The sequence below is a fragment of the Pantoea brenneri genome (assembly GCF_038594305.1).
GTDB classification, from domain to species: domain Bacteria; phylum Pseudomonadota; class Gammaproteobacteria; order Enterobacterales; family Enterobacteriaceae; genus Pantoea; species Pantoea brenneri.
Genome location: NZ_JBCGBG010000001.1, coordinates 173014 through 230684, shown reverse-complemented (window position 1 = coordinate 230684; position 57671 = coordinate 173014). Strand labels below are relative to the sequence as shown.

Genomic DNA, 57671 nt, shown 5'->3' with positions numbered 1-57671 from the left:
GGTATGCTCAGAGGGTTCCCAATAATTCATACAGTTAAGGGCAGGCTATGAGTAAGATCTATGAAGACAACTCTTTGACAATTGGTCATACGCCACTGGTTCGACTGAACCGCATCGGTAACGGCCGCATCCTTGCGAAAGTTGAATCCCGTAACCCGAGCTTCAGCGTGAAATGCCGTATCGGTGCCAATATGATTTGGGACGCAGAGAAACGCGGCATTCTGAAGCCGGGCGTTGAGCTGGTTGAACCAACCAGCGGTAATACCGGTATCGCGCTGGCCTATGTGGCGGCAGCGCGCGGTTACAAACTGACGCTGACCATGCCGGAGACCATGTCGGTTGAGCGTCGTAAGCTGCTAAAAGCGCTGGGCGCACAGCTGGTACTGACCGAAGGCGCCAAAGGCATGAAAGGCGCTATCGCGAAAGCGGAAGAGATTGTCGCCAGTAACCCGGATAAATATGTGCTGTTACAGCAGTTCAGCAACCCGGCCAACCCGGAAATCCACGAAAAAACCACCGGTCCGGAAATCTGGGAAGATACCGACGGTGAAGTAGACGTGTTTATTGCTGGCGTCGGCACTGGCGGTACGCTGACCGGCGTGAGTCGCTATATCAAGAACACCAAAGGCAAGAAAGATTTGATTTCGGTCGCCGTTGAGCCGACTGATTCACCGGTGATTGCCCAGGCGCTGGCCGGCGATGAAATCAAGCCAGGCCCGCATAAGATTCAGGGTATCGGTGCCGGCTTTATTCCAGGCAACCTTGATCTGAATCTGATCGACCGGGTTATTGCCATCAGCAATGAAGAAGCCATCAGCACTGCCCGTCAGCTGATGGAAGAAGAAGGTATCCTGGCCGGTATCTCATCCGGTGCCGCGGTCGCTGCAGCGCTGAAGCTGCAGGAAGATGAAGCCTTCGCCAATAAGAACATTGTGGTGATCCTTCCCTCTTCCGGTGAGCGCTATCTCAGTACCGCCCTTTTTGCCGACCTGTTCACTGAAAAAGAGCTGCAGCAGTAACGGCTAAAAGTCTGAAAATGTCGAAAAAAGCACCCGATTGGGTGCTTTTTTGTGGTGCAGATCTCACTTTCACCACCCTGCAGATTGATTTCAGTGACGCGGCTCTGGTATTTAGACTGCCAATTATTTCGATGCCTGAAATTAATCCCTCTTTGAAGTGGATCAAGCTGAATCGATTTACGGATTTGGCGAAACGGCGATTAACGGCATAATTACCCGGTGACGTGTAGAATCGTTTTTGACACGCAACGGAATTGAAAAATTCATTCATGCGCGTCGTTAGCCAGCATGATGCTATACCCGCGCACCTACACAGGCTAAAGTGACGGCTCCAGGCTAGACTTTAGATCCAAAACACTCATCCTGATAACGTTGGGGAAATAGAATGTTCCAGCAAGAAGTTACCATTACCGCACCAAACGGTCTGCACACTCGCCCAGCTGCGCAATTCGTAAAAGAAGCCAAAGCTTTCCAGTCAGAAATTACCGTGACCTCTAACGGTAAATCAGCGAGCGCAAAAAGCCTGTTCAAACTGCAGACGCTGGGTTTAACCCAGGGGACTGTCGTGACCCTTTCCGCGGAAGGTGAAGACGAGCAAAAAGCAGTTGAGCATCTGGTCAAACTGATGGCTGAACTGGAGTAATTTCCGCTCAGCTTTCCAGCAAATCGACTCCTCTGCGCCATTGAGTGCAAACATCTTGATCGCGGACAATCTGTCCGCGTTATTGCTTTCGTAAAGTACGTGTCCCGCGACAATGGCACCGCAAAGAGTCCAATCAGCCATCGTGATTAAAAGGTAAGGTTATGATTTCAGGCATTTTAGCATCACCAGGTATCGCTTTCGGCAAAGCACTGCTGCTGAAAGAAGACGAGATCGTCATCAACCGCAAGAAAATTTCTGATGACCAAGTTGAGCAGGAAGTTCAGCGCTTCCTCGATGGCCGCAGTAAGGCGGCAGTACAACTGGAAGCGATTCGCGTCAAAGCGGGTGAAACCCTCGGTGAAGAGAAAGCCGCCATCTTCGAAGGCCACATCATGTTGCTGGAAGATGAAGAGCTGGAGCAGGAAATCATCGACCTGATCAAAAAAGATCACGCCTCTGCTGACGCCGCTGCCTACTCTGTTATCGATGGCCAGGCGAAAGCGCTAGAAGAGTTAGATGACGAATACCTGAAAGAGCGTGCGGCTGACGTACGTGACATCGGTAAACGTCTGCTGCAGAACATTTTAGGTCTGCATATCGTTGACCTGAGCGCAATTCAGGACGAATCCATTCTGGTGGCCAAAGACTTAACGCCGTCAGAAACCGCACAGCTGAACCTGAAAAAGGTGCTGGGCTTTATTACCGATTTAGGCGGGCGCACCTCGCACACCTCAATCATGGCGCGTTCCCTTGAGATCCCAGCAATTGTCGGAACCGGTAACGTCACCGCCACCATCAAAAATGGCGACTTCCTGATTCTGGATGGCGTTAACAACACCATTTACGTCAATCCTTCTGAAGCGATTCAGGAAGAGCTGAAAGCTGTACAGACACAGTATCTGACTGAAAAACATGAATTAGCCAAGCTGAAAGATCTGCCGGCGGTGACGCTGGACGGTCATCAGGTAGAAGTGTGCGCTAACATCGGTACCGTGCGTGATATCGCCGGCGCTGAGCGCAACGGCGCTGAAGGCGTAGGCCTCTACCGTACTGAATTCCTGTTCATGGACCGTGATTCGCTGCCAAGCGAAGAAGAGCAGTTCCAGGCTTATAAAGCCGTCGCTGAAGCGATGGGTTCGCAGGCTGTAATCGTGCGTACCATGGACATTGGCGGCGACAAAGATCTGCCGTACATGAACCTGCCGAAAGAAGAGAACCCGTTCCTCGGCTGGCGCGCGATTCGTATCGCCATGGATCGCAAAGAGATCCTGCATGCCCAGCTGCGTGCCATCCTGCGTGCCTCATCATTCGGCAAACTGCGCATCATGTTCCCGATGATTATTTCGGTTGAAGAAGTGCGCAGCCTGAAAGCGGAACTGGAGCTGCTAAAAGCCCAGCTGCGCGAAGAAGGTAAAGCGTTTGATGAGAGCATTGAAGTCGGCATCATGGTGGAAACCCCAGCTTCTGCCGTCATCGCGCACCATCTGGCGAAGGAAGTCGACTTCTTCAGTATTGGGACCAACGACCTGACGCAGTATACTCTGGCGGTCGATCGTGGTAATGATTTGATCTCGCACCTGTACAACCCAATGACGCCATCAGTGCTGAATTTAATCAAGCAAGTCATTGATGCATCTCACGCTGAAGGCAAATGGACCGGCATGTGTGGTGAGCTGGCAGGTGATGAACGTGCTACACTACTGTTACTGGGAATGGGGCTGGACGAGTTCAGCATGAGTGCCATTTCTATCCCTGGCATCAAGAAAATCATTCGTAATACTAATTTCGAAGATGCGAAGGCATTGGCGGAGCAGGCACTGGCTCAACCGACAGCGGATGATTTGATGAATCTGGTTAACAAGTTCATCAAAGAAAAAACGCTCTGCTAATCTGCGAGATGCTGGCCCCAAATTACTGCTTAGGAGAAGATCATGGGTTTGTTTTCTAAACTTTTTGGCGAAAAAACAGATAGCGCTGGGACAATTGACATCGTAGCGCCTCTGTCAGGCGAAATCGTGAATATTGAAGACGTACCAGATGTGGTGTTTGCAGAAAAAATCGTGGGCGACGGTATTGCGATCAAACCGAGCGGCAACAAAATGGTCGCGCCTGTTGATGGCACTATCGGCAAGATTTTTGAAACCAACCACGCTTTTTCAATCGAGTCTGATAACGGCATTGAGCTGTTTGTCCACTTCGGCATCGATACGGTTGAACTGAAAGGTGAAGGCTTCAAACGCATCGCTGAAGAAGGCCAGAAGGTCAAAAAAGGCGACGTGGTCATCGAGTTCGATCTGCCGCTGCTGGAAGAGAAAGCAAAATCAACCCTGACACCGGTTGTCATCTCCAACATGGATGAAATCAAGGAATTGATTAAGCTGTCTGGCCAGGTGACCGTCGGCGAAACGCAGGTGATTCGCATCAAAAAGTAAGCGTCAATGATTAAACATAACGGCACCCTCGGGTGCCGTTATTGTTTCTGCCAGCCGGCAAGGCTCAGGGCTGCTGCCAGCGCGGTAAACGCAGCGTCAGCTCAAGCCCGCCATCAGGACGGTTGATCGCTTTGACCTCGCCATGATGCGCCAGCACTACTTTGCGCACGATAGCCAACCCAAGGCCATAGCCTTTGCCCATCAGCGGCGAATTGACCCGCACAAACGGGTCAAAGATGCTGGATAACTTCTCTTCATCGACACCCGGCCCCTGATCCCGCACCCGAATCGCCAGCCACTGCTGTTCCACACTTAAGCGTACCTCAATCTGCTGACCGGGCAGCGAAAAGCGCAGCGCATTGCGCAGCACGTTCTCGACGCCACGCCGTATCAGCTCTGCATTACCGCGCACCGTGTAGTCGGCCTGTTGATCCACCAGAAACTCAACCCTGACGCCGGGGATCTGCGCTTCATAGCGGACATCGGTGACCACCGCCTCAAGTAATCCGGTCAGGTCAAAATATTGCTCATCCGGAATGCTTTCATGTTCGGCGCGCGACAGGGTTAACAATTCGCCGATCATCTTGTCCAGCCGGCGCGCCTCTTCATCAATCCGATCGAGTGAACTGCCGACGCTTTCCGGCGTCTGGCGCGCCAGTCCGGTGGCCAGCTGCAGCCGCGCCAGCGGGGAGCGCAGCTCATGGGAGATATCGTGCAGCAGCTCTTCGCGCGCCCGCACCAGCGTTTCCAGCCGTTCAACCATCGCGTCAAAGGCTTCCGCCACGTTGGAAATCTCATCGTGGCGTTTGCGCATCATTGGAAACAGCCGCACGCTTAAATCGCCCTCGGCGACCCGGGAAAAGCCTTCGCGTAACTGACGCATCGGTCGTGTCAGGTTCCAGGCCAGCAGCAGGCTGAACAACAGGCCGACCGATCCGGCAAACACGAACATCGGCTCGGGAATATTGAGAAATTTGCGCGGCATCATGTTCATGCTGCTGTCTTCCCGCATGCCTTTAATGTTGTAGCGCAGCTCATAATCTTTGTTATCTGCACCGCGCACCCAGCGCACAATCTGGTCGGGGATCCGGCCTTCAAACGGTGAATTTAGCCGCTCGGGCAGACTGGGCTGACCGGCCGGCCGCGCATGCTGTATCACGGTAAAAAACTGGCGATCGTTAGGCTCCCAGCCCGCCATCATATCCTCCAGCGCCGCTGGACCGCCCCGCTCCAGCACCGACACCGCAGAGGCCATTTGCAAATCGACGGTCCGCCGGATGGCGACGATTTCAGGCGGCTCATGGCGTTTACCGGAGAGCGAAAAGCCCAGCCAGAGTAACTGGCTCATGATAACGAACACTATCCAGAAGCCGATCAGAATCTTCCAGAACATCCGTCCACGGTAGCTTTGCTTCATCGAATACGGTAACCAATGCTGCGCACGGTTTCGATATTCACGCTGTCAGCGGTTAAGGCGCTTAACTTCTGGCGGATATTACTGATGTGGACATCGACGCTGCGATCATAGGCTTCGCGAGGACGACCGAGCCCCTTTTCTGACAGCTCATCTTTCGATACCACCCGATCCGGCGCGCGCAGCAACAGATCCAGCAGGTTAAATTCCGAGGCGGTCAGATCAAATGCTTTGCCCTGCCATTCGGTAATGCGGGTGGCAGGATTGAGCGTCAGCTCGCGCCAGCGCAGCGGCTCTTTGGTATCCGGCTGCGGCGCCTGCTCTTCAAACCGGCGCAGCACCGCACGCAGACGGGCCACCAGTTCACGCGGATAGCAGGGTTTCGGCATGTAATCATCCGCGCCCATCTCCAGTCCGATGACCCGATCAATATTGTCGCCTTTCGCGGTCAGCATAATCACCGGCAAACGGCTGTTCTGCCGCACCTGACGCAGCACATCAATACCGCTCATATCGGGCAGCATAATATCCAGAATCATTGCGGTGTATTGTCCGGACAGCGCCCCCTGAATCCCGGCGCTACCGGTTAACACCAGCTGCGCATCGAACCCTTCAGCGATCAGGTACTGGCTTAACATGGTGCCTAATTCAACATCATCATCAACAAGCAGGATTTTCATTTTTATCTCTCGTACAAAATTGCCGCTATTTTGTCCTGAGCCGCACCAGGGCGCAGCCTGATTTACGCGATCCTTACAGATTTAGCACTGCCGACGGCATAAGGCCACGCCAAAAAAAAGCCTGCGGGCAGCAATAACGCGCACGCAGGCCGGTTCAGGCGGAGATGAAGTTACTGATAGAGGCCGGTCGAGAGATAACGATCGCCGCGATCGCAGGCGATCGCCACCACTACGCTGCCGGGATGGGCAGCGGCGATCCGCAAGGCGCCCGCCACCGCGCCACCGGAGCTTACGCCGCAGAAAATCCCTTCACGTCGCGCCAGCGCGCGCATCGTCTCTTCCGCTTCCTGTTGTGACATATCAATCACGTCATCGACCAGATTGGGTCGGTAAATGCCCGGCAGATAGGCCAGCGGCCAGCGACGGATCCCCGGAATGCTGCTGCCCTCACTGGGCTGCAAACCGATCACCTGCACCCCGGTATTGTGCTCTTTCAGGTAACGCCCGACGCCGGTAATGGTACCGGTGGTGCCCATACTGGAGACAAAATGGGTCATCCGCTGGTTTGACTGCTGCCATAACTCGGGGCCGGTGGTCTGATAATGGCCCAGAGGATTATCCGGATTATTGAACTGGTCGAGTACCCGGCCTTCGCCACGCGCTGCCATCGCCTGCGCCAGGTCGCGGGCACCTTCCATTCCCTGATCGCGCGACACCAGCACCAGTTCCGCGCCGTAAGCGCGCATCGCATCCTGCCGCTCCTGACTCATGTTATCGGGCATCAGCAGACGCATCCGGTAGCCTTTCAGCGCGGCGATCATCGCCAGCGCAATGCCGGTATTGCCACTGGTGGCTTCAATCAGCTGATCGCCGGGAGTGATTTCGCCGCGCAACTCTGCCTGATGGATCATCGACCAGGCCGCGCGATCCTTGACCGAACCCGCCGGATTATTGCCTTCCAGCTTGAGCCACACCTCACTGCCGTTGGCGGGCGTCAGGCGCTGCAGCTTAATCAGCGGGGTATTGCCGATGGTATCTTCGAGAGTCGTCACGGTGTCGTTCCTGGCGTAGTGCAAAAGAAAAATGGCAAAAAAAAGGCGGGAGTCACACTCCCGCCCGGTGTTGATGAGAAAATATCAGGCGCTCTGCGCAAAGGCAACTGCGCGCAGCGGGGTGTCGCCCTGATAGAGACGCGCCTGCTGCAGGCCGACAAACAGGCGTTCGCCGCGAATCGGTGCGGTCTGCTCGCCTTCAAACACCAGCGAGAACGGCTCGCTCTGCCAGCCGGCAGGCTGCACCACCAGCTGCCAGAAATGTCCGCGCGGACTGATCTCCAGCACCTGAACCGGCAGCGGCGTTTCCAGGCTGCTTCGGCGCGAAACATCAATCTCCCACGGACGCAGGAACAGTTCCACCGCGCCCTGATGCGCCGAGGTGTAGCCCAGCGGCCAGTGATGTGCACCTACATGGAACTGTGAACCCTGGATTTCGCCGTCAAAGCGGTTTACTTCACCAAGGAACTCCAGCACGAAGCGGGTCGCCGGATCGCGCCAGACGTCATCTGGCGTACCAACCTGTTCGATATTGCCCTGACTCATTACCACAACGCGATCGGCCACTTCCATCGCCTCTTCCTGGTCATGGGTGACGAATACGCTGGTAAACTTCAGCTCTTCATGCAGCTGACGCAGCCAGCGGCGCAGCTCTTTACGCACCTGCGCATCCAGCGCGCCAAACGGCTCATCCAGCAGCAGGATTTGCGGTTCAACCGCTAAAGCACGCGCCAGCGCCACACGCTGTTTCTGTCCGCCCGACAGCTGCGCCGGAAAACGATTCGCCAGGTGCGCCAGCTGCACCATCTCCAGCAGGCGGGTCACGCGCTGTTTAATTTCCGCCGTGGACGGACGCTCACGACGCGGCAGCACCGTCAGGCCAAAGGCGATGTTGTCGAATACCGTCATATGACGGAACAGCGCATAGTGCTGAAACACAAACCCTACCTGACGGTCGCGGGCGTGCAGGCGACTGACGTCATGGTTATGAAACCGAATCTGACCGCTGTTCTGATGCTCCAGTCCGGCAATAATACGCAGCAGCGTGGTTTTTCCCGAGCCAGACGGGCCCAGCAGCGCCACCATTTCGCCCGAGGCAATATCAAGAGAGATATCGTTCAGCACCGACGTGCGACCAAAGGATTTGTTGATCTTGTTAATCTCAATGCTCATGATTTCCCTCCTGTTGCAAGCGGTTGTGCTGATGCGCTAAACGCCATTGCACAATGCTCTTCAGAAACAGCGTGACAATTGCCATCAGCGTCAACAGCGCAGCGGCGGTAAACGCGCCAACGGTGTTGTAATCCTGATGCAGTAATTCAACCTGAAGCGGTAAGGTATAGGTCTCACCGCGAATCGATCCCGATACCACCGAGACCGCACCAAATTCACCAATCGCGCGGGCGTTGGTCAGCACCACGCCGTACAGCAGCGCCCAGCGGATATTCGGCAGCGTGACCCGACGGAACATCTGCCAGCCAGAAGCGCCCAGCAGAACCGCCGCTTCATCTTCGTGACTGCCCTGGCTCAGCATCACCGGCACCAGTTCACGGACGACAAACGGACAGGTAACAAACACCGTCGCCAGCACCATGCCGGGCCAGGCAAACATAATCTGGATGTTATGTGCATCCAGCCAGCCGCCAGCCGGGCCGTTAACGCCCCAGAACAGCAGATACATCAGACCGGCCACCACCGGCGAGACGGCAAACGGAATATCAAACAGCGTCAGCAGCAACTGTCGTCCCGGGAAGGTAAAACGCGTCACCAGCCAGGCGAGCAGCGTACCGAACACCAGGTTGACCGGCACAGTGATCAGCGCGACCAGCACCGTCAGCCAGATCGCATGCAGCATGTCGCCATCCGCCAGATTGCCGAGCGCCACGCCTAATCCCTGGTTCAGTGCTTCCCAGAAGATCGAGGCCATCGGCACCACCAGCAGCAGGACCGACACCAGCGCCCCGATACCAATCAGCAGCCATTTGCCCCAGTTTATCGGCTGGCGGGCAGCATGATTAAGTTGCGAAACCTCTGCCATTAGTGGCCTCCCAGACGACGGCCAAAGCGGCTCTGTAATGTGTTAATCGCGAACAACAGAATCAACGAGGCGGCCAGAATCACCGAGGCGATAGCGCTGGCAGCCGGATAATCAAACTCCTGCAGCCGGACGAAAATCATCAGTGAGGTCACTTCGGTTTTCCAGGCGATGTTGCCGGCAATGAAGATCACCGCACCAAACTCACCCAGGCTGCGGGTAAACGACAAGGCGGTACCTGCCAGCAGCGCGGGCGCGACTTCCGGCAGCACTACGCGGCGGAAACTCTGCCACGGCGTGGCACCCAGCGTTTCGGCGGCTTCTTCATACTCCGGGCCTAACTCCTCCAGCACCGGCTGTACGGTTCGCACCACAAACGGGATACTGGTGAACGCCATCGCGATGGCAATGCCAATCCAGGTGTAGGAAATTTTGATATCAAAATGGGCGAACCACTGTCCATACCAGCCGTTGACTGAAAACAGACCGGCCAGCGTCAAGCCCGCCACGGCCGTCGGCAGGGCGAACGGCAGATCCATCAGGCCATCCAGCAATGTACGACCAGGAAAACGGTAACGGGTAAGGATCCACGCCATCAGCATGCCGAACACCGCGTTAAACAGCGAAGCCACGCCCGCAGAGAGCAGCGTCACCTTATAGGCGGCAATCAGCTGCGGATTGGTGATCACATCCCAGTACTGTTGCAGCGTCATCTGCGACAGCTGCATGAGCACTGCACTGATTGGCAGCAGCAGAATTAAACAGGTAAACAGCAGACTGGTGCCAAGGCTGATACCAAAGCCGGGCAATACGCGTTTCTGGCTGGCTGCAAACATTATCCACGCCCCGCCGCTAACAATTTGTCGAGCTCACCGCCGCTGACGAAATGGGTCTGCATCACTTTATCCCAGCCGCCAAAGGCGTCTTCAACCCGGAACAGCGTGGTTTGCGGGAAGCGATCTTTCTGCTCCGCCATCAGTTGCGGATTATTCACCCGGTAGTAGTAATGGGTAATGATCGCCTGAGCAGCCGGGGTATAGAGATAATTAAGATAAGCGCTGGCCGCGTCAGTGGTGTTGTTGTGGGCGACATTTTTATCCACCCACGCCACCGGAAACTCCGCCAGAATGTCGGTCTTTGGCACCACCACTTCATACTGGTCTTTACCGTACTGATTGCGGATGTTGTTAACTTCCGACTCAAAGCTGATCAGCACATCGCCGAGGCCACGCTCAGCAAAGGTGGTAGTTGCGCCGCGGCCGCCGGTATCGAACACTTCAACATTTTTCAAAAACTGGGTCATAAAGGCGCGGGTTTTGGCCTGATCGCCGCCATCGGCTTTGTCCGCAGCGCCCCAGGCAGCCAGATAAGTGTAACGGCCATTACCGGAGGTTTTTGGATTGGGGAAAATCAGCTTCACGTCGTTGCGGGCCAGATCTGACCAGTCATGAATCTGCTTTGGATTGCCCTTACGCACCAGGAACGCCATGGTGGAGTAAAACGGCGAACTGTTGTTAGGCAGTCGGTTTTTCCAGTCCGCCGCAATCAGGTTGCCTTTATCATGCAGCACCTGCACGTCAGTCACCTGATTGTAGGTGACCACATCCGCGCGCAGCCCCTGCAGAATCGCCAGTGCCTGCTTCGAAGATCCAGCATGTGACATCTTAATGGTCAGGGGATCGGCCGGATGGCTGGCATCCCACTGTTTAATAAACGGTGCATTCAGGGCAACAAACAGCTCACGCGACACATCGTAGGAGCTATTAAGTAATTCAGTAGCATGGACTGCGCCGGCCACGCTCAGCGACAAGGCGATACCGCTCACGATTTTTTTCATCGCTTGTAATGTCATTTGGCACCCTGAAAAAGTTTGATGCGGATCTCACCCGCTGAGGCACCAGTTTATTTATAACTGTGTGAAAACCAGTAACGGTTTTATATATCGTTTGATGATTTCAAAGTCGAAAAAAGCATAAGACGGCGGCGAAGTTTATGCTGTTTTCAGCAAAAGACGAGGCGGACGGCAGGTCGCGTCCGCTGGGTGATTGAGAGAGACGTACGGGACAACGGCGGGCTTGCCGGACAGCCCGCCGCACGCGCCGCTGACAGTCTTAACGCTGCCAGACTATCTTGCTGATTTTCCAGTTTTTCAGCGTGTCGTCAGAAGGCATTAACCCTTCCGGACCGTGCCAGTCGCCGTGGTAAACGTAAGTCAGATGCTGACTGCCGGACACGCGGCAGGCGACGTCGCGGGTATCGGTTCCGCTGGCCAGCGCGCAGTTATCGAAGGCTTTCGTGAATTTATTGCTGAACAGATCGCCAACTTTGCTGCCGTCAGCGCTGACAATATTGCTGTCCATCACTTCAATGCGTTCTGGCTGTGACTGACCGTACACCACCACTTTAACCTCGCCATCCTTCAGCGCCTGCCAGAAAGAAACCACCTGGCCGTTCTGACTGCGCATCCCCTGACGCAGGCTATAGTCGCCGTTCAGTCCGTCATTAATGGCGCTTTCGCTCATGGCAGTTGAGGCGGTTAAGCCGCCCACGCCCTGCTCGGTCACGGTCAGCGAAGAACCAAACCAGTTCCACGGCAGCGTTGATGACCAGTGATAACTCAGCGGATTCCACCAGCTTACCTGCTGGCTGCTGTCAGCGCCGGAACCGGCGTTGCTGGCGCAGCCGCTCAACACAACGGCGGCCATCAGTAGCGTGGAACGAACAGCTTTCATGAAAACTCCTGTTAATGCGATGCCGGAAAGGCGGAACTGATTGGAGTCGCAAAGCGGCAAAAAGTTTATTTAAGATGGTGTTCGGGCAGAAAGCAGTCGCGCAGACGCCGGTTGCTTTGCAGCCAGATCAACGCCAGTAGGTCAAACAGCGTCAGTAACAGCGGCAGCGGCGAGCTGAGCAGATCGCCCTGAATAAACTGCACGCCCTGCCAGAGTAAATTCACCAGCAGTGAAAGCGCCAGCACGCTGCGCCAGTGTTGCCACAGACGCGGCCAGCGCGTCCGGTAGCCGGTCAGCAGCAGCCCCGCCAGCGCCGGTAACCCGAGCGCGAGACCGATCCAGAACGCCTGCTGGTCAGGATAGAACAGCGCGAGCAGATCGTTGCCCTGCTGACGTGAAGCCCCGGCCATCACCAGCAGCAGCCAGGTGCGTGCCTGTAGCAGCAGGATCAGCCAAAAAAGAAATGGCAGCCGCAGCTGCCCTTTGCCATCATATTCATCCGGCAGATAGTCGGGTGACGGATTAATATTCACGATCTTCAATCAGACGCTTGCCGTACAGCAGCGCATCAACCGGCTCGTAATCGAGCTTCTCGTAAAACGCTACCACCTGATCGTTCTCTTCCCGGATCATCAGATGCAGTTTCGGACAGCCGCGGGCAATCAGCTTCTTCTCCAGCCGGTTCATCAGGGCATTGGCAAAGCCGCGGCCCTGATAATCTGGATGGACCGCCAGATAGTAAGCGGCACCGCGGTGGCCATCGTAGCCCCCCATCAGCGTGCCCACTACCACACCGCCCACTTCAGCGACCAGAAAAAGATCGGGGTCGTGATGCATCTTACGTTCGATATCCAGCTCCGGATCGTTCCATGGCCGTAACAAATCGCAACGTTCCCATAAGGTGATCACTTCTTCAAAATCTTCCTGGCGGAAGGCGCGGATTTCCATCTTCTTTACCTGCAACTAACCACAATTTGCTGATTATCACGCATTCTTCGACACACGCAACCCTCGCCACGCTGGCGACAAACAAAAAACGCAAATTTTCTGTTCGCGGACTGAAATACAAAGTAATGCCCTGAAATGTTTCAGAGATCGCAGCCGGCATAGCGTTACGCTATAACATCGGCAACATTCTTCTGAACGGACCCGCACATGCATTTGCTTAAACGTTTGATCCACCGTCGCCAGTTACTGCTTTCCGGGCTGGCGCTGGCCATTTTATCGCCGCGTGCCGTTCAGGCCAAAGAGGCGTCTGCTGGGCTGCAGAACAGTACGCGTCATCCGCGCCCTGCTCCACCAGCCAAAAATGGCAAGCACATCGTCATGCTTGATCCCGGCCACGGCGGCGTTGACTCTGGCGCGGTGGGCGAAGAGGGATCGGAAGAGAAGCACATCGTGCTGGAGATCGCCGGCAATGTGCAGCGTCAGTTACAGAGCCATCCGCGCATTGAAGTACGGCTGACGCGCGACAGCGACCATTTCATTCCGCTGTATCAGCGGGTCGAGATTGCCCATCAGCACGGCGCGCATCTGTTTATGTCGATCCATGCCGACGGGTTCACCAGCCCGGACGCTAATGGCGCTTCGGTGTTTGCGCTCTCCAATCGCGGCGCCAGCAGTTCAATGGCACGCTATCTGTCGCAGCGGGAAAACGATGCCGACAAACTGGGCGGCGTGAAGGTGCAGCAGCAGGATCACTATCTGCAGCAAATTCTGTTCGATCTGGTGCAGACCGACACCATCAAAAACAGCCTGACGCTCGGTAAGCACGTGCTGGACCAGATCCGGCCGGTGCACCATCTGCACAGTCAGCACACCGAACAGGCGGCGTTTGCGGTACTGAAGTCGCCGTCGATTCCTTCGGTGCTGGTCGAAACCTCGTTTATTACCAATCCGCGTGAAGAACAGTTGCTCGGCACCAGCGCGTTCCGCCAGAAGATTGCCGCTGCCATTGCCAGCGGTATCGTCAACTACTTCGATGAATTCGATCGCCACAACGCCTGATTGTGGCCAGCTGTTCAGCGCACTAACACCGCCGCAGCCATGCAAGCCGCCAGATTTTGCGTATAATCGCGGCAGACTTTGACCAACAATAAGCGAAGAGATGGCTGATATTTCCCGCGTAAAAGCATTCCTGCTATCCCTGCAGGATGAGATTTGTAGCCGCCTGGCGGCAGAAGATGGCGGCGCACAGTTTGCCGAAGATAGCTGGCAGCGTCCCGGCGGCGGCGGCGGGCAGAGCCGTGTGCTGCGCAACGGGGCGGTATTTGAACAGGCGGGCGTCAACTTTTCGCATGTGCATGGCGATCAAATGCCGGCCTCGGCAACCGCGCACCGGCCAGAGCTGGCGGGTCGCAGCTTTGAAGCGATGGGCGTCTCGCTGGTGATTCACCCACATAATCCTTACGTGCCCACCAGCCATGCTAACGTCCGTTTCTTTATTGCTGAGAAACCGGGAGCCGATCCGGTGTGGTGGTTTGGCGGCGGTTTTGACCTGACGCCGTTTTACGGCTTTGAAGAGGATGCGCTGCACTGGCATCAGACCGCCTTCGATATTTGCCAGCCGTTTGGCGACGATATCTATCCACACTATAAAAAGTGGTGCGATGACTACTTCTATCTCAAACATCGCGATGAGCAGCGCGGCATTGGCGGCCTGTTTTTTGACGATCTTAATACCCCTGACTTTGAGCACTGCTTCAGCTTTATGCAGGCGGTGGGCCGCGGCTTTATCGATGCCTATTTACCGATTGTGGCACGACGTAAAGATCATCCGTGGGGCGACCGTGAACGACAGTTCCAGCTCTATCGTCGCGGCCGCTATGTGGAGTTCAATCTGGTGTGGGATCGCGGCACGCTGTTTGGTCTGCAGACCGGCGGCCGTACCGAATCGATCCTGATGTCGATGCCGCCGCTGGTGCGCTGGGAATATGCTTACCAGCCGGCTGAGGATTCGCCTGAAGCCGCGCTCTACCGCGATTTCCTGCCGGTAAAGAACTGGCTGAATCTTCCCGCCTGATCGCATGACTCCGCAGCGCGGCCTGCGCTGCGGTTTCCCCCGCCTGCTGGTTTCAGCCTCGCTGATACGGCACGGATTGCTACAGTGTTGCCTGCGTCATTTATCCTGGCTGCTATGCTTAGAGGTGGAATATGGCGCACCCCACGGTTAACACCGCATGACGGCTCCTTCGCACCGCCTCGCAGCGCAACAATCAGAGAAACCGCATTTTCATCGGAAAGTGTCTGTTGCAATGTTATGGGTTCGCGTTCCCGGTAGCAGAGCACGCCACAGATTGGCTACGAGGCCTGAGGTGCTCCCTTTTCGCTTTCATGTTTTCTTTTCAAGGAGTTTAGAAATGAACCAGCTAGAAGCCCTAAAACAGTTCACCACCGTGGTGGCGGACAGTGGTGATATCGAATCAATTCGCAATTACCATCCGGAAGACGCCACCACCAACCCGTCACTGATCCTCAAAGCCTCCAGTCTTGATGCCTATAAACACCTGATTGATGATGCGATCGACTACGCCAAAAAACAGGGCGGCAGCAAAGAGACGCAGATCATCAACGCCAGCGACAAAGTGGCGATTAACCTCGGTATGGAGATTCTGAAAAGCGTACCGGGCCGTGTCTCGACCGAAGTGGATGCGCGCCTCTCTTTCGATCGTGGCATGTGTGTGACTAAAGCAGAGAAACTGGTTCGCCTGTACGAAGAGCATGGTATCGACCGCTCACGTATTCTGATCAAGCTGGCCTCAACCTGGGAAGGCATCCGCGCGGCAGAAGAGCTGGAGAAAAATGGCATCAACTGTAACCTGACGCTGCTATTCTCCTTTGCCCAGGCGCGAGCCTGTGCCGAGGCGGGCGTGTTCCTGATCTCGCCATTTGTTGGCCGTATTTATGACTGGTACAACAGCCGCAAACCGATGGACCCTTATGTGGTCGATGAAGATCCGGGCGTGAAATCCGTTCGTCGCATCTACGACTACTACAAAAAGCATCGCTACAGCACCATCATCATGGGTGCCAGCTTCCGTAAAGTGGAGCAGATTGTGGCACTGGCCGGCTGCGACCGTCTGACCATTTCGCCTAACCTGCTGGAAGAGTTACAGAACAGCGATGCGCCGCTGGAACGTAAACTGGAGCCATCAACCGAAGGCTTCCATCAGCCGTCGCCGCTCTCTGAAGCTGAGTTCCGCTGGGAGCATAACCAGGATCCGATGGCGGTGGAAAAACTCTCTGACGGTATCCGTCAGTTCGCGGTTGACCAGCAGAAGCTGGAAGATGTGCTCGCCGCACGCCTGTAGTGTTCATTTTTAGTCGGGCGGGAATTTCCCGCCCTGATTCTTAACAAGGGAGAACTTTATGTCCTCACGCAGAGAGTTGGCAAACGCGATTCGTGCACTGAGTATGGATGCGGTACAGAAAGCAAACTCAGGTCACCCGGGTGCGCCAATGGGCATGGCAGATATCGCTGAAGTCTTATGGCGCGACTTCCTCAAACACAATCCGACCAATCCCGCCTGGCTCGACCGCGACCGGTTTATTCTCTCCAACGGTCACGGCTCAATGCTGCTTTACAGCCTGCTGCACCTGACCGGTTATGACCTGCCGATTGAAGAGCTGAAGAATTTCCGTCAGCTGCATTCAAAAACCCCGGGCCACCCGGAGATCGGCTACACCCCTGGCGTTGAAACCACCACCGGCCCGCTGGGTCAGGGACTGGCGAATGCTGTCGGCTTAGCCATTGCCGAACGCACCCTGGCGGCGCAGTTTAACCGCCCGGATCACGACATCGTTGACCACTTCACCTATGTCTTCATGGGCGATGGCTGTCTGATGGAAGGGATCTCGCACGAAGTCTGTTCGCTGGCCGGTACGTTGGGCCTCGGCAAACTGATCGGCTTCTACGACCACAATGGTATTTCGATTGATGGCGAGACCGAAGGCTGGTTTACCGACGACACCCATAAACGCTTTGAATCCTACAACTGGCATGTGATTGGCGACATTGACGGACACGATCCGGAAGCAGTCAGCCAGGCGATCAAAGAAGCGCAGAGCGTGACTGACAAGCCGTCACTGATTATCTGCCGCACTATTATCGGTTTCGGTTCGCCGAACAAAGCCGGTAAAGAAGAGTCACACGGTGCGGCGCTGGGTGAGGAAGAAGTGGCGCTGACGCGTAAGCAGCTCGGCTGGAACTATCCGCCGTTTGAAATTCCGGCAGAGATTTACCAGCAGTGGGATGCCAAAGCCGCCGGTGCGGAACGCGAAAAAGCCTGGGATGCTAAATTTGCCGCCTATAAGCAGGCCCATCCTGAGCTGGCTCTGGAATATGAGCGCCGGATGAATGGCGAAATGCCGTCTACCTGGGAAGCGGAAGCCACCAAATTCATCAACGATCTGCAGGCCAATCCACAGAAAATTGCCAGCCGTAAAGCGTCGCAAAACTCGCTGGAAGCCTACGGTAAATTACTGCCCGAGTTCCTCGGCGGATCGGCTGACCTGGCCCCGAGTAACCTCACCATCTGGTCAGGCTCGAAGTCGATTAAAGACGATCCGGCCGGTAACTACATCCACTACGGCGTGCGTGAATTCGGCATGACAGCGATTGGTAACGGTATCGCTCACCATGGTGGCTTCGTGCCTTACACCGCGACCTTCCTGATGTTCGTTGAGTACGCGCGTAATGCGGCGCGTATGGCGGCACTGATGAAAGCGCGGCAGATTCTGGTCTATACCCATGACTCGATTGGTCTGGGTGAAGATGGCCCGACGCACCAGCCGGTTGAGCAGATCGCCAGCCTGCGCCTGACGCCGAACATGAGCGTCTGGCGTCCGTGCGATCAGGTTGAGACGGCGGTGGCATGGAAAGCGGCGGTAGAACGCCATCACGGCCCGACGGCGCTGATCCTGTCACGTCAGAACCTGCTGCAACCGGAGCGCACGCCAGAGCAGATTGAGAACATCAAGCGCGGCGGTTATGTGCTGAAAGACTGCGACGGTACGCCAGAAGTGATTCTGATCGCGACCGGTTCAGAGATTGAGATCACCCTTGGCGCCGCGGAGAAACTGACCACCGGTGGCCATAAAGTCCGGGTGGTTTCTCTGCCATCTACTGACCTGTTTGATGCACAGGATGCCGCTTACCGTGAATCGGTACTGCCGAGCGGCGTGAAAGCGCGCGTGGCGGTTGAAGCCGGTATCGCTGATTACTGGTTCAAGTATGTCGGACTGGATGGTGCGATTGTCGGGATGACCACCTTTGGCGAATCAGCGCCGGCCGGTAAGTTGTTCCCTGAGTTTGGCTTCACGATTGAAAACATCGTCAGCCACGCTGAAGCATTACTCAAGCCAGTTTAATGGTTTTGCCCTTCCCGGCCGATCGGGAAGGGCCATTTCTGCTCATAGCCTGAAACAGAAAAAAATCTGCTTACCCCTCTTCCCGCCTCGCGCAAACTGATTACTATAGACTCGTCCTATTTTACGCTGCCTGTCCGCTGGCCGCCCGCCTCTTCCTGTCTGATGGAATGTTGCGGTTTGCTGTCGGCGACTTCCTGAAGTATTAAGGCAGCCATTTTCCGCCGATTTAATAGCGAAGCCCTCTCCGTTGAACATGCGCACATCATATTTACTGGCCTTAATGGTTTCTCTGCTTCCATTAAAAAGCATGGCGCAGGTCGCGCCCGATCCATTGCTGGCGTCACAGATTGTCGATCGCTATGCGGAACATATCTTTTACGGCAGCGGCGCGACCGGCATGGCGCTGGTGGCCATTGATGGCAATCAGCGGGTGTTCGCCAGCTTTGGTGAAACCCGGCCAGGCAACAATGTGCGTCCGCAAAAAGATTCGCTGATTCGCATCGCCTCACTCAGTAAGCTCATGACCAGCGAAGTGATGGTAAAGCTGGCGGAGCGCGGCCAGATCCGCCTCGACGATCCGCTCAGTAAATATGCGCCGCCGGGCGCGCGGGTACCGGGCTACAACGGCCAGCCGATTCGTCTGATTAACCTGTCGACTCATACCAGCGGTCTGCCGCGTGAGCAGCCCGGCGGTAAACCTCATCGTCCGGTCTTTGTCTGGCCCACACGCGCTGAGCGCTGGGACTGGCTCTCTGGTGCCACGCTTAAATCAGCACCGGGCAGCGATGCCGCCTATTCCAACCTGGGATACGATCTGCTGAGCGATGCGTTGTCGCGGGCAGCGGGTACGCCTTATCCGGCGCTGTTTCAGCAGCTGATTACCCGACCGCTCGGCATGAAAGACACCACGTTTACCCCGTCGCCAGAGCAGTGCAGCCGGTTAATGGTGGCCGAGAAAGGCGCCAGCCCTTGTAACAATACGCTGGCCGCGATTGGCAGCGGCGGCGTCTACTCCACGCCGGATGATATGGGTCGCTGGATGCAGCAATTCCTTAATTCATCGGTCAACCAGCGCACGCCGCAGATCGATCGGCTGCAGACGCTGATCTATCGCCGCGAGCAGTTGCATAAAGTTGAAGGCATGGATGTGCCGGGCAAAGCCGACGCGCTGGGAATGGGCTGGGTCTATATGGGACCAAAATCCGGACGTCCTGGCATCATTCAGAAAACCGGCGGTGGCGGCGGCTTCATTACCTATATGGCGATGGTGCCGCAGCATAATGTGGGAGTGTTTGTGGTCGTCACCCGCTCACCGCTCACCCGCTTTACACCGATGAGCGATGGCGTGAACAACATGCTGGCTGAACTGGTCGGTAACCAGCTGGGATCACCGATGATGGTGCAGGCGATTCGTTAACGTTGCTGCACCGCACTGGCGGACTGGCTTACCCACAGGGTGGGCCAGTCATCGCTGCTGTGCCAGGCGTCACAGGTCGATTCTTCAGCATACTCCGCCAGCACAAAACGCGTGCCGTCAAACTGCCAGCGTGTCGCTCTGCCGCAGTCGCCTAATCCGCGTCCTTTGCCAAAGGTATAGAGCTGGCCGGTAGCCGCATCGTAATCCGCATTGATCAACTCAAGCTGGCGTTCGCTGGTACCCGGTGGCGTAAATGGCAGGGTCAGCGTCACCCCTCTCGCCACGTAAGGCTGACTGCGCGTCACTTCAAACGCCAGATCGATCACGTTGTAAGCGCCCATTTCGCAACTCACCAGCAGCAGCGCTTTCTGATCGGTCAGCGGCGCCACGCTCACTTCGCGCCGCATCGGGTCCAGCGAACAGGAGTCGGTATTGATGCGCCAGGTGCCGTAATCGATCAGTCCGCTGGTCTCTTCGCGGGTCAGCGCAGCAGGCTGAGGCGGCGCGGGCGGTAATGGCGGCAGAGTCGGTGACGGCGGCACATCCCAGCTGGCCCGGTCGCCGCGCTTAACCCAGGCACTCATGCCATTCACCCTGCCCTGCACATCATCCATCAGCAGCAGTGCCGCTTTCATGCCGCGCAGCGAGATCAGGGCATTGGGATCGTAGGTGAGCTGCACGGTTTTTGCGTCCAGTACCAAATCAAGGAATTCATCGATGGCGATGGCGTTGCTGGTGGCGAGATGATGGGGTTCTACCGTCCAGTGTTTCAGATCGGGTTTGAGGCGACGCTGGTCGAGCAACAGATTATCCTGCAGCGGCCCGCCCTTCAGCTCACCGCTGTAGGCGCTGCCATAGTCGATACGCAGCAGCGGGCGGTCATTGACCCCCGCATGACGCGAAATCGTCATTACTAATCCTTTGTCGCCCGGAATATTGCGTGCCACGCAGAATGCCGCGTTGTTACAGGTCATTTGCCAGTCGTTAAACGACTTCTGCAACGGTTCGGCCTGCACAGAGGCAACCAACAGCGAAGACGACAGCCACAGCGATTTCATCCAATACGACATTAAGAAAATCGATCCCCGAATACTCAGAGTGGAGATGATAGCGCATCAACGGGCCCGACGGCGGCCGCATTCTGTGAACCCGTCCAGAAAGCGCGATTAACTGCTTAAAAAGCAGCCATGGTTCAGTGAAAAGTAACGCATCAGCCACCGCTACTCAGGATAAAATCGGATCGGTTCGCTGCGCGCGTTACGGCTTTAACCAGCCCGCTAACTGCGCATGCTGTAACAACATCACGGTTTTACCGTCGCAGATGCGGCCATCTTTGACCATCGCCAGCGCCTCAGGAAAAGCGATCTCCAGCACCTCGATCGATTCATCCTCAACCCCGCCGCCCGCATTGTCGCGCAGCGATTCATTATACTCAGCAGCGAAAAAGTGGATAAGCTCGGTCACTCCGCCCGGCGACATGTAGCAGGCATAGAGTTTTTCTACCTCGCCTACCGCATAACCGGTCTCTTCAATCGCCTCTTTGCGAATGCAATCTTCGGGTGAATCGTCGTCGAGTAAGCCAGCGCAGGCTTCGATCAGCATGCCGCTGTGGTTACCGTTGACGTAGGTGGCGATGCGGAACTGACGCGTCAGCACCACGTTGTTCTTTTCGCGGTTATACAGCAGGATAGTCGCCCCGTTGCCGCGATCGTAGACTTCGCGTTTGTGGCGAATCACTTTGTCACGCCGGTCGGTGATTTCATAGGTGAAGTTGCGTAGCACAAACCAGTTATCAGACAGCAACTTATCTTTGATGACATTGATCTTAAACGACATGCGCGCTCCGCTACAGCATAAAGGGAGTCTGCCATCATAGGATGAAGCCGCTGGGAAAACTATCTGAATTCGCCTGCCGCCGCGCTGGATAAACGGCAATAAAAAAGCCAGCCCGCAGGCTGGCTTATTCACGACGCGCTGAGATTAGTGCGAGCTTTCATCTGCCAGTCGGGCTGGCTTCGGCTCTTCTTCATGGTGATCGTGTTCGGTTTCCGCAATAGCGCTGACGCGCTTACGGACCCCAAACCACCCCAGCACCAGAATCACCGCAATCAGCGGGATTGAGGCGATGGTGTAGGTGCCGTTCGGATAATCAAACGCCATCAACACCAGCACGCTGAACAGGAACAGCAGCGTCAGCCACGAGGTAAACGGCGCGCCTGGCAGCTTAAAGCTGACGTCATCCGCTTTGCCTTCTTTGATCGCCTTACGCAGCCGCAGCTGGCACACCACAATAAAGGCCCAGGAAGAGATAATTCCCAGCGAAGCGACGTTCAGGACAATCTCGAATACCTGCGAAGGCACATAGTAGTTAAGCACCACGCCAATCACGTAGACGCCGATGGTGACCAGAATACCGGCATAAGGCACCTGCTGACCGTTCATCTTTGACATGAATTTTGGTGCCGATCCGCCCATCGACATGGAACGCAGAATACGTCCGGTCGAGTAAAGGCCGGAGTTCAGGCTGGAGAGCGCCGCGCTCAGCACCACGATATTCATGATGCTGCCAATGTAAGGCACGCCCAGCTTCGAGAAGAAGGTCACAAACGGACTCTGACCTGCCTGATAGGCATTCCACGGCAGCAGCATCACCAGCAGCACCACCGACCCGACATAGAACAGGCCGATACGCCAGATCACGCTATTGATCGCTTTTGGCAGCATGGTTTTCGGGTCTTTACATTCGCCGGCCGCAGTGCCGACCAGCTCAATCGAGGCGAAGGCAAATACCACCCCCTGAATCAGTACCAGCGCCGGCAGTAAGCCATGCGGGAACAGGCCGCCGTTGTCGCTAATCAGATGGAAACCGGTACTGTTGCCATCCAGCGGTTTGCCGGTGCCGAGGAACACCACGCCCACCACCAGAAACAGCACAATCGCCAGCACTTTGACCAGCGCGAACCAGAACTCCATCTCGGCGAACCACTTCACGCCAATCATGTTCATGGTGCCTACGATGGCCAGCGCGCCAAGCGCGAAGACCCACTGTGGCACATCGCCAAACGCGCCCCAGTAGTGCATGTAGAGCGCGACGGCGGTGATGTCGACGATACCGGTCATGGCCCAGTTCACGAAATACATCCAGCCTGCGACGTATGACGCTTTTTCACCGAGGAATTCACGGGCATAGGAGACGAAGCTGCCGCTGCTGGGGCGATGTAATACCAGTTCGCCTAGGGCACGCAGGATAAAGAAGGAGAAGATGCCGCACACCAGATAGATGATAGCCAGCGCCGGTCCGGCCGCCTGCAGACGGCCACCGGCCCCCAGGAACAGACCGGTGCCGATGGCGCCGCCGATAGCAATCATCTGTACGTGACGGTTGCCCATCGCCTTTTGATAGCCGCTGTCGTGCGAATTAAGCCAGCGTCTTTTTGCAGCGCGCATCTCGGCCGCAGATTTTTTATTCGATTTCATAGCTTTCCTGTTTGTCCTGACCATCAGTCGCAGTACATCCAAACGATTGCGTTATGCCATGCGAAATGGGGTATTTTCCTCTGTGCGTCTGCCTGTGAGTTAGCGAAAGCAGCGCGGGAATTAACGGCGATGAATCCTACCCGTTCTGCAAGAACGAAGCAAAATATAGTGGGAGGCTGCACGGGTTGATTTGTAAGAATCGGTTCTGATGCACAAAAACAAAAAAACCGGCCGCAAACGGGCCGGTAAAAGCTACAGGGATGGAAACCGGGAGGGTGGGATTAGCGGTAGATCTCTGCGGTACCGGTCCACAGGCTGGAGTCACCCGGGTTGTCGACACCGATAACGCGATAGTGGCTGGCGCCCATCTCTTCCGCTTTTTGTGACAGCTGGCGATTCGCATCATCCAGTGAGCCACGGACATTAGAGACGGAAACGTTGCCGATGCTCTGCATACTCTGCGCCTGGTCACGGTCAACCGGCAGCGCAGCGAAGGTTGAAAATGAGGCGGTAGCCAGCAGGGCACCAGCCAGAACTGCATTCAGTCTTTTCATCAGATGCTCCTTAAAATGTGATCCGCGAGTGTTTTAATGACTGGATGAATTATTAACGCTGCAATGAAAGGCAACCTCTGCCGGGCGTAAAGCTGGTTATTTTTTAAACGCCTTTGTCTGTGCGTTCCTGGGAACGGTCAGTTGCGGTCATTTTATGTACATTATGTAACGGCTTGTGTAATAAACAGGGTATTGGGACTTTGCGTTGTGCCACCGCTCTCTTATAATCCCGCACTCCCTACAGGGCTATTGATGTGATTGTTAAACGTTCCGTTACCCACAGCATTGCGCAGGCGTTAAGCGCCATCGTGCTGCTTTCACTGCTGACCACCGGTCTGGCGCTGGTCACCCTCTTCAGTAGCCAGCGTGATGCCGAAGCGATCAATCTGGCAGGATCGCTGCGGATGCAGAGTTACCGTATGGCCTGGGATGCCAGCAGTCAGCCACAGCAGCTGCCTCAACATCTGGTGCTGTTCCGGCAGACGCTCGACGCTCCGGTGCTGCAAAAGCTGGATCGCCCCTGGGTGCCGCGCGAAGTTAAGCTGCTCTACCAGCGGTTACGCGCAGGCTGGCCGTCATTGCAGCAGCGGCTGGAACAGGGTGATGCGCTGGCTTATCAACAGCAGGTACCGCTTTACGTCGGCGAGATCGACCGTTTCGTGCTGGGCTTGCAGCGCTATGCTGAACTGAAAATGCGGCTGGTAGCGGCCAGCAGCCTGGCCGGGGTCATCGCCATTGTGGCGCTGGCGCTGCTGACTATTCGGTTCACCCGGCAGCAGGTGGTGCGCCCGCTCAATGCGCTCGTCACCGCCAGCCGCTATGTTGAGAGCGGCAATTTTGATTTTCCGCCGCTCAGGGTGGAGCAGCAGAACGAACTAAAGGTGCTGTCGCAAGCGTTTAGCGGCATGGCGACCCGTCTGCATTCACACTATCAGCTGCTGGAAAGCACGGTGCGCGCCAAAACCGAAGATCTTACTCAGGCCAACCGCACACTGTCGCTGCTGTACGACAGCTCACAGATGCTGACCGCCAGCCCGCTGCATCCGGCCCTGTTTGAAGCGGTGCTCAATAATGTCCTGACCCGCGAGAAACTGACGGCGATTCGGCTCGACAGCGACCAGTTTCATTTTCATGCCGGTGAATGTGATGCCACCACGGACTGGCAACGACTGCCGCTGCAGCAGGGCGACCAGCAGATTGGCGAACTGCGCTGGCGGGCGCGCGCCCCTGCCCCGGCGGATGAGTTAATGCGCAGCCTGGCGGCGATGCTGGGACGCGCCATCTGGATCTGGCAGGCCCAGAAGCAGCATCAGCAGATGCTGCTGATTGAGGAACGCACCACTATCGCTCGCGAACTGCACGATTCGCTGGCGCAGTCGCTGTCATTTTTGCGCATTCAGCTTACGCTGCTGCGACGGACCGTCGATAAATCTGACCACGCCGCCCACGGCATCATTGCCGACTTTGATCAGGCGCTGGCCGATGCCTATCGCCAGTTACGGGAACTGCTGACTACCTTTCGCCTGACCATCGAACAGGCGGATCTGGTGGCGGCGATGCAGGCGATGATCGCCTCGCTGCAGGAACAGACCGGCGCGCAGATTCTCTTCAACTATCAGCCAGGCTTAGAGAGTCTCGAAGCGCAGCAGCAGGTCCATGTTTTACAGATCGCCCGCGAAGCGTTGCTGAATGCGATTCGTCACGCCAGCGCGCAGTGCATCAGCATTGATTATCAGCACACCGAACAGGGTGAGCACTTACTGACGATTACCGATGACGGCGTTGGCATCAGCAACACCGATGAACCGCCAGGCCACTACGGACTGACCATTATGGCGGAGCGCGCGCAGCGCTTAGACGGCAAGCTCAGCATCAGCGCCCAGCCACGCGGCACCCAGGTCGCACTGCGATTTCCACCGCGTCCGGCGCGTCAGTTCGAATAGCGTGCCGGTGCGGGTTAACAGATTATTGATAAGCGATCGCCAGCCTGTTTCAGGCGAATGGCGACAGCAGAGCCGCTGCGGCGCAGAATTCTGTGTCAGCAGCAGGTGACATCTTTCACGCATAACAGCCTGAAACAGTTCGGGGAAAGGAAAAGAACATGCAACAGCCCACATTAACTTTGATGATTGTTGACGATCATCCGCTGATGCGCCGGGGGATTCGTCAGCTACTGGCGCTCGATCCCCGGCTGGTCGTGATCGCAGAAGCCAACAACGGCACGGAAGCGCTGGCAGAGGCTCGCCAGCATGAGCCGGATGTGATCCTGCTCGACCTGAATATGAAAGGCATGTCGGGACTGGATACCCTTAAAGCCCTGCGCCACGAAGGCATCAGTTCGCGCATTCTGGTGCTGACCGTCTCTGACGCCCACAGTGATATTTTCACCATGGTGGATGCCGGTGCCGATGGGTATCTGCTGAAAGACAGCGAGCCGGAGATCCTGCTGGGACAGATTCTGCAAGCTTCCCAGGGCGAAAAAGTGTTCAGCGAAGGCGTCGCCCGTTATCTTGCCAATCGCCAGCACAGCGCCGATCCTTTACGCCAGCTGACTGAGCGTGAGCGTGATGTGCTGCAGGAGGTGGCGCGCGGTCTGTCGAATAAAGAGATTGGCACCATTCTGCATATCTCAGAAGAGACGGTAAAAGTGCATATCCGCAACCTGTTGCGTAAACTGGATGTGCGCTCGCGCGTTGCCGCGACCGTGCTCTGGCTTGAAAGCCGCCATCGTTAAATAATCGGAGAATTTACACTTTCTCCACAATTTCTCCACGATTCTCTAATTGACCGCACGTAGAGTAAGTGTCGGCAGGAAATCGTGGAAGAGATCATCCGGTTGCTCTGCCGGTGCACCCTTTCCTGGGCTCTCATTCCTGATAAAAAAGCACTGAGGAGTGTCGATTTAATGTCGAATTTCTTTATCGACCGACCCATCTTTGCATGGGTTCTGGCGATTTTGCTGTGTCTTTGCGGCACCCTTTCCATTATTTCGCTGCCTATTGAACAGTATCCCGACCTGGCACCGCCCAACGTGCGGATCACCGCTAACTATCCTGGCGCCTCTGCCGAAACGCTGGAGAACACCGTTACCCAGGTGATCGAGCAGAATATGACTGGCATCGATAACCTGATGTACATGTCATCCAACAGCAGCAACACCGGCCAGGCGCAGATCACCCTCACCTTCACCGCTGGCACCGATCCGGATGAAGCGCGCCAGCAGGTACAAAACCAGCTGCAATCCGCGCTGCGTAAATTACCCCAGGCAGTGCAGTCACAGGGCGTGACGGTCAACAAAACCGGCGACAGCAACATTCTGATGGTGGCTTTTGTCTCGACCGACGGCAGCATGGATAAGCAGGATATTGCAGATTATGTCGCCAGTAACATCCAGGATCCGCTGAGCCGTATTGATGGCGTCGGCCAGGTAGATGCTTATGGTTCACAATATGCGATGCGCATCTGGCTCGATCCCAACAAGCTGATCGCCTACTCCCTGACCACCGATGATGTGGTCAGCGCCATCGAATCGCAGAATGCCCAGGTCGCCGTCGGCCAGGTTGGCGGCCTGCCATCGGTAGACAAGCAGGCGCTTAACGCCACGGTGAATGCCCAGTCGATGCTGCAGACGCCGGAGCAGTTCCGGGCGATTACCCTGAAGAACAATCCTGATGGTTCGGTGGTCACGCTGGGTGATGTCGCCAGCGTGGCGCTCGGTGCCGAAAAATATGACTACCTCAGCCGCTATAATGGCCAGCCCGCTTCCGGTCTGGGGGTAAAACTGGCCTCGGGTGCCAATGAGATGAATACCGACAAGCTGGTGCGGGCGCGTATTGAGGAGTTATCCCACTATTTCCCGCACGGGCTGGAAGCCAAAATCGCCTATGAAACTTCGCCATTCGTCAAAGCGTCAATTACCGATGTGGTGAAGACGCTGCTGGAAGCGATTGTGCTGGTGTTTGGTGTGATGTACCTGTTTATGCAGAACTTCCGCGCCACGCTGATCCCCACCATCGCCGTCCCGGTGGTGCTGTTTGGCACCTTCAGCGTGCTCTACGCCTGCGGTTTCAGTATCAATACCCTGACGATGTTCGCCATGGTGCTGGCGATCGGCCTGCTGGTGGATGACGCCATCGTGGTGGTGGAAAACGTTGAACGCCTGATGAGTGAAGAGGGATTGTCGCCGCGTGCCGCGACACGCAAATCGATGGGCCAGATTCAGGGCGCGCTGGTCGGTATCGCACTGGTGCTGTCGGCAGTCTTCGTGCCGATGGCTTTTTTTGGCGGCACGGTCGGGGCCATTTATCGCCAGTTCTCAATCACCATTGTGTCGGCAATGGTGTTGTCGGTACTGGTGGCGATGATCCTGACGCCCGCGCTGTGCGCCACGCTGCTCAAGCCGGTGAAGCCCGGCGAGTCGCACGGGCGTGGCGGCTTCTTCGGCTGGTTCAACCGTCACTTCAATAAAAACGCGGACCGTTACCAGCACGGCGTGGCAGGTATTCTGCGTAAGGGCGGCCGCTGGCTGCTGCTCTATCTTGCGCTTATCGGCCTGATGGCCTTTCTGTTTCTGCGTCTGCCCACTTCTTTCCTGCCGCTGGAAGATCGCGGCGTGTTTCTGACCCAGGTCCAGCTTCCGGCCGGTGCCACCTTAGAGCAGACTGCCGCCGTGGTGGCAAAAGTCGAAAATTACTATCTGACCGAAGAACAGGCCAATGTGCTGTCGGTGTTCTCGACCATCGGCGCCGGGCCTGGCGGTAACGGTCAGAACGTGGCGCGGCTGTTTGTCCGACTGAAAAACTGGGAAGATCGTCCCGGTGCCGATCGCACCTCGTTCGCGATTATTGATCGCGCCACAAAAGCGTTTCAGAAGATTAAAGAGGGTCGGGTGATCGCCAGCAGTCCGCCGGCCATTACTGGCATGGGCAGTTCGTCGGGCTTTGACCTGCAGCTGCAGGATCATGCCGGGCTCGGCCATGCCCGGTTAATGGCGATGCGCGATAAGCTACTGGAGATGGCCGCCAGCGATAAATCGTTATCGCGGGTGCGCCACAACGGACTCGACGACAGCCCACAGTTACAGATTGATGTCGATGAGCGCAAAGCGCAGGCGCTGGGCGTCTCGCTCGATACCATCAACGACACCCTGACCACCGCCTGGGGCTCAAGCTATGTGAATGACTTCCTCGATCGTGGCCGGGTGAAAAAAGTCTATGTCCAGGCGGCAGCCGAATTCCGCATGCTGCCGGGCGATATCAATAAGTGGTACGTGCGCAACAGCAGCGGCGGCATGGTGCCCTTCTCCGCGTTCGCCACCAGCCACTGGGAGACCGGTTCCCCCCGGCTGGAGCGCTACAACGGTTACTCCTCGCTGGAGATTGTCGGTGAAGCCGCCAACGGCGTCAGCAGCGGCACCGCGATGGATGAGATGGAAAAACTGGTCAACGCCTTACCGCTGGGCGTCGGCTTCCAGTGGAGCGGCGCTTCGTACCAGGAGCGTCTGTCCGGCTCGCAGGCACCGGCGCTGTATGCTATTTCGCTGCTGGTGGTGTTCCTCTGCCTCGCCGCGCTGTATGAGAGCTGGTCGATTCCGTTCTCAGTGATGCTGGTGGTCCCGCTCGGCGTGGTCGGCGCGCTGATTGCCACCTGGCTGCGCGGGCTGGAGAATGACGTCTATTTCCAGGTCGGGTTGCTGACGGTGGTGGGCCTCTCCGCCAAGAACGCCATTCTGATTGTTGAGTTTGCCAATGAGATCAACAGCAAAGGCGGCGAACTGGTGGCATCAACGCTGGAGGCCGCCCGCCAGCGCCTGCGGCCGATTCTGATGACCTCGCTGGCCTTTATCTTCGGGGTACTGCCGATGGCGATCAGCAGCGGTGCCGGCTCCGGCAGTCAGCATGCGGTCGGTACCGGCGTGATGGGTGGCATGATCTCCGCCACGCTGCTGGCGATCTTCTTCGTACCGCTGTTCTTCGTGCTGGTACGCCGTCGTTTCCCGCTGAAAGAGAAACCGCACGATTAAGCAGGCTGACTCAGCAGGGAGTCGCGCCAGAAATAAAAAGCGGCCACTGATATCAGTGACCGCCTTATTTCTGTGTGTGGTAAGAATTGCAGCAAGAGGGGAAACGCCCTGCTTTTCTCGTCACGTGTTACTTGTTGCGTAACATCGCTTCGATAAATTCTTTCCAGTTCCCCATTTCAGTGTCAATCATAATGCCCTCTCTTATTGTGATGGCAATGTTACGCGTTTTTTTTCATCAGGTGAATACGTTTACACCTGTTATCACTATCGGCAGCGGTGAATAAAACCTGAGTTTTATCGGATTTGGTAGCTGACGCACATTTCAGCAACTGCTTAACCCGCCTGCAATTATTAATTGATAACCCCAGCGGTAGCTTATTTTCTCAACATGGCGAAATTCTTAATTATCCAATGATAAGCCAGGTAATGATTACGGCTGAAATTGATAACGTTTACCTGATGCCTGCCGGTAACGATTATTGACAGCTCTGGCCCGCCTGGTGAGATGCCGCAACGGATCGCACTATGCTAAACTCGCGCTTTGGCTGCTTTTTTCAGCTTCAACGTTTCACAGGACAATAAGGATCAGGCAATGAGCGCGCAGTGGGTGATGTACGGGATTAAAAATTGCGACACGATAAAAAAAGCCCGGGGCTTTTTAACGGCTGCTGGCATCGACTATCGGTTCCATGACTACCGTGCTGATGGCCTGAGTGACGCGCAGTTGCAGGAATTTATTGATGCGCTGGGTTATACCACCCTGCTCAACACCCGCGGCACCACCTGGCGCAAATTGCCCGAGGCAGAGCGCGAGGCCGTCACCGATGCAGACAGCGCCAAAGCGCTGATGCTGGCTCAGCCTGCGATGATTAAACGCCCGCTGTTACGCACTCCGGATGGCACTTTGCTTGCCGGCTTTAGTGAGACGACCTATCAGAATGCTATCCAGGAGAAGTCATAATATGTTTTGCCCGGTCATTGAGCTGACGCAACAGCTTATTCGTCGCCCGTCTCTCAGCCCCGATGATGCCGGCTGTCAGGCTCTGCTGATCGCCCGCTTGCAGGCGATTGGCTTTCACATCGAGACCATGAACATCGGTGACACCCTGAATTTCTGGGCGACCCGCGGTGAAGGCGAAACGCTGGCGTTTGCCGGTCATACCGATGTGGTCCCGGCGGGCGATTCCAGCCGCTGGATCAATCCTCCTTTTGAACCCACCATCCGCGACGGCATGCTGTTTGGCCGTGGCGCGGCCGATATGAAAGGCTCGCTGGCGGCGATGGTGGTGGCCGCCGAACGTTTTGTCGCCGTCCATCCTCACCATAAAGGCCGGCTGGCGTTTCTGATTACTTCCGATGAAGAGGCCAGCGGTGCTAACGGTACCGTTAAAGTGGTTGAGCGCCTGATGGCACGCCAGGAACGGCTTGATTACTGCCTGGTTGGCGAACCGTCCAGTACCGAAGTGGTGGGCGACGTAGTGAAAAATGGCCGGCGCGGCTCGATCACCGCGAATCTGACGGTGCATGGGGTTCAGGGTCATGTCGCCTATCCCCATCTGGCCGATAATCCGGTGCATCGGGCGATGCCGGCGCTGAATGAACTGGTGGCCGTCGAGTGGGACCAGGGCAATGCCTTCTTTCCGGCGACCAGCATGCAGATTGCCAACGTACAGGCCGGAACCGGCAGCAACAACGTCATCCCCGGCGAGCTGTTCGTGCAGTTCAACTTCCGTTTCAGCACTGAGCTGACCGATGAGATGATCCGTCAGCGGGTTGCAGAACTGCTGGATCGTCATCAGCTGCGCTACACCATTGAGTGGAAACTCTCGGGTCAGCCGTTCCTGACCGATCGCGGTAAGCTGGTCGATGCCGTCGTAAAAGCGGTGGCGCACTATAATGAGATTAAGCCGCAGCTGCTGACGACCGGCGGCACCTCTGATGGCCGGTTTATCGCCCGGATGGGTGCGCAGGTAGTAGAACTGGGTCCGGTGAATGCCACCATTCATAAAATCAATGAGTGTGTGAAAGCCTCCGACCTGCAGATGCTGAGCCGGATGTATCAACGCATCATGGAACAACTGATCGCCTGAGTGCGATATTAAGGAGCGGGAAATGGAGTTTATTAAAGACTACTGGTGGATCCTGGTGATCCTGCTGATGGTTGGCGTGCTGATGAATGTGTATAAAGATCTGAAACGCATCGATCACAAAAAATTTATGGATAACAAACCGGACCTGCCGCCGCATCGTGATTTTAACGATAAATGGGACGATGACGACGACTGGCCGAAGAAAAAGTAATCGCGGATGCCCTCGCCGTGCGAGGGCATTTTTACATCATCACAATCACATCGTCATCACCGGGTTTCGCCCCGCTTAACGCTTCATCAAAGTAGCGTTTCGGTACCGTATAGCGCAGATGATTAAGCGCCAGTTCCATACTGCGATGGTCAATCGCGTGGGCTAAATCATCAACAATATCCAGCGTCACATCACCGCCTAATGCCGTCAGTCGTTGCTCTGCATGTTGCGCATGATGCAGCGGGATCTGCTCATCATAATCGCCGTGGATCAGATGCACCGTGGTACGGGTGCTGGCTTTCTCTGGCAGGGTAACGAAACGGCCATTAAACACCACCGCGCGCCCCGCCAGGTCGGCATGGGCTTTTACCCCTTCCAGCACCATGCTGCCACCCTGCGAAAAGCCGATCAGCGCCGTAGCTTCCGCCCGGACACCACTCTGCTGCTGCCAGTGACGGACCGACTCGACAAACTGCGGCATGGCGGCATCTACCCGCTGCTGGACCGTCTGGTCGTGTAATTCCGCTTCAGTAAACCACTGACGACCAGCGGCAGGCGATCCTACCGAAACCACCAGCGCTTCAGGAAAAGTGCGGGCAAACCAGCTGCCGATCTCGCCCATTGAATCCGGATTGTCGCCCACGCCGTGATAAAGCAGGAACAGCTGGGCCGCCGTAGCAGGCTGTTGAACGATTACATATTTCAGTGTCATGTTGACCTCCTGTTGTCACTCTACGCCGCCGGGCGCGGAATGATATGAGGAATATTTGAAGCCGCCGGTCGAATTATTTCAACGACTGACGTAAGACGTCGGCATCAACGTCCTGCAGCGTTTCAAGTGCGATAGTGGCTTGCTGACGCAGTGCGGCAATTAACGCTTTACGGCCGCTCAGCCCCGCCTGCCGGGCCAGTGCAGTCAGCGCATCAGGAGCAGCGATAGCAGCCTCGATCAGCGGTAACGGCTGAGCAGAGACCCCAGCCAGCCGCTGCAACACCGGCAAACTGGCCTCCAGTGGCCGCTGCGCCCAGGCAAAACCGGCCGCCAGTCGGGCATCCTGCGGCGTGAAACCTGCCTCACGGCACGCAGTGATGTCCGGCTCCAGCGCGATATGCTGACGCAGCACCGGCCAGTCACGGGCCAGCTGGTGTGCGGCCCGCCGCTGTAACGTCTCACCGGCATCAGAACAGGCCAGCATCGCCATTGCGGCGTAGCAGCCGCTACTGGCTTCACGCTGGCTGCCGATGCGCACCAGGGTAAAACCACAGCTGCGCCAGAAAGCCCAAAGAGATTCAGTGTAGCCGAAGCTGACAGAAAGATAGTCGTAATCCGCGGCGGCATGACGGGCTGCCGCCACCAGTTGCTGACCGATGCCACGACGACGACTCTCCGCCGCCACGGCAATGCGGCTGATACGCAGTGAGCGTAACGTTGCCGCTTCAGCGAATCCGGCGTGCGCCGCCAGCGACTGAGCCACCAGATTGCCACGCGGCCGACGGGTACCGGCCCATACCGCCTCTGCCAGGGCAGCATCAAGCCCGCCCTCTTCCACCAGCCATAACGCGCCCTGCAACGCTAACGCGTTACCCGCCAGCCACAGCTGCATGCCGGGCGCATCCAGCAGACGACGTAAATCAAGCGGAGAGGTGCGGTAATGGGCGCTGGTCAGCAGCCGATAGGCCGCCTGCAACGCCGTAAAATCGTTGCGCGACGCCCGATGCGGAATGGCTGAGGATGACGGTGCGACGGCAGCAGCATCGTCAAACAGCAGCGCCTGGTTGAGCCAGCGTTCCAGCGGATCGCTGCGCGACCAGCGGAGTGGTTCATCAAGGGTGAAATAGCGAACCTGCGGCAGTCCGGCGCAAAATTTCAGGATAAAACCGCGTCCGCTGCCTTCGTAACCCTGCACCGTGGTGGTGAGTAATACCCGGGGAAAACGACTGATCAGCGCCTGCAGCAACGGCGCGGGAATGGCGGCGGCTTCATCAATAATCAGCCAGGCAGCGGGCGGCGGCGGCATCAGCGCCAGTAGCGCATCCGGGGCCATAAAATGAAAATGATCGCCGGCAAACGCGGCCAGTACCCCGGTGGACGCCCTGGCCGGCGCGGTCACCAGACAGTTTCCCTGCTGGCCCGCCAGCATGCCCGCCAGTGCCGACTTTCCGCGTCCGCGGGCGGCAGTCAGCACCGCCACGCCTGACGGCAGCGCCAGCAACTGCGCCAGCATCGCCTGCTGCTGTTGCGGTGCCCGACACTGCCACTGTGGCCAGTCTGTATGCGGCGGAAGACGGCAAGGCTGATGCTGCTGCTCCAGCAGCACTTCTGCATCGTTCAGAATCTGCTGTTGCAGATGATCAACGAAGCGTGGCGTGGCGATCGGCTCGGCGACGTCCGCCCAGCGCAGGCTATCAGCATCAGGTTGTTGCAGCCACCGGTCCCAGGGCGGGACCAGCAGCAGCAGCCAGCTACCGGCGGTTAAGGTGCCGGCCAGCGCGGCGAAGGCTTCAGCATGGAAGCCCTGCCGGGCATCGAAAATCGCATGATGAAATTCGCGTCCCAGCAGGGTGCGCACCGCCCCCGGCACGCAGTGCGGACCGGAAAACAGTGCGTTGTCGCTTAGCGTCAGCCAGTCACCCGCCAGCGCATCACGCCACGCCGTCGCCCGCATCAGGCACCACGCCGGATCGCCGCTGATCACCGCCAGCCGTCGAATCCCGGCCTGCTGCATCTGTGCGGTGAGGCGTTGCAGGGTCACTGGTTGCTGGCGAAGGTGTTGCACTGTCCCGGATTGCCACCATCAAAGCCGCGCTTGAACCAGCTGTATCGCTGCTGCGAGGTGCCGTGGGTAAAGCTGTCCGGCACTACCCGCCCCTGACTTTTTTGCTGCAGTCGATCGTCGCCAATCGCCTCAGCGGCATTCAGGGCTTCCTGCAGATCGCCAACCTCAAGGATATTTTCCTGCTGCATATAGTGTCCCCAGACGCCAGCGAAGCAGTCAGCCTGTAACTCCATTTTGACCGACAGCTGGTTTACCTGAGTCTGGCTGGCACCCTGCTGCATTTCGCGAACTTTCGGTTCGATACCCAACAGTTTCTGGACGTGATGGCCCACTTCATGCGCAATCACATAGCCCTGGGCAAAGTCACCACCGGCACCGAGTTTGGTTTTCATCTCATCATAAAACGAGAGATCGATATAAACCGTCTGATCGGCAGGACAGTAGAACGGCCCCATCACTGACTGGCCGGTACCGCAGCCGGTGCGGGTGGCACCGCGATACATCACCAGCTTCGGCGCGACATACTGTTTGTTCATCTGCTGGAACAGTTTCCCCCAGGTATCTTCGGTGGTCGCCAGCATCACTTTGGTAAATTTCGCCGCTTCATCCTCATTCGGACTGACGCTACGCTGCTGTTGCTGACTGGTCGGTGCCACTTCACCGCCGGTCAGTAAGGCGGTCAGGTCATAGCCATAATAGCCGGCCACCGCCACCACAATCAGCAGAACAATCCCGCCTTTGCCGCGCGGCAGACGAATCTGGCGGCCTCCTCCACCAAAACCGGATGATTGATCGCGACGGTCCTCTACATTGTCGCTTTCGCGACGCCCTTGCCAGCGCATGCTGTACTCCCTTAGCGGTTTACTCAGATGGCATGATTTTAGTTGTGTGCCGGGGCAATCACCAGCTTTATGCCAAAATGAAAAAAGGAGAGCCGGGGCTCTCCTTTTTCTGCGGTACGGCGCGACTTAGTCGAGCTTCACGCCCAGTCGCTGGGCAACCGCTTCATAGGCTTCAACCACGCCACCCAGGTTCTGGCGGAAACGGTCTTTGTCCATTTTATCCAGCGTCTGTTTGTCCCACAGGCGCGCGCCGTCTGGCGAGAACTCATCGCCCAGCGTCACTTCGCCGTTAAACAGACCAAACTCCAGCTTGAAGTCGACCAGAATTAAGCCGGCGTCATCAAACAGCTTGCTCAGCACTTCATTGGCTTTGAAGGTCAGTTCCTGCATCCGCGCCAGGTTTTCTTTGCTGACCCAGCCAAAGGTTTCGCAGTAGGATTCGTTGACCATCGGGTCATGTTTCGCATCATCTTTCAGGAAAAGATCGAACAGCGGTGGATTCAGCACCATCCCCTCTTCCACGCCCAGACGCTTAACCAGTGAACCCGCGGCACGGTTGCGGACGACACACTCAACCGGCACCATCTCCAGCTTCTTCACCAGCGCTTCGTTATCAGACAGCAGCGCTTCCATCTGGGTCGGGATACCCGCTTCCTGCAATTTAGTCATGATGAAATGGTTAAACTTGTTGTTTACCATTCCTTTGCGATCAAACTGCTCGATTCGGGCGCCGTCACCGGCTGACGTATCGTTGCGGAATTCGAGTATCAGCAGATCCGGATTGTCGGTGCTGTATACGGTTTTCGCTTTACCGCGATACAACTCAGCTCGCTTTTGCATCTTGTTAACTCCAGACTTGAAATAACGGGTGTTCAACGGCCTGTGCCGCTGCGGCGATTGGCGGGACGCAATCGATTACTTCGCCGCGCGCTATTATGCCAAAAACAAAATAAAAAGGCCGGAGAATCTCCGGCCGTTAATCACTTTATTTGTTCAGCGCGCCCTGGAACACCGCCACCAGCGCATCATTTTGCGACTGGGTCAGCACATGTCCTTTCGGATCGATGAACTGCAGGCTGGTACGGTTATCAAGATCGCCGACCTGCACTTTGTAATCACCGTTTGGCAATTCCGGATCTTTCGCGCCCACTTCATCCCAGCTGCTGCTGCCCGGTGATTTATAGGTCACCTTCATGCTGCCGGTTGAACGGGTGGTGTCCGTCACTTCCATGCCGACGCGTTTCATCGCCTCTGGCAGACGCTGCCACGCCACGTTGTAAGGCGTACGCAGGATCAGCAACGGCAAGCCGGTATCATCTGCGCCACTCTGCACATCAATCGCACCATTCACCCGACCTGAAGCGGCGTTTTCGCTGGCGGTTTCGATCTTATCCAGACCGGTGCTGATGTCGTTGAGCATCTGCGCGGTATAACGCTGGATTTGCGCCGGCGAAGTGATGGTTTTGCCATCCTGTTGCAGTTCCAGCAGACGAACCGTCAGCAGCTGCTGATAGCTCTGCGACTGTACGCTGATCTGGTAGCGGCCACGGTACTGCTGGTCTTCATCAGCCCGGTTCCACTGCACCCAGTCAGTGGTCAGCTGCTGTCCCGCGTCATTGCGTGAAGCAATCGGGAATTTGTAAGACTGCACCACATTAACCACCTGCGACCAGACGGAGCCACGGCTGTTCTCAATCATCAACGCGCCGGTATTATTGCTGTATTGCGCGCGCGTACCGTTCAGCAGCGCCAGTGGCTGGGCCGGTGGACGGATATCGAGCTGCTTGCCGGTCGGCGCCTGACTGCTGGTGCGCGGCACGTCAAAATCACCACGCTGAACCGGCAGGATCATTCCGGCAGGGGCTTTCAGTTCATGTAATTCGCTGGCTTGCAGGTAAGATTCATCACCGCTGACCTGGCGCTTATAGCGCTGGTCGCTCGAACAGGCCGACAACAGCATCAGGGTGGAAAGCCCCACCACGGTAGCTACCGTTGACCGCTTTACTGAGTAATTCATTCAAACTCCCTAAATTATCGCAAACCCGCTTTCACCAGCGCCTGCTCCACTTTCGGCTGGCCGGCTGCAGTCAGTGGCGTCATTGGCAGACGCAGCGTGTCGTTAGCGATTAATCCTAGCTGTTTCGCAGCCCATTTTACCGGGATAGGATTGGGTTCACAGAAAAGCGTCTGGTGCAGATGCATCAGACGCTGATTCAGGCGGCGAGCCTCGACGAAATTGCCCTGCTGCGCCAGTGTGCACAGCTCGGCCATTTCGCGCGCGGCCACGTTCGCAGTCACCGAAATGACGCCTTTGCCGCCCAGTTGCATAAAGTCCAGTGCGGTAGCGTCGTCGCCACTCACCAGAATGAACTCTTCATTAACCAGCTCTTGGATCTGACTAACCCGCGATAAGTTCCCGGTTGCCTCTTTGATTCCGATAATATTTTTTATTTCAGCCAGGCGGGCAACGGTTTCCGGCAGCATGTCACAACCGGTGCGCGAGGGTACGTTATACAGCATTTGCGGCAGGCTGGTGCTGTCGGCGATGGCTTTAAAGTGCTGGAACAATCCTTCCTGCGTCGGACGGTTGTAATACGGCGTGACGGTCAGGCAGCCGACAACGCCGGAGTGTTCGAAACGTTTAGTCAGAGAGATGCCTTCTGCGGTGGCATTCGCCCCGGTTCCGGCGATCACCGGGATCCGGCCATCGGCCAGCTCCAGGGTCAGCATCACCACATCGCCGTGTTCCTCATGGCTCAGCGTGGCCGATTCGCCTGTGGTGCCGACGGAAACAATCGCCGCGGTGCCGCTGGCGACATGATAATCAATCAGTTTTTTCAGACTCGCACGGCAGACATTACCTTTGTCATCCATTGGCGTAACGAGTGCAACAATACTTCCCGTAAACATTGGCGATCCCCTCGACAAACAAGTGCTTCATGGTACGTTTTACACTTAGGGAAAAGCAAGCAAGCCACGCTATTCCCGCGCTTGTCAGCAGTTTTTTTTATGTTTACCTTATGGTTATTAGCGAATGCACAGGAAAAGCCATTTTGCCGCAATCTCAGCCCCATCATCTGGTGATCACCGCGCTCGGTGTTGACCGTCCGGGTATCGTCAATACCATCACCCGACACGTCAGCAGCTGCGGTTGCAATATCGAAGATAGCCGTCTCGCCATGCTTGGGGATGAGTTCACCTTTATCATGCTGCTATCCGGTAGCTGGAACGCCATTACGCTGATTGAATCCACTCTGCCGCTGAAAGGTGCCGAACTGGAACTGCTGATCGTCATGAAGCGCACCAATGCCCGTCAGCGTCCGCCGATGCCGGATACCGCGTTTATTCAGGTTGAGGTGGCGGATTCGCCGCACATCATTGAGCGTTTTACCGATCTGATCGATAAACATCAGATGAACGTTGCCGAACTGGTGTCACGAATTACGCCGGGGCAACACGATTTACCCCCAACGCTCTATATTCAAATGACGGCCCACAGTCCAACGCGTACCGAAGGCACGTCGTTTGAGCAGGCTTTTAATACGCTGTGTCAGGAGCTGAATGCCCAGGGTTCGCTGCGTCTTTACAGCGCGTCGGATGCCGACAGCAGTGAAGCCATCAGCCCGGCACGCTAACGGCGCAGGTCACAATACCGGAGCTATTTCTCCACATTACTGTCACCGAAACGTGCCCGGCTATGTGGTGAAATACCCCCTGATGGTAATTTTCCGTTTGGCAGTTTCCGGCCGGATGGTGTATTACCGACAGCCTGAATAAAAAAATGGAGAGATGTGATGAATCCACTGAAAGCCGGTGATACCGCACCGAAATTTAGCTTGCCCGATCAGGACGGCGAACAGGTTAATTTGACCGACTTCCAGGGACAGCGCGTTCTGGTGTATTTCTATCCGAAGGCGATGACGCCTGGCTGCACCGTCCAGGCGTGTGGTCTGCGTGACAATATGGATGAGTTGAAAAAAGCGGGTGTCGAGGTGCTGGGCATCAGCACTGACAAACCGGAAAAACTGTCACGCTTTGTCGAAAAAGAGCTGCTGAATTTCACCCTGCTGTCGGATGAAGATCATGAGGTCTGTAAGGCATTTGGCGTCTGGGGTGAAAAGACCTTTATGGGTAAAACCTATGACGGCATCCATCGCATCAGCTTCCTGCTGGATGCGGATGGCAAGGTGGAAAAGGTATTCGATAACTTCAAAACCTCAAATCACCACGACATCGTGCTGGATTACGTTAAGTCCGCCTGATGTCTGTCGGGCGCGGCAGTTTACTCGCCGCGCCCGGCTTATTACGCCGTCCGGTGCTCGTCCGGCCAGGCATGCACCACCGCTTTGACCAGCGTCGCCAGTGGAATGGCAAAGAACACGCCCCAGAATCCCCATAGCCCGCCAAAAATCACCACCGATAAGATAATCACCAGTGGATGCAGATTAACCGTTTCTGAGAACAGAATCGGCACCAGAATGTTGCCATCCAGCGCCTGAATCACCAGATAGACGATAAACATGGTCCAGAATTCGCTGCCCATCCCCCACTGAAACAGTCCTACGCAGATTACCGGCACGGTAACCAGCATCGCGCCGATATAGGGAATCAACACCGAAATCCCCACCAGTACCGCCAGCAGGAGCGCATAGTTGAGGCCGAGAAACAGGAAGGCCAGCCAGCTGGCGATGCCGACCACCACCATCTCCAGCACTTTGCCGCGAATATAGTTGGTGATCTGCTGATTCATCTCCAGCCACACTACCCCAGCCAGACCGCGATTGCGTGGCAACACCCGGCGCACTGCGTTCAGCATCTGTTCTTTATCCTTTAACAGGAAGAACACCATCAGCGGCACCAGCACCAGATAGATCATCAGCGTCATCAGGCCGACCAGCGACGCCAGAGAGTAGCGGACCAGCGAATCGCCGACGCCGCTCAGCCGGCTACGCAGGTTCTCCGCAATCAGATCGATGATGCCGGCATCCATCAGTGCCGGAAAACGCTTCGGCAGCCCGGCGGAAAACAGGTAGAGCTTGTTGAGCATGTTGGGCAGGTCGCGGGTCAGATTGATGCCCTGTTGCCAGGCGACCGGCGCCACAATCAGCACCATCACCAGCAGAATACCGGCGAACAGCACCAGCACAATTGAGGTGGCCCAGCTTCGGCTGCAGCCAACGCGCTGCAGTCGAGCCGTTGGCCATTCCAGCAGATAGGCCAGCACCACGGCCAGCAGCAGCGGTGCCAGCAGATCGCTTAAGAAAAACAGGATGCAGAAGCCCGCTAGCAGGATCACCAGCAGGGCAATAGCCTGCGGATCGCTGAAGCGGCGTTTGTACCATTGAAATAATAAAGCCAGCATAACTTCCGATCCAATACAGCAAAAAAGGAGGACGATTGTACCTGATATAAGCAGCCTGAAAAGGGCGTTGCCTGCTGGCGCGCGGTTAGCTGACGGGTGCCGCAATCACGCAGTTACGTCCGCTGTTTTTCGCCTGATACAGCGCGGCATCCGCCTGCTTTAAGCTGGCTTCCAGCGACACATCCTGCTGACCGTTCCATGCCGAGACGCCAATTGATAAGGTGATGCGGCCAACGTCGGTAAGCCAGGCTTCGGCAATGCCGAGCCGTACCCGCTCCGCAATGATCAACGCCTCTTCCAGCGGGGTGCCCGGCAGCAGCATCAGGAACTCCTCTCCGCCGTTGCGGCAAACCACGTCGGACTGGCGCGCGCTGGCCCGCAGGGTACTCGCCACCTGCTGGATCACCCGATCGCCGACGTCGTGTCCCCAGCTATCGTTGACGTTTTTAAAGTGATCGATATCCAGCGCCAGCACCGAAAACGGCTGGCGCAGCGTCTGGTAATAGTCCAGCACCGCGTTGAGGCCGCGACGGTTCAGCAACTGGGTCAGCGGATCGGTTTGCGCTTCCGAGTTGAGCCGGCCAATTTTGTCCTGCACCAGACCAATGCCGGTCAGTAGTGCGCGTTTGACCTGAGCGGCCTCAAAATACCAGGCGCTGATGCCGCCAATCTCCATTGACACACCCTGTGCATCCATCCGGCTGGCTTTACGGGCCAGTTGCCACAGCGGCAGCGCAATCAGCCGGGCCAGCACCACCGCCACCAGCAGAGTCAGCAGCGCAAACGGCACGGAATTTTTCAGCACCTTGAGCAACAGGCCGGAGAGCGGCTTCAGCGTGACGTTAATCGGCTTGAGCGCCACCACCATCCAGCCGGTGGTCGGCACCACGGCATACCCCGCCAGCTGCTTAACCTCACCCGACTGCGAGAGCATTAGCGAGCCATTGCTTTGATCCTCACGCGGCCCGATGATGGCGGGCAGCATTTTGCCAATCAGCTGGCGATTCTGGTGATAGAGCACCTGATTATTGCTGTCGAGCACGTAGACGCTGGTGCCATCGCGATAAAACTGCTCGCCCAGCAGCGCATTCAGAATGCTCTTTTTCTTCAGATAGATGGTGCCGCCGACATAGCCCAGATAGTCGCCTTCGTGGCTCCAGATTGGCCAGGAGACAAATACCAGTAAGTTGTTCGCTGCAGAAAGAGTGGGTTTACTGATGATCGGCTGGCGCATCTCCAGCGCTTCGCGTGATGCTTCACTGGTCAGATGCATCCCTTTCAGCGTCAGCGACTCCGGCGAGATGGCTTTTACTATCCCCTGCTCATCCACCACTGCTACCGAGTTAAAACTGGTGGTCTGCTCGCGCAGGCGGTTGACTTCGTTTTGCAGCAGCGTCTCGTTATTAAAATTATCACTGAGTTGGTTAGCGCTGTAATGCAACTGTGACTGCGCCAGCTGGAAGAAAATCTCGCTGGTGGAGGCCAGTTTAGCGGCATAAGCGCGATTAGCCTCAAGGGTACTTTCAATCAGTACCTGACGCTGTACCCGCCAGGTCGCGTAGAGCGTATTGGCAAGCGTAATAACGATGCTGACCATAACCAGCAGTGCGATTAAATTGCGTAGATCGGTTTTGGGCCGAAAACGCCTTAGCATGGCGTTGCCGCCGCAGGAGAAAAAATCATGTCTTACGTGCCCGATTATTGTTTTTAGCGTGTGCCGGTTACCCTGGTGATTCCGGGCATAAGTCTACACCCTGGCGGAGGATTTGAGCAGGTTTAAGGCCGCCGACAGTGGACTAAATTCAAATTTACCTGGCCCTAATCGATTAATTCCTGCTGATTATAAAACGGCCACAACCCAGAAAAGCGGTCAATGGCGTACTGATGCGGCACCATCCGCTGCCCCGGCTGCCAGCGCTGCAGCAGAAATCGGGGTGGTTCCAGCACGAAGTGGGCCGGGTCGTCAGGTTGCAGCTCCAGCACCACCTGATGTTATACGCCGGCCAGCTGCTCTATCGCCTGTAATTGCCGGGCAATACCGGATGAAGCAGCGAAGGCAGCAACCTCCACAACGTGGTGACGTACTGAGTCGTAACTGACGGACAATATGATGCGGGCGTAATCCGGGTTACGCTGAGGCGGCCAGCTCCTTGTGCAGCGTGTCGGGGTTCAGCAGAGGAGGAGTAGAAAAGGCGCGTGCGGCGGTGTCGCGCGAAACGCCCGCCAGCGTGGCTACACGGCGTAAATCGGTCATCACGCCCTCGCTTACCGTCGATGAGATCGATCTCATTGAGGCGGAAGCTAACGGCATGATACGACAGAGGCAGGGTTGGAACCTGACGAAAAGAGAACAGCGGCGGTGTCGCCGCTGTCAGGATCACAGCATCAGGAAAGCGTACCCTTCATTTTGCAGCGTGGCGACGGTGGTGCCGCTGGAGATGGTGTGGGTGACCATCGGGTCAATCCATTCGCGCTCAAGCTGATGGAACGCCACCGACTGATCGCAAATCGACACTTCAACACCGGCTTTTTTCAGTTCACTGATCAATTTAAGGTTCGGATTGTCGACGCCATAGGCTTTATGAAACTGCGCATTGTTTAAGGCAGCCGGGACCGCATCGCTGTTAATCGATACCACGAATTTCAACTGGTCGAGCGGGACGCCCGCCGCATAATAGAGGTTAGTGACGCGAGCAACCCGCTCCAGACCCAGGTTCGGCTGGCGAATATCGCCTTCACTGCGGTTGATCTGGAAAACAATTTTATTACTCAGGCCTGGCGTTGTGCCCGGTTTAAAGGCTGGCGTATCGACATAATGTATTTTTCCGTAGCCTTCAATGGCTGGGGTACTCCAGAAATCAGCCGGCTGGGTTTTATTATCTGCCACTTTGCCACTGACCTTATCGAATAATTCCGGCAACTGTAAAACATTACCACCAATAAACCCCGCCACGGCGGCGACCACAATAAAGGCTGCTGGACGCATCACTTATTCTCCTGATGTTTTAGACAAGGTATTAATTACATTGCCAGCCACGCGTAACCCTGATTTTGCAGGGTCGATACCGTGGTCGGACTGGAAAGCGCATGCACGACCGATTTATCAATCCAGTTATTGGGATAGTGATGGAAGGCCACCGACTGATCGCAGACCGATACTTTTACGCCCGTTTTATTTAGCTCATCGATCAATTTCAGGTTCGGATTATCAATGCCATAGAACTGCCTGAAATGGGCGTTATCCAGCATCGCCGGGGTGGCGTCACCGGTCACTGAGACCACAAATTTCAGCTGGTCAGCCGGAACGCCTGAGGCAATATAGAGATTAACCACCCGCGCGACCCGCTCCAGCCCCAGATTGGGCGCAGTCATCGCTCCGTCGCTACGGGTAATCTGGAAAACGATTTTATTGCTCAACCCCGCCACCGGTTTAAAAGCGGCGTCGGCCTCATAATGAATTTTGCCATAACCTTCAATCGCTGGCGTACTCCAGAAACCTTCAGGCTCCTGCGGCTCAGACGAAAAATGCTGCACGACTTTGTCATAAAGAGTGCCGCTTTGTGTGACAACCGCGCCGACCACACCACCCATAATGGCAATTAACACGTAAGAAACCGCTGAACGCATAACACTCCTCTCCGGCAAATAACGCGCTACAGATCCATATTCTGAATCGGGGCAATATCTATATCACAGCGCATCGATATTCAGCGCCTGCGTAAATGTGTGTCAGCTCAGATTTGGTTACGACAGAAATAATGATCGTGCTTTACCAATCGAAAATTTTCATCAACATCTGACGTAAAGCGAATAATAGATGGACCTTAATATCTTTATTAATTGCCCGCATTAATGATCACTTCAGGTTAATTCAATGCCACTATTTTCTGGAGCCTGAAATGACTATCCGATGAGGAGGAATTATTTACTTAATCGTGACGACGGACATAAAACGCGCGAAATGGCCTTTTTTTCGGAGTAAACCTGGAAAAATTCATGCCACATTCAATTTTTTTGAGTGAATTTACATAACTTTAAACTAAGCGCGTAAAGCGTTTTATTTCACCCTCAGCATAATCTGCTTTATTTCCCGCGACCACACCGGGAAAACCTGAATAAGCCAGTTTCTCCTCGCCCATTACCCTCAGCTCAGGCGGCCGGCGTTTTTTCGTTTAACTCCGGTTTAAGTTTTTAACATATTCAATTTTTTTCGCCAGAAAAGGCGATCTTGCACAAAACAGACGCCATCCGGCGTAGATAACCCCATTCCTTTCTTATCATGCTGTGGTTAAGATAGTTGCGAACCGTTGTTAGCTGCGAAAAAACGGAAGCTTACCGCTGCGCACCTGGCCAGTTTCAGGGCCTCTTTACAGGATTAAGGCATGTTGAACCGGTTAAAAAAAACGCTGATCGCCGCACTGCTCCCAACGCTGATGTTCACCAGTCTGGCACCTGCCTGGGCCGACGTCAGTGATTCACTGCCCGATATGGGGACCACAGCGGGCTCAACGCTGTCGATTAATCAGGAATTACAGATGGGCGACTTCTACGTTCGCCAGTTGCGCGCCAGTGCTCCCCTGATCAATGACCCGTTGCTTAACCAGTACATCAATCAGCTCGGCCAGCGGCTGGTGTCACACGCCGATTCGGTTAAGACGCCGTTCCACTTCTTTCTGATTCAGAACGATGAACTCAACGCCTTTGCCTTCTTTGGCGGCAATGTGGTGCTGCACTCGGCGCTGTTCCGGTTCACCGAAAATGAAAGCCAGCTGGCCTCGGTAATGGCGCATGAAATTTCGCACGTGACGCAGCGCCATCTGGCACGCGCCATGGAAGATCAAAAGCGCAATGCCCCGCTCACCTGGGTCGGCGCGCTGGGCTCAATTCTGCTGGCGATGGCCAATCCGCAGGCCGGTATGGCGGCGCTGACCGGTACGCTGGCGGGAACCCAGCAAGGCATTATCAGCTTCACCCAGGGTAACGAGCAGGAGGCGGATCGCATCGGGATTCAGGTGCTGCAACGTGCCGGTTTCGATCCCCAGGCGATGCCAAATTTTTTACAGAAGCTGGCCGATCAGAGCCGCTTCTCGTCTAAGCCACCAGAAATTCTGCTGACGCACCCGCTGCCTGACAGCCGTCTGGCAGATGCGCGCAACCGCGCCAACCAGATGCGACCGGTGGTGGTGCAGTCCAGTCAGGATTTCTATCTGGCGAAGGTGCGTGCGCTGGGGATGTACGCCACCGGCCGCAATCAGCTGACCGATGAACTGTTGAACCAGTACGCCAGCGGTAACACCCGCGAACAGCTGGCGTCGCAGTACGGTAAGGCAGTGCAGTTTTTACAGGCGAAAAGCTATGCCGATGCGAAGCGGATCATCACTCCGCTGCTGGCGAAGCAGCCGGATAACGTCTGGTTCCTCGATATCATGTCGGATATCGACATCGGACTGAACCAGCCGCAACAGGCGATCGCCCTGCTTACCGGCGCGACCGGCGCGAAGAACAGCCCGGTAGTGCAGCTCAACCTGGCAAACGCCTACGTTGAAGCGAAACAGCCGGCCAACGCCAGCCGCATTCTGAATCGCTACACCTGGACCAACAAAGATGATCCTAACGGCTGGGACTTACTGGCACAGGCATCAGCACAGCAGGGACTGAACGATGAAGAGCTGTCGGCGCGCGCTGAAAGCCTGGCGCTCAACGGCCAGCTTGACCAGGCGATCACTACCCTTAGCAGCGCCAGCGCCCAGGTGCCGCTCGGCAGCCTGAAGCAGGCGCGTTACGATGCCCGTATCGATCAGCTGCGGCAGTTGCAGCAGCGTTTTAAACAATATCAGAAAGGCTAACCGGCCCGTTATCAGAGGAGATCGCCTGAAATGGTGACGATTTATCACAATCCGCGCTGTAGCAAGAGTCGCGAAACGCTGGCGCTGTTACAGGAACGCGGCATTGAACCCGAGGTGGTGCTCTATCTGCAAACCCCACCAACCCGCGACACGCTGCAAATCCTGCTGCAAAAGCTGGGGATGCAGAGTATACGCCAGCTGATGCGGACCAAAGAGCCGCTTTATCATGAGCTGGGGCTGGCGGAGGAAACGAAGAGTGAGGCTGAACTGATCGCCGCGTTGGTTGACCATCCCAGCCTGATTGAGCGACCGATTGTGATTAATGGCGACCAGGCGCGTATCGGCCGCCCACCGGAGGCGGTACTCGGGATTATTTAAAGGCCGAGCGTCTCTTTAACAAAGGGGATGGTCAGTTTGCGCTGGGCACTGATCGATGCACGATCGAGGCGATCCAGCGTATCAAACAGCGTGCGCATTTCGCGATCGAGTCGCTTCAGCAGGAAGCGGCCAACGTCTTCCGGCAGCTCAAAGCCGCGCAATCCGGCACGCAGCTGCAACGCCTGTAGCTTATCTTCATCAGAGAGCGGCTGCAGACGGTAGATCTGGCCCCAGTCGAGACGCGAAGCCAGATCGGGCAACTGCAGATTAAGCTGACGTGGCGGACGATCGCCGGTGATAAACAGGCGGGTATTGCCGGTTTCCAGAATGCGGTTGTAGAGATCGAAGATCGCCATTTCCCACTCCGGCTCGCCGGCAATGCACTCGATATTATCGATGCATACCAGTGACAGTTGCTCCATCCCTTCCAGCACTTCCGGCACAAACCAGGTGCGCTTATCCAGCGGCACATAGCCGACCGCCGCACCGCGCGCTGACATTTCTGCGCAGGCTGCGTGCAGCAAATGGCTCCGGCCTCCGCCTTCGCGCGACCAGAAGTAGAGATAGCTGCCATGTTGTTGGTTGAGAGCACCTTTCAGCGCGGCAATCAGCGACGGGTTCTCCCCCGGCCAGAAGCTGGCGAAGGTTTCGTCGTCAGGCAAATAGAGTGGCAATGACAATTGTGCCGGCGTGTTCAGAAGCACCTCAGCAAGAGAACAAGCAAAAAACCGGGGAAGTCTACCACAGTTTTCAGAAAGAGATGAATGGAGCGTCCCTGCCCCGTTCTCAGGAAGCGGCTAACGATCAGCTATCCTGGCGTTCGTCAGCTTCCAGCACTACCTCTTCCGGGCGCAGCAGTGAAATCACGCGGAAGATCAGCGCTAATCCCACGCCAACGAGAGTGGCCAGCGCCATGCCTTTCAGTTCCGCCGCGCCGATATGCACCTTCGCGCCGCTGACGCCGATGATCAGGATTACCGAGGTCAGGATCAGATTCTGCGCTTTGTTGTAATCCACTTTGGATTCGATCAGCACCCGGATACCGGACGCGCCAATTACCCCGTACAGCAGCAGCGAGACGCCGCCCATCACCGGCACCGGGATCGCCTGAATCGCCGCCGCCAGTTTACCGACGCAGGACAGCAGAATGGCGAGGATCGCCGCGCCGCCAATTACCCAGGTGCTGTAGACGCGGGTAATCGCCATCACGCCGATATTCTCACCGTAGGTGGTGTTGGGGGTCGAGCCAAAGAAACCAGAAATCACCGTTGATAAGCCATTGGCGAACATCGAGCGGTGCAGGCCAGGGTCGCGGATCAGATCTTTCTTCACGATATTGGCCGTGACCACCAGATGGCCGATGTGTTCGGCAATCACCACCAGCGCCGCCGGCAGAATAGTCAGCATTGCCACCCACTCGAAGCGTGGCGTATAGAAGGTTGGCAGCGCGAACCACGGCGCGTTCTCTACCCCGCTCCAGTCGACGATGCCCATAAACCACGAGAGCGTATAGCCGACCAGCACCCCGATCAGAATCGGGATGATCGCCAGAAAGCCGCGAAACAGCACCGAACCAAACACCGTCACCGCCAGCGTCACCAGCGAGATAATCACCGTGGTGCTGTCGGGCGAACTGCCCTCAGCCGGCAGCAGACCGGCCATATTCGCCGCCACGCCAGCCAGTTCCAGGCCGATGACTGCGACAATCGCGCCCATCGCCGCCGGCGGGAACATCACATCCAGCCAGCCGGTACCGGCCCGTTTCACAATCAGCGCCACAATACAGAACAGCACGCCGCATAGAATAAATCCGCCGAGCGCCACCTCGTAGCCCAGTGGCAACAGCAGCAGCACCGGCGAGATAAAAGCAAAGCTTGAGCCAAGATAGGCAGGAATTTTACCCTTACAGATAAACAGATAAATCAGCGTGCCGACACCGTTGAATAACAGTACGGTAGCCGGGTTGATGTGGAACAGAATCGGCACCAGCACCGTGGCGCCAAACATGGCGAACAGATGTTGCAGGCTGAGTGGAATGGTTTGCAGTAACGGCGGTCGTTCACTGACGCCAATGGCGCGACGAGTCATCATTTATCCCCTTGCGTTAGTTTTCCCCGTTGGTGACACCCGCGCCGACGCAGCGTCACGCAGAGTGCGGGAAGCTGATGCCAGACGGCGGGTGTTATCCGATTGGGGATGATGCTTTTTTTGCCAAAAAAAAGCCGACTCTCCGGCCGGCTATGCGATTTATTTGGTTCCGAAAATCTTATCCCCGGCGTCACCGAGCCCAGGAATGATGTAACCTTTGTCGTTCAGTCCCTGATCGACCGACGCGGTATAGAGCTCTACGTCAGGATGCGCTTTTTCCAGAGCGGCAATCCCTTCTGGCGCGGCCACCAGCACCAGCACTTTAATGCTGCTGCAACCGGCTTTTTTCAGCAGGTCGATGGTGGCGATCATTGAACCACCGGTCGCCAGCATCGGGTCTACCACCAGCGCCAGGCGCTCTTCAATGTTCGAGACCAGCTTCTGGAAATAGGGAACAGGTTCCAGGGTTTCTTCATCACGGTAGACGCCCACCACGCTGATGCGTGCGCTGGGAACATGCTCCAGCACGCCTTCCATCATGCCGAGACCGGCACGCAGAATCGGGACCACCGTAATTTTTTTACCTTTGATTTGATCGATCTGCACCGGGCCGTTCCAGCCCTCAATAGTCACTTTTTCGGTTTCCAGATCGGCGGTGGCTTCGTAGGTCAGCAGGCTGCCCACTTCTGATGCCAGCTCGCGGAAACGCTTGGTACTGATATCATGCTCACGCATCAAGCCCAGTTTATGTTTGACCAGCGGGTGTCTGACTTCCACGATCTTCATTGGTGTTCTCCCGGAATGAGTTGAGCTAAAAAAAAATCGCGGGATTATACCGCCTTTTCGCCTTCGCGCCACTTATCCTTGCGCAAGGCGGCAGCATTTACCGGGACAAAATAAGGATTGATGAAAATCGCCTGGTGCGCAATCCCGGACTCGCAAACGTTTGCCTGCGCTGGTAGAATTACCGCGCTTTATTTAAACCACCAACCGCAACTCGCGTGGGGACCTCGCAGTGACCGACAAGACCTCTCTCAGTTACAAAGACGCCGGTGTTGATATTGATGCTGGTAACGCCCTGGTTGACCGTATTAAAGGCGTAGTGAAAAAGACGCGTCGCCCGGAAGTAATGGGTGGACTGGGCGGCTTCGGTGCGCTTTGCGCGCTGCCGCAAAAATACCGTGAACCGGTGCTGGTCTCCGGCACCGATGGCGTCGGCACCAAGCTGCGTCTGGCGATGGACCTTAAGCGCCACGATGCGATTGGCATTGACCTGGTCGCGATGTGCGTCAACGACCTGGTGGTTCAGGGTGCAGAGCCGCTGTTCTTCCTCGACTATTACGCCACCGGCAAACTGGACGTTGATACCGCTTCTGCGGTGATCACCGGCATCGCCGAAGGCTGTCTGCAGTCAGGTTGTGCGCTGGTTGGCGGCGAAACCGCTGAAATGCCGGGCATGTACCACGGTGAAGATTACGACGTAGCCGGTTTCTGTGTCGGCGTGGTTGAAAAATCAGAAATCATCGACGGCAGTAAAGTGCAGGACGGCGACGTGCTGATCGCGCTCGGTTCAAGCGGTCCTCACTCTAACGGCTACTCGCTGGTGCGTAAGATTCTGGAAGTCAGCAATACCGATCCGCTGGTTGAACAGCTGGAAGGCAAACCGCTGGCTGACCACCTGCTGGAACCAACCCGCATCTACGTAAAAAATATCCTCAGCCTGATTGAGCAGGTCGATGTGCATGCGATTGCGCACCTGACCGGCGGCGGCTTCTGGGAAAACATTCCGCGCGTCCTGCCCGACAACACCCAGGCGGTGATTGACGAGAAGAGCTGGCAGTGGCCTGCGGTATTCAGCTGGATGCAGCAGGCGGGCAACGTCAGCCGCTTTGAGATGTACCGCACCTTTAACTGCGGCGTCGGGATGATCATTGCCCTGAGCCCGGATGAGGCGGATAAAGCCGTCGCGCTGATGCAGGCTGCCGGTGAAAAAGCGTGGAAGCTGGGCGTGATCAAGGCCTCCGATGCGGAAGAGCGTGTGGTCATCAACGGATGAAAAAGCTGGTTGTACTGATTTCCGGCAACGGAACCAACCTTCAGTCCATCCTTGACGCCTGCGCCAGCGGGCGGATTAACGGCAGCGTCGCTGCCGTTATCAGCAACCGTGCTGCGGCCTATGGCCTGACCCGGGCGCAGGAAGCGGGCATTCCCGCCAAAGCGCTGGCCGCCAGCGACTTCGCTGACCGTGACGCCTTCGACCGTCAGCTGATCGCTGAAATCGAGGCCTGGTCACCGGATCTGGTGGTACTGGCAGGCTATATGCGGATTCTCAGCAGTGCGTTTGTCGCCCATTTCCATGACCGCCTGCTGAATATTCACCCTTCTCTGCTGCCGAAATACCCCGGCCTGCATACACACCGTCAGGCACTGGAGAACGGCGATAGCGAACACGGGACCTCAGTGCATTTTGTCACCGATGAACTGGATGGCGGCCCGGTGATCCTGCAGGCCAAAGTGCCGGTATTCCCGGATGACAGTGAGGCGGAGATTACTGAGCGGGTGCAGCATCAGGAACATGCGATCTATCCGCTGGTGATTAGCTGGTTTATCGACGGACGGCTCAGGATGCGTGACGGGAAAGCCTGGCTGGACGGTGAACCCTTGCCGCCGCAGGGCTATGCAAACGACTGACGTGGAAGGAGAAGCCATCATTTCTTCTGAAGTGATGGCAGAGTAAAGGCTCAGAGAGCCTGTGCCCTCCGTAAAGACGCAAAAAACGCCATCCCTGGCCGCTCAGCGCGGGCGATTACGCACCTCATCCCTGAGGTGCGCCCGTAGCCGGGCCAACGCTTTGCGTTGTTCAAAAACGCTCCCGACGTTTTTGTCGATGGCCCGCGATGCTTTACTCCGGGCATCGGCTCCCATCGCTTTAAGTTTATCAGTCGTCTGACCAAACCCCGCTCTTATCCCTTTCCTTAACCGTAGCGGCCGGTAATGTAATCTTCGGTGCGTCGTTGTTTCGGCGCAGTAAAGATGCGATCGGTATCGTCAAACTCCACCAGCGCGCCCTGATGCATAAAAGCGGTATAGTCCGATACGCGTGACGCCTGCTGCATATTGTGGGTGACCAGCACCAGCGTAAAGTGCTGCTTCAGCGTGGTCATCAGCTCTTCAATCACCAGGGTAGAGATGGGGTCCAGCGCCGAGGTCGGTTCATCCAGCAGCAGAACCTCCGGTTCGATAGCAATCGCCCGCGCAATCACCAGCCGCTGCTGCTGTCCGGTCGAGAGCGTCAGCGCATTCTGCCCCAGTTGATCCTTCACCTCACTCCATAACGCCGCCGCCCGCAGCGCACGTTCGCAGGCTTCGTTCAGCACCCGCCGATCGCGCACGCCCTGTAATCGCAGGCCGTAAACCACGTTTTCATAGATCGACTTCGGAAACGGATTGGGCCGCTGAAACACCATCCCGACCCGCCGACGCAGCGCAGAAAGATCCTGATCCGGCCGCATGATCGGCACCGCGCCCAGCAGCACCTCACCGTCGATCCGACAGTGATCGATCACATCGTTCATCCGATTGAAGCAGCGCAGCAGGGTCGATTTACCGCAGCCGGACGGGCCGATCAGCGCGGTAATGCGGTTTTTTGGCACCTGCAGCGAAATGTCCTGCAGCGCCTGGCGCTCGCCGTACCACAGAGAGAGATGGTTAACGGTGAGCGCAATGTCAGTGTCGGGCGTCATAGTCATAGCCTGTTATTGAGTCATAAGGCGATAGCGTTCACGCAGGCGGTGACGCAGGCTCATCGCCAGCAAATTGAGCGACAGAATAATCAGCACCAGCAGCAGCGCGGTGGCGAACACCAGCGGCCGGTCAGCTTCAATATTCGGACTCTGAAACGCCAGATCGTAAATCTGGAAGCCAAGATGCATAAATTTGCGGTCGAGGTGCAGATAAGGGAACACCGCATCGATCGGTAATTCCGGCACCATTTTCACCACCCCGACCAGCATCAGCGGTGCGGTTTCGCCCGCTGCGCGTGCCACGGCGAGGATCAATCCGGTCAGCATTGCCGGCACCGCCAGTGGCAGCACCACATGCCACAGGGTTTCCGCCTGCGTGGCACCAAGCGCCAGCGATCCCTGACGCAGACTATCTGGAATGCGGGAAAGTCCCTCCTCCGTCGCCACGATCACCACCGGCAGCGTCAGTAACGCCAGCGTTAACGCCGCCCACAGCAGGCCCGGCGTGCCGAAGGTCGGATTGGGCAATGCGCTGGCGAAGAACAGCTGATCGATCGTGCCGCCGACCAGCCAGACAAAAAAGCCAAGGCCAAAGACGCCATACACGATTGAAGGCACCCCGGCCAGATTAACCACCGCAATCCGCACCAGCCGGGTCAGTGCGTTGCGCCCGGCATATTCGTGCAGCCAGATTGCGGCGATCACCCCAAGCGGCATCACCACAATCGACATCAGCAACACCATCAGCACAGTGCCAAAGATCGCCGGGAAAGCACCGGATTCGCTTCCACCGTCGGCCGGCGAGTCGCTGACAAAGCGCCACAGCTGATGCAGGAAATGGAGACTCTTTTCGCCCAGCGTCATTGCGTTGGGTTTCCAGCTATCGACAATTTCCGTTAGCGGAATCGCGTGGTCGATGCCGTGCACATCCCGCAGGATCAGCACGTCGCGCTGGCTCTGCTGTTGCAGGCTGGCCAGCGTCTCGCTGAGATGATCGAACCGACGCTGCAAGGCCGCCTGATTCGCCTGATATTCCGACTGGGTCTGTAGATCAAAGCGACCGGCGGCGCGCTGCTGCGTGGCCTGTTCATCCAGCTGCTCACGCTGGCTGTTGACGCGTGCCATCTCTACCCGGCGAATCTGATTGGCCTGCCGCACCAGCAGTTGTACCTGCGCCAGCCGCTGATGCAGCAGCGCATCGGGATTGCGGGCGGTTAAGACCTCATTATCTTCGCGCAGGCCGATAAACCAGCCGTAAGCCTGGCCGTGACTGCGACGCTGCAACACCATGATCGCTTTCGGCTGGCTGACGCTGGCCGCTTGCCGGCTGTAGACCACGCGGAAATCGGGCGCGTCCCAGTCGCGGTTGCCGGTTTTAATCAGGTAGCGATGAACCTGTCCGCCGCTGTTGCCCTGCTCGTCAGCCGGGGCGGGAAAGCGCGGCTGATGCTCAAGAGTTTCGCCCAGCAGGCGCACCTCACGCCCGTCGGGCTGGCTGAAACTGTAGAGGTCAACCCGCTGCGGCCAGAAAGCCCGGACGCCCTGCCAGGCCAGCAGGCCAATCAACAGCGTAAAGGCTAACAGGCAGACCGCCACGGCACCGGCGGTTAACCAGCGCCAGCGATCGTTTTGTCGCATCACCTTCATACCTGCTCCTCATGCTGGCTGTAGCGCTGGCGCAAACGCTGACGGATCAGCTCCGCCACGGTATTGATCACCAGAGTGAACAGCAGCAGCATCAGGGCGCTGAGAAACAGGATGCGATAATGGGCGCTGCCAGCGGCGGCTTCCGGCATCTCGATGGCGATATTGGCTGACAGGGCGCGCAGTCCGCTGAACAATCCGCCCTGACTTTGCGGCGTGTTGCCGGTCGCCATCAGCAGAATCATCGTTTCCCCCACCGCGCGGCCCAGGCCGATCATCAGGGCGGCAAAGATCCCGGCTGAGGCGCCAGGCAACACCACTCGGGTCAGGGTTTGCCACGGCGTAGCACCCAGCGCCAGCGAGCCCTGCCCCAGCGATGCGGGCACGCTGAACAGCGCATCTTCAGAGAGCGTAAATATCAGCGGCACCAGCGCAAAGCCCATCGCCAGCGCCGCCACCAGCAGGTTGCGCTGTTCATAATGTGGCAGCCAGTCGCCTGCATCAGGGATAAACAGCGTTGGCAGCCACAGCGTCAGTAAGGTGACCAGCAGCAGCAGCGGCAGCAGAATCAGCACCTCGCGGCCCGGCTGTCGCCAGCGCGCCGGTAAACGCGCGCTGAGCGCGCCGCACAGCAGCAAACTGGCGGCCAGCGTCAGCGGCAGCAACAGCACTCCAATCAACGCCTGACTGATGTGCGGTGCCAGCCAGACACCGGCAATCAGCCCCACCACCACGCTCGGCAGCGCGCCCATCATTTCGATAGCCGGTTTAACCCAGCGACGCAGGCCCGGTGCCATAAAAAACGCGGTATACATGGCTGCCGCCAGCGCCAGCGGCGTGGCAAACAGCAGCGCTAAGCTGGCGGCTTTCAGCGTGCCGACCACCATCGGTACCAGGCTGAACTTGCCCTGATAGCTGTCGCCCGCCGCAGTCGATTGCCAGATCCAGTCCGGTGCCGGGTAATTTTCGTACCAGATTTTTTGCCAGAAATTACGCCAGGTAACGTCAGGCCACGGATTATCCAGCCGCAGGGTTTGCCAGCTGCCTGCCCGCTCAATCAGCAGACTGTCGCCACGCGGTGAGAACTGCGCGTCAAGAATGCCTGGCGCCAGCTGGCGCTGCAGAATCGGGCCATCCTGTTTGCTGGCGAACAGCCGCAGCAGGCCATTTTCACTGAGGGTGGCGAACACCCGACGTTGCGGCTCGGTGACCACTTTCGCCACTCCCGCGCTGTGCGCGAACGTCCGGATGCGTTGAAGACGCGGTCCCTGTGGGCTGGCGATCGCAAACCACTGGGTAATGCCGCTCTGATCCTGAATCAGCAGGCTCTTACCGCCCACCAGCAGATGCAGACTTTGCGGGCGCTGCGGCAGCGTCTGGGTTTCACGCAACCGCGCCTGATCCTCGTCGAGTTGCCAGACCCGCAGCACGTTGCCTTCGGTGGTATAGAGCAGATCGCCTGCCGGGGAAAGTGCCAGCAGGTCCAGCTGTTGCTGTGGCAGATCGACAGTGGCGGCCTGCTGATCGGTGCCGAGCGTCAGCACCGTCAGGCCGCGGTCGGTCAGCGCCGCGATACGCCACTGGCCTGGATGGCGAGTCGCCAGAGCCATTTTTGTCACCGCGCCGTGCGGCAGGTGAAACGGTTTGTCGCCCAGCGGAAAGCGCCACTGTTGTTCCGCTGTCGGTTGCATCAGCATCAGCGCACCCTGCATATTCAGCAGCAGCGTCTGGCCGTCGGCACTGCGCACCACCTGTTGCGGTGGCGGCGATAACGCCAGCGCCGGTTCCGCCGGTTGTCCATCCAACGGAATAAACCGCGCCGCGCCGTGCGCGCTGATACGCCAGCCGATACGACCATCATTGCCGAGGGCTAACGCCGGCGCGCGATCCCATAGCTGCTGATTACTGGCAATCTGCAGACCCGGTGCACTGAACAGCGGCAATACCACGCCAATCAGCCAGCAAAACAGCAGCAACATCAGCAGCAGAATCGCAATGCCACAGGACGTGACCAGCCGCCGCGTCAGGCGGTCAACGGCACGACGCTTACGGTCGCTGAACTGGACTGGGATGTGGTTTACGCTCATGCGGTTCCGGTAGCAGGCAAAAACAAGCCGCTATGTTGCCCGTAGCCGGTTGATAAGACAACTATTGACGTTGGACAACGCTGCCATACTCTCGCCATAATGATCAGGGACACTGGATCTTCAGTCCTGCAACCGCTATATGGAGTGAGAATGGGTCAGGTAAAGCTTTATATTGAAAAAGAATTAAGCTGGTTATCCTTTAACGAACGGGTTTTGCAGGAAGCGGCGGACAAAAGTAATCCGCTGATTGAGCGGATGCGTTTTCTCGGTATCTACTCCAATAACCTCGACGAATTCTACAAGGTGCGTTTCGCCGACCTGAAACGCCGCATTCTGATTGGTGAAGAGCAGGGTTCCGCCAGTACGCCACGTCATTTATTCAAGAAGATCCAGCAGCGAGTCCTGAAGTCTGACCAGGAGTTCGACGCCCTGTATAACGATCTGCTGCTGGAGATGGCGCGTAATCAGATCTTCCTGATCAACGAGCGCCAGCTCTCGCCGAATCAGCAGGCGTGGCTGCGCCACTATTTCAAACATGAACTGCGCCAGCATATCTCGCCGATTCTGATCACCCATGAAACTGACCTGACCGAATTTCTGAAAGACGATTACACCTATCTGGCGGTGGAAATTATCCGCGGCGATACCATTCGTTATGCGCTGCTGGAGATCCCGTCCGATAAAGTGCCGCGTTTCATTAATCTGCCGGCTGAGCCGCCGCGTCGTCGTAAGCCGATGATCCTGCTGGATAACATTT

The 57671-nt window shown here is 56.7% G+C and carries 54 protein-coding genes and 1 pseudogene (1 of these 55 running past the window's edge); 22 read left to right on the top strand and 33 right to left on the bottom strand.

What is annotated here, in order from left to right; all coding sequences use genetic code 11:
* Positions 1 to 47 precede the first annotated feature (47 nt).
* The 4 genes from cysK (at position 48) to crr (ending at position 4094) form a co-directional block, all read left to right on the top strand.
* Positions 48 to 1019, top strand: a complete 972-nt coding sequence (cysK, locus tag AABB92_RS01070) for a cysteine synthase A (RefSeq protein WP_031375859.1) — start codon at positions 48 to 50, stop codon at positions 1017 to 1019.
* 385 nt (positions 1020 to 1404) lie between these two features.
* Positions 1405 to 1662 carry a phosphocarrier protein Hpr gene (gene ptsH, locus AABB92_RS01065; RefSeq protein WP_003848868.1) on the top strand — a complete coding sequence of 86 codons (258 nt, stop codon included), beginning with the start codon at positions 1405 to 1407 and terminating at the stop codon, positions 1660 to 1662.
* Positions 1663 to 1823: 161 nt separating this feature from the next.
* On the top strand, positions 1824 to 3551 hold the full coding sequence (ptsI, locus tag AABB92_RS01060; RefSeq protein WP_031375858.1) for a phosphoenolpyruvate-protein phosphotransferase PtsI: 1728 nt from the start codon (positions 1824 to 1826) through the stop codon (positions 3549 to 3551).
* A gap of 42 nt (positions 3552 to 3593) precedes the next feature.
* A complete protein-coding gene (gene crr / locus AABB92_RS01055; RefSeq protein WP_031375857.1) occupies positions 3594 to 4094 on the top strand; it encodes a PTS glucose transporter subunit IIA in 501 nt (166 codons plus the stop codon).
* Positions 4095 to 4158: 64 nt separating this feature from the next.
* Here crr and AABB92_RS01050 read toward each other — a convergent pair whose 3' ends face one another.
* From AABB92_RS01050 to AABB92_RS01005, 10 genes are all read right to left on the bottom strand, one after another.
* On the bottom strand, positions 4159 to 5511 hold the full coding sequence (locus AABB92_RS01050; protein ID WP_046288181.1) for an ATP-binding protein: 1353 nt from the start codon (positions 5509 to 5511) through the stop codon (positions 4159 to 4161).
* Positions 5508 to 6188, bottom strand: coding sequence for a response regulator transcription factor (locus AABB92_RS01045; protein ID WP_031375856.1), 681 nt, complete (start codon positions 6186 to 6188; stop codon positions 5508 to 5510). The genes AABB92_RS01050 and AABB92_RS01045 overlap by 4 nt, the downstream gene beginning before the upstream one ends.
* Positions 6189 to 6358: 170 nt before the next feature.
* Positions 6359 to 7240, bottom strand: a complete 882-nt coding sequence (gene cysM / locus AABB92_RS01040; protein WP_031375855.1) for a cysteine synthase CysM — start codon at positions 7238 to 7240, stop codon at positions 6359 to 6361.
* Between the two features lie 84 nt (positions 7241 to 7324).
* Positions 7325 to 8413, bottom strand: a complete 1089-nt coding sequence (cysA, locus tag AABB92_RS01035; RefSeq protein ID WP_046288180.1) for a sulfate/thiosulfate ABC transporter ATP-binding protein CysA — start codon at positions 8411 to 8413, stop codon at positions 7325 to 7327.
* Positions 8403 to 9278: a sulfate/thiosulfate ABC transporter permease CysW gene (gene cysW / locus AABB92_RS01030; protein WP_031375854.1), complete on the bottom strand. Its 876-nt coding sequence runs from the start codon at positions 9276 to 9278 to the stop codon at positions 8403 to 8405. The genes cysA and cysW overlap by 11 nt, the downstream gene beginning before the upstream one ends.
* Positions 9278 to 10111 carry a sulfate/thiosulfate ABC transporter permease CysT gene (gene cysT, locus AABB92_RS01025; protein WP_031375853.1) on the bottom strand — a complete coding sequence of 278 codons (834 nt, stop codon included), beginning with the start codon at positions 10109 to 10111 and terminating at the stop codon, positions 9278 to 9280. The genes cysW and cysT overlap by 1 nt, the downstream gene beginning before the upstream one ends.
* The gene (locus tag AABB92_RS01020) at positions 10111 to 11127 is read right to left on the bottom strand and encodes a sulfate ABC transporter substrate-binding protein (RefSeq protein WP_031375852.1); all 1017 of its coding nucleotides are present in this window, start codon (positions 11125 to 11127) and stop codon (positions 10111 to 10113) included. The genes cysT and AABB92_RS01020 overlap by 1 nt, the downstream gene beginning before the upstream one ends.
* Before the next feature lie 259 nt (positions 11128 to 11386).
* A complete protein-coding gene (locus tag AABB92_RS01015; protein ID WP_031375851.1) occupies positions 11387 to 12007 on the bottom strand; it encodes an RpoE-regulated lipoprotein in 621 nt (206 codons plus the stop codon).
* 65 nt (positions 12008 to 12072) lie between these two features.
* Entirely contained in the window at positions 12073 to 12540 is a 468-nt protein-coding gene (locus AABB92_RS01010; protein ID WP_031375850.1) for a DUF2919 family protein, read from the bottom strand.
* Complete coding sequence (locus AABB92_RS01005) at positions 12530 to 12955, bottom strand: GNAT family acetyltransferase (RefSeq protein ID WP_031375849.1); 426 nt, start codon at positions 12953 to 12955, stop codon at positions 12530 to 12532. The genes AABB92_RS01010 and AABB92_RS01005 overlap by 11 nt, the downstream gene beginning before the upstream one ends.
* Positions 12956 to 13162: 207 nt before the next feature.
* Here AABB92_RS01005 and amiA point away from each other — a divergent pair, with 207 nt between their 5' ends.
* From amiA to ampH, 5 genes are all read left to right on the top strand, one after another.
* Entirely contained in the window at positions 13163 to 14014 is an 852-nt protein-coding gene (gene amiA, locus AABB92_RS01000) for an N-acetylmuramoyl-L-alanine amidase AmiA (protein WP_031375848.1), read from the top strand.
* Positions 14015 to 14114: 100 nt separating this feature from the next.
* Positions 14115 to 15029 carry an oxygen-dependent coproporphyrinogen oxidase gene (gene hemF / locus AABB92_RS00995; protein ID WP_031375847.1) on the top strand — a complete coding sequence of 305 codons (915 nt, stop codon included), beginning with the start codon at positions 14115 to 14117 and terminating at the stop codon, positions 15027 to 15029.
* 337 nt (positions 15030 to 15366) lie between these two features.
* On the top strand, positions 15367 to 16317 hold the full coding sequence (tal, locus tag AABB92_RS00990) for a transaldolase (RefSeq protein ID WP_031375846.1): 951 nt from the start codon (positions 15367 to 15369) through the stop codon (positions 16315 to 16317).
* A gap of 58 nt (positions 16318 to 16375) precedes the next feature.
* Positions 16376 to 18376, top strand: a complete 2001-nt coding sequence (tkt, locus tag AABB92_RS00985; RefSeq protein WP_031375845.1) for a transketolase — start codon at positions 16376 to 16378, stop codon at positions 18374 to 18376.
* Between the two features lie 253 nt (positions 18377 to 18629).
* Positions 18630 to 19793, top strand: a complete 1164-nt coding sequence (gene ampH / locus AABB92_RS00980; protein WP_031375844.1) for a D-alanyl-D-alanine-carboxypeptidase/endopeptidase AmpH — start codon at positions 18630 to 18632, stop codon at positions 19791 to 19793.
* Here the strand turns inward: ampH and AABB92_RS00975 are convergent.
* The 4 genes from AABB92_RS00975 to AABB92_RS00960 form a co-directional block, all read right to left on the bottom strand.
* Positions 19790 to 20863, bottom strand: a complete 1074-nt coding sequence (locus AABB92_RS00975; RefSeq protein WP_031375843.1) for a DUF1176 domain-containing protein — start codon at positions 20861 to 20863, stop codon at positions 19790 to 19792. The genes ampH and AABB92_RS00975 overlap by 4 nt on opposite strands.
* A gap of 187 nt (positions 20864 to 21050) precedes the next feature.
* Positions 21051 to 21629, bottom strand: coding sequence for a GDP-mannose pyrophosphatase NudK (gene nudK / locus AABB92_RS00970; protein ID WP_031375842.1), 579 nt, complete (start codon positions 21627 to 21629; stop codon positions 21051 to 21053).
* A 144-nt stretch (positions 21630 to 21773) separates the two neighbouring features.
* Positions 21774 to 23270: an L-asparagine permease gene (ansP, locus tag AABB92_RS00965; RefSeq protein ID WP_031375841.1), complete on the bottom strand. Its 1497-nt coding sequence runs from the start codon at positions 23268 to 23270 to the stop codon at positions 21774 to 21776.
* A 281-nt stretch (positions 23271 to 23551) separates the two neighbouring features.
* Entirely contained in the window at positions 23552 to 23824 is a 273-nt protein-coding gene (locus AABB92_RS00960) for a YdgH/BhsA/McbA-like domain containing protein (RefSeq protein WP_031375840.1), read from the bottom strand.
* Positions 23825 to 24078: 254 nt separating this feature from the next.
* Here AABB92_RS00960 and narQ point away from each other — a divergent pair, with 254 nt between their 5' ends.
* The 3 genes from narQ to acrD all read left to right on the top strand — a co-directional run bounded on the left by narQ (position 24079) and on the right by acrD (position 29846).
* Positions 24079 to 25767, top strand: a complete 1689-nt coding sequence (narQ, locus tag AABB92_RS00955) for a nitrate/nitrite two-component system sensor histidine kinase NarQ (protein WP_046288179.1) — start codon at positions 24079 to 24081, stop codon at positions 25765 to 25767.
* A gap of 158 nt (positions 25768 to 25925) precedes the next feature.
* Positions 25926 to 26558 carry a response regulator gene (locus AABB92_RS00950; protein ID WP_031375839.1) on the top strand — a complete coding sequence of 211 codons (633 nt, stop codon included), beginning with the start codon at positions 25926 to 25928 and terminating at the stop codon, positions 26556 to 26558.
* 171 nt (positions 26559 to 26729) lie between these two features.
* On the top strand, positions 26730 to 29846 hold the full coding sequence (acrD, locus tag AABB92_RS00945; RefSeq protein WP_031375838.1) for a multidrug efflux RND transporter permease AcrD: 3117 nt from the start codon (positions 26730 to 26732) through the stop codon (positions 29844 to 29846).
* A gap of 127 nt (positions 29847 to 29973) precedes the next feature.
* Here the strand turns inward: acrD and ypfM are convergent, their stop codons facing one another.
* On the bottom strand, positions 29974 to 30036 hold the full coding sequence (gene ypfM / locus AABB92_RS23395) for a protein YpfM (RefSeq protein ID WP_139015967.1): 63 nt from the start codon (positions 30034 to 30036) through the stop codon (positions 29974 to 29976).
* Between the two features lie 402 nt (positions 30037 to 30438).
* On the opposite strand from ypfM, the gene AABB92_RS00940 reads away from it, so the two are divergent.
* Genes AABB92_RS00940 through AABB92_RS00930 form a run of 3 tightly spaced genes read left to right on the top strand, consistent with a single transcriptional unit; the run spans position 30439 to position 32147 of the window.
* Complete coding sequence (locus AABB92_RS00940) at positions 30439 to 30807, top strand: ArsC family reductase (RefSeq protein ID WP_031375836.1); 369 nt, start codon at positions 30439 to 30441, stop codon at positions 30805 to 30807.
* A 1-nt stretch (position 30808) separates the two neighbouring features.
* On the top strand, positions 30809 to 31936 hold the full coding sequence (gene dapE, locus AABB92_RS00935) for a succinyl-diaminopimelate desuccinylase (RefSeq protein ID WP_031375835.1): 1128 nt from the start codon (positions 30809 to 30811) through the stop codon (positions 31934 to 31936).
* A gap of 22 nt (positions 31937 to 31958) precedes the next feature.
* On the top strand, positions 31959 to 32147 hold the full coding sequence (locus tag AABB92_RS00930) for a YpfN family protein (RefSeq protein WP_031375834.1): 189 nt from the start codon (positions 31959 to 31961) through the stop codon (positions 32145 to 32147).
* A 31-nt stretch (positions 32148 to 32178) separates the two neighbouring features.
* Here AABB92_RS00930 and ypfH read toward each other — a convergent pair whose 3' ends face one another.
* From ypfH to dapA, 6 genes are all read right to left on the bottom strand, one after another.
* Positions 32179 to 32859: an esterase gene (gene ypfH / locus AABB92_RS00925; protein WP_031375833.1), complete on the bottom strand. Its 681-nt coding sequence runs from the start codon at positions 32857 to 32859 to the stop codon at positions 32179 to 32181.
* Between the two features lie 73 nt (positions 32860 to 32932).
* Positions 32933 to 34900 carry a tRNA(Met) cytidine acetyltransferase TmcA gene (locus tag AABB92_RS00920; RefSeq protein ID WP_046288178.1) on the bottom strand — a complete coding sequence of 656 codons (1968 nt, stop codon included), beginning with the start codon at positions 34898 to 34900 and terminating at the stop codon, positions 32933 to 32935.
* A complete protein-coding gene (ypfJ, locus tag AABB92_RS00915) occupies positions 34897 to 35766 on the bottom strand; it encodes a KPN_02809 family neutral zinc metallopeptidase (protein ID WP_031375391.1) in 870 nt (289 codons plus the stop codon). The genes AABB92_RS00920 and ypfJ overlap by 4 nt, the downstream gene beginning before the upstream one ends.
* 126 nt (positions 35767 to 35892) lie before the next feature.
* Entirely contained in the window at positions 35893 to 36606 is a 714-nt protein-coding gene (purC, locus tag AABB92_RS00910) for a phosphoribosylaminoimidazolesuccinocarboxamide synthase (RefSeq protein WP_031375390.1), read from the bottom strand.
* 145 nt (positions 36607 to 36751) lie between these two features.
* Positions 36752 to 37783 carry an outer membrane protein assembly factor BamC gene (gene bamC, locus AABB92_RS00905; RefSeq protein WP_031375389.1) on the bottom strand — a complete coding sequence of 344 codons (1032 nt, stop codon included), beginning with the start codon at positions 37781 to 37783 and terminating at the stop codon, positions 36752 to 36754.
* 14 nt (positions 37784 to 37797) lie between these two features.
* Positions 37798 to 38676, bottom strand: coding sequence for a 4-hydroxy-tetrahydrodipicolinate synthase (dapA, locus tag AABB92_RS00900; protein ID WP_031375388.1), 879 nt, complete (start codon positions 38674 to 38676; stop codon positions 37798 to 37800).
* Positions 38677 to 38819: 143 nt separating this feature from the next.
* On the opposite strand from dapA, the gene AABB92_RS00895 reads away from it, so the two are divergent.
* Together AABB92_RS00895 and bcp are read left to right on the top strand one after the other, a co-directional pair.
* Positions 38820 to 39401: a glycine cleavage system transcriptional repressor gene (locus tag AABB92_RS00895; RefSeq protein WP_046288177.1), complete on the top strand. Its 582-nt coding sequence runs from the start codon at positions 38820 to 38822 to the stop codon at positions 39399 to 39401.
* A 159-nt stretch (positions 39402 to 39560) separates the two neighbouring features.
* Positions 39561 to 40028, top strand: coding sequence for a thioredoxin-dependent thiol peroxidase (bcp, locus tag AABB92_RS00890; RefSeq protein WP_031375386.1), 468 nt, complete (start codon positions 39561 to 39563; stop codon positions 40026 to 40028).
* Between the two features lie 41 nt (positions 40029 to 40069).
* On the opposite strand, the gene AABB92_RS00885 is transcribed toward bcp, so the two are convergent.
* From AABB92_RS00885 to AABB92_RS00860, 6 genes and pseudogenes are all read right to left on the bottom strand, one after another.
* Entirely contained in the window at positions 40070 to 41128 is a 1059-nt protein-coding gene (locus AABB92_RS00885) for an AI-2E family transporter (protein ID WP_031375385.1), read from the bottom strand.
* 85 nt (positions 41129 to 41213) lie between these two features.
* Positions 41214 to 42782 carry a sensor domain-containing diguanylate cyclase gene (locus tag AABB92_RS00880; RefSeq protein ID WP_031375384.1) on the bottom strand — a complete coding sequence of 523 codons (1569 nt, stop codon included), beginning with the start codon at positions 42780 to 42782 and terminating at the stop codon, positions 41214 to 41216.
* 164 nt (positions 42783 to 42946) lie between these two features.
* A complete protein-coding gene (locus AABB92_RS00875) occupies positions 42947 to 43114 on the bottom strand; it encodes a hypothetical protein (protein ID WP_238585820.1) in 168 nt (55 codons plus the stop codon).
* A 15-nt stretch (positions 43115 to 43129) separates the two neighbouring features.
* Positions 43130 to 43382, bottom strand: a pseudogene (locus tag AABB92_RS00870) (GntR family transcriptional regulator); the annotation flags it as partial.
* Positions 43383 to 43505: 123 nt separating this feature from the next.
* Positions 43506 to 44114 carry a DsrE family protein gene (locus AABB92_RS00865; RefSeq protein ID WP_046288176.1) on the bottom strand — a complete coding sequence of 203 codons (609 nt, stop codon included), beginning with the start codon at positions 44112 to 44114 and terminating at the stop codon, positions 43506 to 43508.
* A 35-nt stretch (positions 44115 to 44149) separates the two neighbouring features.
* A complete protein-coding gene (locus AABB92_RS00860; RefSeq protein ID WP_031375383.1) occupies positions 44150 to 44755 on the bottom strand; it encodes a DsrE family protein in 606 nt (201 codons plus the stop codon).
* Between the two features lie 755 nt (positions 44756 to 45510).
* Here AABB92_RS00860 and bepA point away from each other — a divergent pair.
* Together bepA and arsC are read left to right on the top strand one after the other, a co-directional pair.
* Complete coding sequence (gene bepA, locus AABB92_RS00855; RefSeq protein ID WP_046288175.1) at positions 45511 to 46974, top strand: beta-barrel assembly-enhancing protease; 1464 nt, start codon at positions 45511 to 45513, stop codon at positions 46972 to 46974.
* 30 nt (positions 46975 to 47004) lie between these two features.
* Positions 47005 to 47352 carry an arsenate reductase (glutaredoxin) gene (arsC, locus tag AABB92_RS00850; protein ID WP_031375382.1) on the top strand — a complete coding sequence of 116 codons (348 nt, stop codon included), beginning with the start codon at positions 47005 to 47007 and terminating at the stop codon, positions 47350 to 47352.
* Here arsC and hda read toward each other — a convergent pair.
* The 3 genes from hda to upp all read right to left on the bottom strand — a co-directional run bounded on the left by hda (position 47349) and on the right by upp (position 50226).
* Positions 47349 to 48050, bottom strand: a complete 702-nt coding sequence (gene hda / locus AABB92_RS00845) for a DnaA inactivator Hda (RefSeq protein ID WP_180217190.1) — start codon at positions 48048 to 48050, stop codon at positions 47349 to 47351. The genes arsC and hda overlap by 4 nt on opposite strands.
* A 106-nt stretch (positions 48051 to 48156) precedes the next feature.
* On the bottom strand, positions 48157 to 49440 hold the full coding sequence (gene uraA, locus AABB92_RS00840; RefSeq protein ID WP_031375380.1) for a uracil permease: 1284 nt from the start codon (positions 49438 to 49440) through the stop codon (positions 48157 to 48159).
* 159 nt (positions 49441 to 49599) lie between these two features.
* Positions 49600 to 50226, bottom strand: coding sequence for a uracil phosphoribosyltransferase (gene upp, locus AABB92_RS00835; protein WP_031375379.1), 627 nt, complete (start codon positions 50224 to 50226; stop codon positions 49600 to 49602).
* A 229-nt stretch (positions 50227 to 50455) separates the two neighbouring features.
* On the opposite strand from upp, the gene purM reads away from it, so the two are divergent.
* Both purM and purN read left to right on the top strand, forming a co-directional pair.
* Positions 50456 to 51496 (top strand): phosphoribosylformylglycinamidine cyclo-ligase, encoded by a 1041-nt coding sequence (purM, locus tag AABB92_RS00830; RefSeq protein WP_031375378.1) that lies wholly within the window; start codon positions 50456 to 50458, stop codon positions 51494 to 51496.
* Entirely contained in the window at positions 51493 to 52131 is a 639-nt protein-coding gene (purN, locus tag AABB92_RS00825) for a phosphoribosylglycinamide formyltransferase (protein ID WP_031375377.1), read from the top strand. The genes purM and purN overlap by 4 nt, the downstream gene beginning before the upstream one ends.
* Before the next feature lie 284 nt (positions 52132 to 52415).
* Here purN and pstB read toward each other — a convergent pair whose 3' ends face one another.
* From pstB to AABB92_RS00810, 3 genes are read right to left on the bottom strand one after another with little or no spacing between them, the layout of a single operon-like run.
* Positions 52416 to 53183, bottom strand: coding sequence for a phosphate ABC transporter ATP-binding protein PstB (pstB, locus tag AABB92_RS00820; protein WP_031375376.1), 768 nt, complete (start codon positions 53181 to 53183; stop codon positions 52416 to 52418).
* A 12-nt stretch (positions 53184 to 53195) separates the two neighbouring features.
* Positions 53196 to 54830, bottom strand: a complete 1635-nt coding sequence (gene pstA, locus AABB92_RS00815; protein ID WP_031375375.1) for a phosphate ABC transporter permease PstA — start codon at positions 54828 to 54830, stop codon at positions 53196 to 53198.
* Positions 54827 to 56914, bottom strand: coding sequence for an ABC transporter permease subunit (locus tag AABB92_RS00810; protein WP_031375374.1), 2088 nt, complete (start codon positions 56912 to 56914; stop codon positions 54827 to 54829). Before AABB92_RS00810 ends, pstA begins: the two co-directional genes overlap by 4 nt.
* A 150-nt stretch (positions 56915 to 57064) precedes the next feature.
* On the opposite strand from AABB92_RS00810, the gene ppk1 reads away from it, so the two are divergent.
* Positions 57065 to 57671 carry the 5' end (the start) of a polyphosphate kinase 1 gene (gene ppk1 / locus AABB92_RS00805; RefSeq protein ID WP_031375373.1) on the top strand. It continues 1454 nt past the right edge of the window, so the window shows 607 of its 2061 coding nt (coding positions 1-607); its start codon is at positions 57065 to 57067; the stop codon falls past the right edge of the window.

Coding starts and splice junctions, on each gene's coding strand:
- cysT (WP_031375853.1), bottom strand. CDS start 10,111: ATGTTTGCAGCCAGCCAGAAACGCGTATTGCCCGGCTTTGGTATCAGC.
- AABB92_RS00950 (WP_031375839.1), top strand. CDS start 25,926: ATGCAACAGCCCACATTAACTTTGATGATTGTTGACGATCATCCGCTG.
- upp (WP_031375379.1), bottom strand. CDS start 50,226: ATGAAGATCGTGGAAGTCAGACACCCGCTGGTCAAACATAAACTGGGC.
- cysW (WP_031375854.1), bottom strand. CDS start 9,278: ATGGCAGAGGTTTCGCAACTTAATCATGCTGCCCGCCAGCCGATAAAC.
- purC (WP_031375390.1), bottom strand. CDS start 36,606: ATGCAAAAGCGAGCTGAGTTGTATCGCGGTAAAGCGAAAACCGTATAC.
- arsC (WP_031375382.1), top strand. CDS start 47,005: ATGGTGACGATTTATCACAATCCGCGCTGTAGCAAGAGTCGCGAAACG.
- dapE (WP_031375835.1), top strand. CDS start 30,809: ATGTTTTGCCCGGTCATTGAGCTGACGCAACAGCTTATTCGTCGCCCG.
- crr (WP_031375857.1), top strand. CDS start 3,594: ATGGGTTTGTTTTCTAAACTTTTTGGCGAAAAAACAGATAGCGCTGGG.
- ampH (WP_031375844.1), top strand. CDS start 18,630: ATGCGCACATCATATTTACTGGCCTTAATGGTTTCTCTGCTTCCATTA.
- AABB92_RS00975 (WP_031375843.1), bottom strand. CDS start 20,863: ATGTCGTATTGGATGAAATCGCTGTGGCTGTCGTCTTCGCTGTTGGTT.
- bamC (WP_031375389.1), bottom strand. CDS start 37,783: ATGAATTACTCAGTAAAGCGGTCAACGGTAGCTACCGTGGTGGGGCTT.
- ypfJ (WP_031375391.1), bottom strand. CDS start 35,766: ATGCGCTGGCAAGGGCGTCGCGAAAGCGACAATGTAGAGGACCGTCGC.
- ansP (WP_031375841.1), bottom strand. CDS start 23,270: ATGAAATCGAATAAAAAATCTGCGGCCGAGATGCGCGCTGCAAAAAGA.
- uraA (WP_031375380.1), bottom strand. CDS start 49,440: ATGACTCGTCGCGCCATTGGCGTCAGTGAACGACCGCCGTTACTGCAA.
- amiA (WP_031375848.1), top strand. CDS start 13,163: ATGCATTTGCTTAAACGTTTGATCCACCGTCGCCAGTTACTGCTTTCC.
- AABB92_RS00960 (WP_031375840.1), bottom strand. CDS start 23,824: ATGAAAAGACTGAATGCAGTTCTGGCTGGTGCCCTGCTGGCTACCGCC.
- AABB92_RS00940 (WP_031375836.1), top strand. CDS start 30,439: ATGAGCGCGCAGTGGGTGATGTACGGGATTAAAAATTGCGACACGATA.
- ptsI (WP_031375858.1), top strand. CDS start 1,824: ATGATTTCAGGCATTTTAGCATCACCAGGTATCGCTTTCGGCAAAGCA.
- AABB92_RS01050 (WP_046288181.1), bottom strand. CDS start 5,511: ATGAAGCAAAGCTACCGTGGACGGATGTTCTGGAAGATTCTGATCGGC.
- dapA (WP_031375388.1), bottom strand. CDS start 38,676: ATGTTTACGGGAAGTATTGTTGCACTCGTTACGCCAATGGATGACAAA.
- AABB92_RS00885 (WP_031375385.1), bottom strand. CDS start 41,128: ATGCTGGCTTTATTATTTCAATGGTACAAACGCCGCTTCAGCGATCCG.
- purN (WP_031375377.1), top strand. CDS start 51,493: ATGAAAAAGCTGGTTGTACTGATTTCCGGCAACGGAACCAACCTTCAG.
- bepA (WP_046288175.1), top strand. CDS start 45,511: ATGTTGAACCGGTTAAAAAAAACGCTGATCGCCGCACTGCTCCCAACG.
- AABB92_RS00865 (WP_046288176.1), bottom strand. CDS start 44,114: ATGCGTCCAGCAGCCTTTATTGTGGTCGCCGCCGTGGCGGGGTTTATT.
- hemF (WP_031375847.1), top strand. CDS start 14,115: ATGGCTGATATTTCCCGCGTAAAAGCATTCCTGCTATCCCTGCAGGAT.
- pstA (WP_031375375.1), bottom strand. CDS start 54,830: ATGAAGGTGATGCGACAAAACGATCGCTGGCGCTGGTTAACCGCCGGT.
- AABB92_RS00860 (WP_031375383.1), bottom strand. CDS start 44,755: ATGCGTTCAGCGGTTTCTTACGTGTTAATTGCCATTATGGGTGGTGTG.
- AABB92_RS00880 (WP_031375384.1), bottom strand. CDS start 42,782: ATGCTAAGGCGTTTTCGGCCCAAAACCGATCTACGCAATTTAATCGCA.
- tkt (WP_031375845.1), top strand. CDS start 16,376: ATGTCCTCACGCAGAGAGTTGGCAAACGCGATTCGTGCACTGAGTATG.
- AABB92_RS01005 (WP_031375849.1), bottom strand. CDS start 12,955: ATGGAAATCCGCGCCTTCCGCCAGGAAGATTTTGAAGAAGTGATCACC.
- bcp (WP_031375386.1), top strand. CDS start 39,561: ATGAATCCACTGAAAGCCGGTGATACCGCACCGAAATTTAGCTTGCCC.
- ypfH (WP_031375833.1), bottom strand. CDS start 32,859: ATGACACTGAAATATGTAATCGTTCAACAGCCTGCTACGGCGGCCCAG.
- AABB92_RS00810 (WP_031375374.1), bottom strand. CDS start 56,914: ATGAGCGTAAACCACATCCCAGTCCAGTTCAGCGACCGTAAGCGTCGT.
- pstB (WP_031375376.1), bottom strand. CDS start 53,183: ATGACGCCCGACACTGACATTGCGCTCACCGTTAACCATCTCTCTCTG.
- tal (WP_031375846.1), top strand. CDS start 15,367: ATGAACCAGCTAGAAGCCCTAAAACAGTTCACCACCGTGGTGGCGGAC.
- cysK (WP_031375859.1), top strand. CDS start 48: ATGAGTAAGATCTATGAAGACAACTCTTTGACAATTGGTCATACGCCA.
- nudK (WP_031375842.1), bottom strand. CDS start 21,629: ATGTCGTTTAAGATCAATGTCATCAAAGATAAGTTGCTGTCTGATAAC.
- AABB92_RS00930 (WP_031375834.1), top strand. CDS start 31,959: ATGGAGTTTATTAAAGACTACTGGTGGATCCTGGTGATCCTGCTGATG.
- AABB92_RS01020 (WP_031375852.1), bottom strand. CDS start 11,127: ATGACATTACAAGCGATGAAAAAAATCGTGAGCGGTATCGCCTTGTCG.
- ptsH (WP_003848868.1), top strand. CDS start 1,405: ATGTTCCAGCAAGAAGTTACCATTACCGCACCAAACGGTCTGCACACT.
- AABB92_RS01045 (WP_031375856.1), bottom strand. CDS start 6,188: ATGAAAATCCTGCTTGTTGATGATGATGTTGAATTAGGCACCATGTTA.
- AABB92_RS01015 (WP_031375851.1), bottom strand. CDS start 12,007: ATGAAAGCTGTTCGTTCCACGCTACTGATGGCCGCCGTTGTGTTGAGC.
- cysA (WP_046288180.1), bottom strand. CDS start 8,413: ATGAGCATTGAGATTAACAAGATCAACAAATCCTTTGGTCGCACGTCG.
- acrD (WP_031375838.1), top strand. CDS start 26,730: ATGTCGAATTTCTTTATCGACCGACCCATCTTTGCATGGGTTCTGGCG.